Below are 57,671 nucleotides of genomic sequence, written 5' to 3' on the forward strand. Positions count from 1 at the left end.
TGAGATCCAGTGCCCAACAGCGCACGAGCGCCCGAAATCGGGCCTCGCTGATTTTCGAACGGCTGTAGTACCTGTTTTTCTTTTGCATTTCAGGAAGATAGCTGCGTTATGGGACAGCTTTGCTTCCTAAGACCCTTGAAAAAGGGGGCTGGCGCCTGCGCGGGGTTCGTATCCCGGCAATTGGCTGCGCCGGGGGATTTGTCGGAGGCACCGCGATCTGACCCTAATCCCCCCTCCCCCCCTTTTTCAAAGGGGGGAACAGCCCACCGCTTTGGCAACAGCGCCCTCAGTGATACCCCACATCCGCAGCGATCTTCCCGCTGAACACCCGATACGACCAATACGTGTAGCCCAGGATCGCCGGCAGCAGCACCACCAGGCCGACCAGCACGAAGCCCTGCGACGACGGCGGCGAGGCCGCGTCCCAGATCGTCAGCCCCGGCACGATGTTCGGCCAGATCCCGGCCACCAGCCCGATGAAGCCGAGCACGAAGAACCCCAGCGCGTACAGGAACGGATGCCCGTCGCGGCCTTCGCGCATGACCGAGCGCCACAGCGCCCAGGCGTTGGCGATCACCAACAGCGGCACCGGGAACAGCCAGTAGAAATTCCCGCCCTCGAACCAGCGCGCCATGATCCGCGAATCCAGAAACGGCAACCACGCGCTGACCAGCCCGATAAACACCGCCACCACCAACACCAGCGGCCGCGCCAAGGTGCGCGCGACCAACTGCATGCGCCCGTCGGTCTTCAGGATCAGCCAGGTCGAACCCAGCAGCGCATAGCCGAACACCACCGCCGCGCCGGTCAACATCGAAAACGGACTGAACCAGTCGAAGATGCCGCCGACGTATTTGCCTTCCTGCATCGGCATGCCTTCCATGATCGCGCCCAGGATCACGCCCTGCGCGAACGCGCAGAACAGCGAGCCCAGCGCGAACGCCGCGCCCCAGGCTTTCTTCGCCCGCCGCGCCTTGAAGCGGAACTCAAAGGCGACGCCGCGGAACACCAGCGCGATCAACATCAGCAACACCGGCAGATACAGCGCCGACAACACCAGCGCATAGGCCTTCGGGAACGCGGCGAGCAAGCCCGCGCCGCCGAGCACCAGCCAGGTTTCGTTGCCGTCCCAGATGGGCGCGGCGGTATTCATCATGTGATCGAGCTGGTCTTCGTCCTCGGCGAACGGCGCCAGAATGCCCAGGCCGAGCACGAAGCCGTCGAGCAGCACGTACATCAGCACGCCGAAGCCGATCACGCCGAACCAGATCACGGGCAGCCAGTATTCCATCGTCCTACTCCGTTTCGATTCGAAGCGCTCAGACGCCGGCTTCGCTGGATTCGTCCGGCACCGACAACGGTCGCGCCGGGGTCTTGTCGCCCATCGCGCCGCGCGGCGGCGGCTCGTGCGGATGCGGGCCCTTGCGGATCAGCCTGACCAGATAGCGGAAACCGGCGCCGAACACGGTCAGATACACCACCGCGAATACGATCAGCGACGTCATCACGCTGGCTGCCTCGATCGGGCTGACCGCATCGGCGGTGCGCAGCAAACCGTAGATCACATACGGCTGGCGGCCGATCTCGACCACGTACCAACCGGCCAGGATCGCGGCGAACCCGCTCATGGTCAGCACCCGCCAGCCCCACAGCGCCGCGCGCGATTGGTACAGGCGCCCGCGCCACAACTGCCACAGCGAAAACACCACCAGGGCCAGCATCGCCATCCCTAAGCCGACCATCACCCGGAAGGCGTAGAACACCGGCTTCACCGGCGGCCGCTCGCTGGCCGGAACCGACTTGAGCGGCTGGATGTCGCCGTCCAGCGTATGGGTGAGGATCAGGCTGCCGAGCTTGGGCACGGCGATTTCCATATCGTTGCTTTCGGTCTTTTCGTTCGGCACCGCGAACAAAATCAGCGGCACGCCTTCGCCGGGCGGATTGGATTGCCAATGCGCTTCCATCGCCGCGACCTTGATCGGCTGATGCTCGCGCACGTTCAAGCCGTGCAGATCGCCGACGAACACCTGCGTGGGCACGGTGATCGCGGCGAAGATCACCGCCGCCTTGAGCATGCGCTTGCCCGCTTCGACATGGATGCCGCGCAGCACGTACGAGGCGCCGACGCCGCCGATCACGAAACAGGTGGTGATGAACGCCGCCAGCACCATGTGCGCGAGGCGGTACGGGAACGAGGGATTGAAGACGATGGCCCACCAACTGTCGGGCTCGAACACACCGTTGACGATCTTGTAACCGGCCGGCGTCTGCATCCAGCTGTTGGCCGAGATGATCCAGAACGTGGAGATCAGCGTCCCCAACGCGACCATGCAGGTCGCCAGGAAATGCATGCGCTCATCGACCCGGTTCCAGCCGAACAGCATCACTCCGAGGAAGGTCGCTTCCAGGAAGAACGCGGTCAGCACCTCATAGGACAGCAGCGGCCCGAGGATATTGCCGGCCTGTTCGCTCAGCACCGCCCAGTTGGTGCCGAACTGGAAACTCATGACGATGCCCGACACCACGCCCATGCCGAAGGACACGGCGAAGACCTTGGTCCAGAAGAAGAACAGATCGCGCCATAAAGTGTCGCGGGTGCGCAGCCAGCGCCATTCGACGAAGGCCAGCCAACTGGCCAGGCCGATGGTGAAGGCGGGAAACAGGATATGAAACGAGATCACGAAACCGAACTGGATACGCGACAGCAGCAGGGCGTCCACGTGCATTGCCTCCATGGCGCATCACGACGCGCCAGCGGGTTCATTTTGCGCCGCACCATGCACCGATGCCGGCGGTTGCGTGGAATCACATAAACCGCAAAGGCGGTGAGCGTGGCGTAGTGGCGGGGCGAAACGGCTTACGTTGTGTGCGCACTATCGCGTTGCGAACATGTCGGATCAAGCGCTTGCACCGCCATCGGCGGCATTCGATGTTTCATGCCCGCATCGCGTTTCGCGGCTCGATGCTCGGCTGCATATGCGACAAAACGCGGCAACGCCGTTCGCTCGAATCTTCGCTCGTTGCGAGTGTTTTCGTTGCTCACGCCCACTCACCTGAGACGTTTTGTCCAGTGGATATTTGCGCTCGTGCAACATCGACGTACCTCGCGCCCTTCCCTTCTCCCGCTTGCGGGAGAAGGTGCCCGGAGAGCGGATGAGGGCCGTGGCCGCGGAGGGAAACATGCTCGCCACCCAACCCCGGACAAAACCGCCGATCCGGCAAACCCCAAGCCAATCCCCCGCCAATCCCGCGATTTAGCCCTCATCCCATGACCAACGGCCGGCCCGTCGCCCCGCTCCGGACTGCTACGCTGCGCCCACTTTTGTCCCTAGAGCCCGTTCGATGCGCCTCTCCTACGCCACGCTCGCCGCCCTGCCCCTCGCGCTGCTCGCCAGCGCCGCCTTCGCCCAGGCCGCGCAGCCCCTGACCTTGGCCGACACGATGGCCGACCCGGACTGGATCGGGCCGCCGGTCGAACGCGCCTGGTGGGCCTGGGACGGCCAGCGCGTGCAGTACCAACTCAAGCGCGAAGGCGCGACCATCCGCGACACCTGGCAGGCCGGCGTCGGCGGCGGCGCGCCGCAGCGCCTGGACGGCGCAGCGCGCGGCGACATCGACGCCGTCAACCCGGCCTACGACGCCCAGCGCACGCGCATGGCCTTCATCCGCAACGGCGACGTGTTCGTGCGCGATCTGCGCAGCGGCGCGCTGACCCAGGTCACCCGCAGCAACGACACCGAGGCGCGGCCGCAATTCGGCCGCGACGGCAATCTGGTGTTCCGCGTCGATAACCAGTGGTACCAGTGGCGCGCCGGCCAAGGCGTGAGCCAGGCCGCGCAGGTGCGCGCCGAGAACGATCCGGCCAAGCCGCCGAAGGCCGACGTGCTGCGCGACTATCAGCTCGCCACCATCGACACCCTGCGCAACGACCGCGCCGCGCGCGAAGCCGCGCGCGAGCAGGACGAAGCATGGCGCAAGAGCGACGCCAGCCGCGCGCCCAAGCCGGTGTACCTGGGCGACGAGATGGAGATCATCGACAGCGCGTTGTCGCCCGACGCGCGTTACCTGCTGGTCGTGACGCAGGCCAAGAAAGGCGACGCCGGCACCGTCGGCAAGATGCCCAAGTACGTGACCGAATCGGGTTACGAGGAATTCGAAGAAACCCGTACCCTGGTCGGCCGCAACGAACCGCTGCCGCAGAAGCTGTGGCTGGTCGATGTCGCCAACGCCAAGGCCAGCGAACTCAAGTTCGACAAGTTGCCGGGCATCGCCGACGACCCGCTCGCCGCGCTGCGCAAGGCGGCCAAGCGCGACGCGCTCAAGGGCGACCGCCCGGTGCGCATCGGCACCGACGGCGACGGCAGCGGCGTGGCCATCCACTGGAGCGAGGACAGCCGCCATGCCGGTGTGCTGGTGCGCGCGATCGACAACAAGGACCGCTGGCTGACCTCGGTGGATCTGGCCAAGGCGACGCTGGAAACCCGCCACCGCCTCACCGACAAGGCCTGGGTCGGCTGGGATTTCAACGATTTCGGCTGGTTCGCCGACGGCGGCCTGTGGCTGCTGTCGGAACAAAGCGGCTACTCGCACCTGTACGTGAGCGACAACGGCGGCGCGCCGCGCGCGATCACTTCGGGCAAATGGGAAGTCTCCGCGCCCGAACTCGGCGCCGACGGCAAGACCTTGTTCTTCCTGTGCAACCGCAAGTGGCCGGGCGACTACGAAGTCTGCGCGGCCGATCGCGGCGGCGGCGCGGTGCGCGAAGTCACCGCGCTCGACGGCGTGGAAAGCTTCTCGGTCTCGCCCGACGGCGGCAAGCTGCTGGTGCGTTATTCGCAAAGCTATCTGCCGCCGCAACTGGCGGTGGTCGATAGCAGCGGCGAGAACACCGTCAAGCTCACCGACACCCGCAAGAGCGCGTTCAAGAGCCGCGAGTGGATCCAGCCCGAATACGTGCAGGTCCCGTCCAAGCACGGCGCCGGCACGGTCTGGGGCAAGTTCTACGGGCCGAAGAACTACGAGGCGGGCAAGAAGTATCCGATCGTGATGTTCGTGCACGGCGCCGGTTATCTGCAGAACGTCAGCAACCGCTACTCCAACTACTTCCGCGAGCAGATGTTCCACAACCTGCTGGTGCAGGAAGGTTACGTGGTGCTCGATCTGGACTACCGCGCCTCCGAGGGCTACGGCCGCGACTGGCGCACCGCGATCTACCGGCAAATGGGCCACCCGGAACTCGAGGATTACCTGGACGGCCTGGACTGGCTGGTCGCCAACAAGCAGGGCGACCGCGACCGCGCCGGCATCTACGGCGGCTCCTACGGCGGCTTCATGACCTTCATGGCGCTGTTCCGCGAACCGGGCAAGTTCAAGGCCGGCGCCGCGTTGCGCCCGGTCTCGGACTGGTCGCAGTACAACCACGAATACACCGCCAACATCCTCAACACCCCGGACCTGGACCCGGAGGCGTACAAGAAGTCCTCGCCGATCGAATACGCCTCGGGCCTCAAGGACAACCTGCTGATCGCCCACGGCATGATCGACGACAACGTGTTCTTCAAGGACTCGGTGATGATGACCCAGCGCCTGATCGAACTGCGCAAGGACAAGTGGGAGATCGCGCCGTATCCGCTGGAACGGCATGGCTTCACCCATCCGGACGCGTGGTACGACGAGTACCGGCGGATCTATGAACTGTTCAATCGCACGCTGAAGTAACCCCGCGCGTTTCGCGCCGCGACTCCGACGCCCGCCCGCGACCGATGGCCGCAGGCGGGCGTTGTCGTTTGGGGCGCGGCGTCGCGCGGCCGCATCGCGTTGGAGAGCCCCGAAACGCGCAGCGGACTTGTTCCCAAGGCTTCGCCGGACTTGGCTGCTCGCGTCCGCTCCTGCCACCGCCTCGCGGCATCGTTAGAATGGCCGCATGAGCGACTTCGACCGCGTACGCGACTATCTCTCCGGCCTGCAGGACCGCCTGTGCGCCGCCATCGAACAGGCCGACGGCCAGGCGCGCTTCGCCGAGGACATCTGGCAGCGGCCAGAAGGCGGCGGCGGACGCACGCGCATCCTGCGCGGCGGCAAGGTGTTCGAGCAGGCTGGCGTCGGGTTTTCCGATGTTTCCGGCAGCCAGTTGCCGCCCTCGGCCAGCGCGGCGCGGCCGGAACTGGCCGGCGCGTCGTGGCGCGCGGTCGGGGTGTCGCTGGTGTTCCATCCCAACAACCCTTACCTGCCGACCACCCACGCCAACGTGCGCCACTTCCGCGCGATGCGCGACGGCGAAACGGTCGCGTGGTGGTTCGGCGGCGGCTTCGACCTGACGCCGTTCTATCCCTTCATCGAGGACGTGCGCCACTGGCATGGCACCGCGCGCGCGCTGTGCGAGCCGTTCGGCGGCGAGGAACGCTATCAGGCGCACAAGCGCTGGTGCGACGACTACTTCTTCCTCAAGCATCGCAACGAGACCCGCGGCGTCGGCGGTCTGTTCTTCGACGATCTGCACGGCGACTTCGAGCGCGATTTCGCTTATCAGCGCGCGGTCGGCGACGGTTTCCTCGACGCGTATCTGCCGCTGGTCGAGCGCCGCCGCGACATGCCGTTCGGCGAGCGCGAACGGCAATTCCAACTGTATCGGCGCGGGCGCTATGTCGAATTCAATCTGGTGTTCGACCGCGGCACCTTGTTCGGTCTGCAGTCGGGCGGGCGCACCGAGTCGATCCTGATGAGCCTGCCGCCGCTGGTGCGCTGGGAGTATGGGTTCTCGCCGGAGGCCGGCAGCGACGAGGCGAAACTGGCCGAGTATCTGCGGCCGCGCGATTGGCTGGGCGAGGACTGATTTGCGGGGTGGTTGCGTCGTCTGCGGTAGTTCGTTGTCGGGGCTGAAGCTCCCTCCCACAAAAGACCTCGCGACCTCATCGACAGGCGGGCCATGCGCGAAAGCTTCGAAGTTTTTTGTGGGAGGGGCTTCAGCCCCGACGCTCTCGTTCGAGCCCCCGCGCAGCCCTACCCGCCCTGATCCGCCTTGTGCACGATCGTGATGTGCCCGTTGGTCTCCAGCATCGCCAGGGCCACGTGATCGATCTCGCTGCAGTCGTTCTCGCGCATCGCCTTCTCGAAATCGGCGCGGCTCACCAGCTCGCGCCGCAGCACGTTGCGGAACACGTGGCCGTCGCGCGCCAGCACCACCGGCTCGCCTTCCAGCACGCGCTCGGCACGGGCGCTGCGCGCGGCCAGATAGCCCACCGACCAGTTCAAGACGATCAGCGTCGCCGCCAGGATCAATCCGCCGGTCACCGAGTTGTCGGTGCCGAGCAGCGCGTTCTGCACCGCGTTGCCCAGCAGCACGATCAGCAGCATGTCGAAGGAAGTGAACTGCCCCATCGAGCGCTTGCCCGAGACGCGGATCATCAGCAGCAGGACGAAGTAGACGATGCAGGCCCGCACCAGATACTCCCACCACGGCATCGACAGATTGAAGGCATCGGACATCGGGCAAGCTCCTGGGGCGACGGACGGGCGACGGTGGCGCGGCGGATTGTGGCGCCGCCGCGCGTGCACCGCATGTTACGGGGGCGACAGCGCAGCCGAGGCGGCGTTAGCGGCGCAGGGGCAAGGCCGGCCTGCGGCGGGATCGGAGCGACGCATCGTGGCGGGCTGTCGTCGCAGCGCGTCGGCGCTGCCGGGGCAGCGCCTGTGGATGCGGTGGGCCGGATCGGAGCCGCCCCGGATCGAGCGCGGCGTGTCAGCCGGGCCGCGGCAATGGCGGGCCTGCTTCGTCCGGCAGAACGATATCCGCGCCGCCGCCGGCTTGAGTCGAACGCAGCGCGCTGCGGAAGCCGCCGCTGCCTGGGTTCCGCCGCGGCCAAGGTAATCGCAAGAACCCCGGCCCGGACGGCGCGGAGACATCGCCGATCTCGCTCCCTGTCGCTACCGTCACCAACGCCTTATTGATTCTAATTATTTCCAAATCCAGGCAAATAACGAACCCGCGCGATTTCATATCCGCAGGTTTTGTTTTACCCGCGCCGACGACGAATCGGACTTTACCCTGCGAGTGATTTCGAGCGCGCCGATATACCCGCGCCACCTGCAGTGAAAGAACACCCCGCGCATCGCCGCAGCGACCAACAAAAAAGCCGCCCTGCATCGCAAGGCGGCTTTTGGCGCTGCAAATAAAAAGCCCCGCAGGCAGGGGGGGCCGGCGGGGCTGGTGGAGCGTGACCTGGGGAGGGGTCGTTCGCTCCGGGGGATCACTCCAGGGGAGGGAGAGATCGGCGACAGACGTTGCATCTGTCGCGACCTATATGACCACCTGGCACATGGATAGTTCGTGAAGATCAGAGTTAATAAATTGTTGGATTCAGGACCGATTCATTAAACCAAGTCCAGCAAAATCAATGGCTTCCAGATAATCAATGCGCTTCGTCCCAATTAATACCGACGCCGGTATCAACGACAAGCGGCACACGTAGCGTGGCCGCCGCGGACATGCGTTGCGAGGCCTGCGTCACCAATTCTTCGACGAACCCATCTTCCACTTCAAACACCAGTTCGTCGTGCACCTGAAGAATCATCTTGGCACGATCGTGGTGAGCGACCAACCAAGCATCGATATCGATCATCGCGCGCTTGATGATGTCGGCCGCGGTGCCCTGCATCGGCGCGTTGATCGCGGCGCGTTCGGCGCCCGCGCGCAGGCCCTGATTGGAGGCCTTGATGTTCTCAAGGTACAAGCGCCGGCCGAACACGGTTTCGACATAGCCCTTCTCGCGCGCGTCCTGCCGCGTGCGCTCCATGAAATCGCGCACGCCCGGATAACGACTGAAATACAGGGCGATGTAGTCCTGCGCCTCGCCGCGGCCGATGCCGAGCTGACGCGCCAGACCGAACGCGCTCATGCCGTACATCAAGCCGAAGTTGATCGCCTTGGCCGCGCGGCGTTCGTTGCCGCTGACCTCGTCCAGCGATTGTTTGCCGAACACTTCCGCCGCGGTCGCGCGATGCACGTCGGCGCCGGATTCGAACGCGCGCACCAGGCCCGGGTCTTCCGACAAGTGCGCCATGATCCGCAACTCGATCTGCGAATAATCGCAGGCCACCAGACGCCGGCCCGCGGGCGCGATGAAGGCGCGGCGGATGCGGCGGCCGTCTTCGGTGCGGATCGGGATGTTCTGCAGATTCGGATCGCTGGAAGCCAGGCGCCCGGTCGCCGCGCCGGCCTGGTGATAGCTGGTGTGCACGCGGCCGGTATGCGGATTGACCATCTCCGACAGCTTGTCGGTGTAAGTGCTGCGCAGCTTGGCCAGGCCGCGGTATTCCAGGATCACCCGCGGCAGTTCGTGCTGGTCGGCGATCGCTTCCAGCGCTTCTTCGTTGGTGCTGGGCTGGCCGGTCGGCGTCTTCACCAGCACCGGCAATTTCAGCTCGTCGAACAACAGCGCCTGCAACTGCTTGGGCGAATCCAGATTGAAGGTGCGCCCGGCCAGTTCGGTCGCCTTGATCTGCGCTTCGAGCATGCGCTTGCCCAGATCCTGCGACTGCCGGCGCAGTTCGTCACCGTCGATCATCACGCCGTTGGCTTCGATGTGCTCCAGCACCGGCACCAGCGGCATTTCGATGTCGCGGTACACGCGTTCGAGTTCCGGCTCGGCGGCCAGACGCGCGCCGAGCACGCGGTGCAGGCGCAAGGTCACGTCGGCGTCTTCGGCGGCGTAACGCGTGGCGTCGTCGATGGCGACCTGCGAGAACAGGATCTGCTTGGCGCCCTTGCCGGCCACGTCGCTGTACTTGATCGTGTCGTAGCCCAGGTAGCGCTTGGCCAGCGAGTCCATGTCGTGACGGCTGCCGGTGGCGTTGTAGACGAAGCTTTCCAGCATGGTGTCGTCGGCGTAACCGGCGACCTCCACGCCGTGGCGGCGCAGGATGTGCAGGTCATACTTGCCGTGCTGGCCGAGCTTGCGCCGCGCCGGATCGACGAACACCGGACGCAGCGCCGCCAGCACTAGCTCGCGATCCAACTGCGCCGGCGCGCCGGGATAATCGTGGCCGAGCGGGATATACACCGCGCGTCCGACTTCGGTGGCGAAGCTCAGGCCGACCAGGTTGGCCATCATCGGGTCGAGCGAATCGGTTTCGCTGTCGAAGGCGAATTCATCGCTGGCCTGCAAGGCCGCGACCAGCGCATCGAGTTGCGCCTGCGTGGTGATCGCCTCGTACTCGCCCTTGACCGCCAGCGCGGCGTCCGGCGTTTCCGCCGCGGCGCTGGAACGGGCGTGGCCGGCGGCGGTCGCGCGCAGGCCGGCGCGATCGGCGGCGATCTCGTTGGCGGTGGCGTTGCCGCTGGCTTCCAGTTCGCGCAGCGCTTGCTTGAAGCCGTAGCGCGCATACAGCGTGCGCAGCGATTCGACATCGCGCTCGCGCAGCGCCAGCTCCTGCGGGCCGCGGTCCAGCTCGACATCGGTCTTGATCGTCGCCAGCTGGCGGTTCAACGGCAACCGGCCCAGCGCGGCGCGCAGGTTGTCGCCGATCTTGCCCTTGATTTCGCCGGCGTGGCCGATCACTCCGTCCAGGGTGCCGTACTCGCCCAGCCATTTGGCCGCGGTCTTGGGCCCGCATTTCTCCACGCCGGGGATGTTGTCCACGCTGTCGCCCATCAGCGACAGCAGGTCGATCACCTGATTGGGATTGACCCCGAACTTGGCGAAGACCGCTTCGTCGGAATCCATGCGGCTACCGCTCATGGTGTTGACCAAGGCCACGCCCGGGCGCACCAGCTGAGCGAAGTCCTTGTCGCCGGTGGAGATGGTGACGTCGATCGCCTCGTCGCCGGCGAAGGCGTTGGCGCACAGGGCCAGGGTGCCGATCACGTCGTCGGCTTCGACGCCGTCGATGCGCAGGATCGGGATGCCCAGCGCTTCCACGATCTCGCACATCGGCAGCACCTGCGCGCGCAGATCCTCGGGCATCGGCGGGCGATTGGCCTTGTACTGCGGGTCGAGATCGTCGCGGAAGGTCTTGCCCGGCGCGTCGACGACGAAGGCCACGTAGTCGGGGCGTTCGTTCAAGGTCGAGCGCAGCATGTTGACCACGCCGAACAGCGCGCCGGTGGGCTCGCCGGCGTCGTTGCTCAGCGGCGGCAACGCGTGGAAGGCGCGGTAGAGGTAGCTGGAACCATCGATGAGGACGAGTCTTTTCATGGGCCCGATTCTACGCCGACCGGTCGCCGGGGCTGCGAATCGCCGGTGGCCGGCGCGGGGGCGGGTGGGTTCGAGTCGGGGCTGAAGCCCCTCCCACAAAAGACCTCGCGGCCTCATCGACAGGCGGGGCGTCGGCGAAAGCTCCGAAGTCTTTTGTGGGAGGGGCTTCAGCCCCGACACGCAGCCGCAACAACGATGCAAGCCGCGAAGCCGAGCCCGTACCCACCGATGCGCACGCTTAACGCGCCCCCGGCGTATGCTGTCGGCCTGAAAAACGGAGAACCGCCATGCGCGCCCCCCACGCGTCGCCGACCCCCTTCGCCGCCCGGTTCGGCACTGTGTTCGCGGCCCTGTCGCTCGCCCTCGCGCTGAGCGGCTGCGCCACCACGGCCGCCGCGGACGATCCCACCGCCGCGCTCAGCAACGCCGAAATCCGTACCCGCACGGTCGAGAACGGCGACACGATCGAGGAATACCGCGTCGCCGGGCAACTGCGCGCGGTCAAGGTCACGCCGGCACGCGGCCCGGTCTATTACCTGGTCGATGAAAACGGCGACGGCCGGCTCGACACCAGCAAGGGCGAAGGCACCGTCTCGCCGGTGTATTTCAAGCTGTTCAGCTGGTAAGCCGGCCCGTCCCGCGAGTGGCCGGCAATCTCGCCGGCCCGATCGACGCCCGCCTGTTTCCTCCATCGTCCCGATCCCATGTCCGCCGATTACCTTCCCGAAATCCGAACCATTCTCGGCGATGCCGAACTGCGCGCCGCGTGGCCGCTGGTGTCGCAGCTGCGGCCCGAATTCGACGAAGCACGCTTCCTCGCGCAGATGCACCGCCAGATCGCCGAAGGCTGCCGCGCCACCGTCGCCTTCGATGCGCAAGGCGTGCCGCGCGCGTTCGCCTGCTGGCGGGTGATGGAGATGCTCGCGGTCGGCCTGCACGTGTACGTGGACGATCTGATCACGGATCAATCCGTGCGCAGCCAGGGCTACGGCAAGGCGATGCTGGACTGGCTCAAGGCCGAGGCCAAGCGGCTGGGCTGCGTGCGCCTGCAACTGGATTCGGGCACCCATCGCCCGCATGCGCATGCTTTCTACATGCGCGAGCGGCTGCGCATCGAAGCCTTCCACTTCGGCGTCGAACTGACCTGACCCGGCGCGGGCACGTCCGCCGCATAAAACCCACGCCGCGAATACGCATCGGCGACCACACGGCCGCGGCGGCGGCCGCGACTGCCCCATCAGGCACGCGCGCGCGGCCGCGCGGGCTGCTAGGGTGCCCTCGGGTCCACAGGGGTGGCGACACAAGGATGAAGTCGATGACTCGCTCTCAGCGTTCGCGCGGTTTCGCCGCCGGCTGTCTCGCCGTCGCGTTGGCCGCGCTGCTCGGCGCCTGCGGCGAACCGGCCGCGAACGTGGCCGAGCCCAAGCCTTACGATCGTCTCGGCGTGCACATGCAGATTCCGGGCAACTGGAAGCTCAGCGACGACGAACGCATCGCCAGCGTGCACTACCTGACCGTGGAAAGTCCCGGCTCGGCGGTGTTCATCGCGATGGTGCAGACCGACCGCAGCCGCGAGCTGCAGGAATTCGCGCGCAGCTTTTCCGCCGAGGCCGACAAGCAGACGCCGGCCGTGCTCGGCCACGACAGCCGCTTCGACCTGTCCGCCTTCGCCGAAGGCACGATCCGCGAGCACTACGTCGTCAGCCTGGGCGGAGTGAAGGTTCCGCACCTGCGCGAATACCGCAAGATCACCGGCGCGCATCGCACTGCGTTCCTGATCACCCAGAGCGCCGATGAAGACCTGGCGCAGACTCGGCCGGGGCTGGATCTGCTGGTGAAGTCGTTCAAGCTCACCGATCGTTGAAACACGCGGTGCGGGCATGCGCACCGACGTGAACCCGCGGCGCCGCGCTCAACCGCCCTGGCAACGGCTGCGCAGATTCAGGGCGCGGGCGATATCGCGCCAGTCGAACGCGCCGACCGCCTGATCGTCGTGCACGGCGTAGAACACGCCGTCGGGAAAACGCACCGAGCCGCTTTGCTGCAGCCACACGCCGTCGGTGTTGCCGACCGCCCCGCCGGCGAACGCGCCCAGATGGCGCAGGCTGGCGCGATCGAACACATGGAACACGCTGCGGTCCTTGTACTGATCGGTGGCGATCCAGTAGCCGCTGCCGTCGTCGCACTGCCACAGGGCGATGCCTTCGGCCTGCGCCTTGAACAGGCCCAGGCCGATGGTCTGGCCGCGGTAACGGCCGTCGAGTGTGTAGTCGCGGATCGCGGTGCCGGTGCTGAGGTCTTCCTCGGCGATCAGCAGGCGGTCGTGGGCGGGATCGCCCCAGATCGATTCGGGCACGCGGATCGCGCCGGCCGCGCTGGTATCGCCGAACGCGCCGAGGTGGCGCGCGACCGGCTCGCCGCCACGCAGGTCGATGCGGTAACGCTGCATGCGCCGGCCCAGTTGCTCCAGCGGCGGCGGAATCTCGTCGCCCTTGGCGTCCTTACCGGCCATGTAAGCGTCGGTGACGATCACTTCCAGCTCGTCCGCGCTGATGCCGCGCACCCACAAACCGTAAGGCTGCTGCAGTTGTTCCTGGCCGAAGCTGGCCAGCGCGCGCAGTCGCGGCGTGCGCGTATCGGCGATGCCCGGCGCATTGAGCGGCGCCGACGGCAACGACAGCGACAGCACTTGCACGCGGTGGTTGTCGCGTTCGACCACGAAGGCCAGATCGCCGAACACGGCGATGCCGTTGGGGCGGCGGAACTCGCCCAGTTCGCCGCCTTCGCGGCCGTAGCGCGCGACGCTGGCGCCCTGGTCGCCGTCGTAGATCACCAGCCCGTTGCCCTGCTTGGCCGTGGCCAACAACCACAAGCGCCCATTCGGCGCGCGCCAGACCGCGGGCGAATCGATGTTGTCCTGCGGTGTGGCCGCGGTCACGAAAGCCTCATCGACCCGCCGATAATCCACGCCGGCGCGCGCCAGCAACGGATCGGCATCGGCCGCGTCGCGCTCGTCGGGCTCGCGTTGCGCGCTGTGCGCGGGCGCTTGCGCGTCGCGCTGCGAATCGGAAGTCGCGCAGCCCGACAGGACGAAAGCGAGGGACAGCAGCAGGGTCGGACGCATCGGCATGCTTGAATTCAAAAGGTAGTACCCCGAACGCTGTTATAGAACCGTCACGTGCCGCCTTCATGACAAGACCGCCGCGCCGAAGCGAGAAATCACGCACACAGTCATCGTCCTGCCATCGCCCGGACTTACAACGTTCGCCACTTGTTCACCGGCGAACCCCATGCGCAGCCCGCGACGTTCGAAGTTCCGTCATCACGCGCTCAGCGCCGCTTTGTTGAGCGTGCTCGCGGTCCCGGCGGCGAGCGCGCAAGTGGCCGCGACCGATTCGGCGACCGAACTCGACCGCGTCACCGTTACCGGCCAGATCGCCTACCGCGACCGCAGCGAAGCCACCGCGCCGACCTTGAGTTACGGCCTGGATTACTTCCAGCGCTTCGAGCCGCTGACCGTGGGCGACATGCTCAAGCGCGTGCCCAGCGTCGGCTTCGTCTCCGACGTGCTCGAATACGACGGCGCGCGCCTGCGCGGCCTGGACCCGGGCTACACCCAGATCCTGATCAACGGCCGCAAAGTGCCCGGCGCCGGCGGCGATCGCTCGTTCTACGTCGATCGCATCCCGGCCGAACTGGTCGAACGCATCGAGATCATCCGCAGCCCCAGCGCGAACCGCTCGGGCGACGCGGTGGCCGGCGCGCTCAACATCGTGCTGCGCGACGCGTACGAATTCGACGGCGGCTATCTGCGCGCCGGCGCGCTGCATTTCGACGACGGCAAGATCAAGCCGGTATTCGGCGCGGTCAGCAGCGGCGAAGTCGGCGGCGGGCGCCTGCTCGGCGGCGTCAACGTGCAGGGCCGGCACAATCCCAAGCGCAAGCGCAGCGACCGCTTCGATTCTCCCGACGGCGACTTCGTCGATCGCGAAGACCAAAGCGACGTGCGCGACGGCACCGACTACTCCGGCAACCTGTCCTACACCCGCGACATCGGCACCGGCCGGCTGAGCCTGGACGGTTTCTACGTCCACACCGATCGCACCGAGACCGAAAATTCACGCGAGTACAACGATCCGGCCAGCCGCGACCGCGCGCGCCTGTTGTCGGTCAACGATCAGAAAGTCGATATCAAGCAGGACAACGCCAGCCTCAACGCGCGCTATGTGTTCGACATGGCCGGCGGCCGCAGCGAGATCGACCTGGGCTACGCCCGCTTCGAAGACCGCCGTCACGACACCGAGCAGGAAGTCGGCTTCGACGACGAAGACAGCCCGCCGTCGTTCGACGGCTTCGAAGGCACGCGCGTCCTCGGCGACACCCGCGACAGCGAATTCAGCCTCAAGCTCGCCCACAGCCGCGCGCTGGGCGCGGCCAAGATGGAGTTCGGCATCGACGGCCTGGACAAGCGCCGCACCAGCGCGCTGCGCACCAGCGAAGTCGAAGCCGAGGACGAAGGCGAGCCGTTGCCGCCCTACGCCGATTTCGCCCGCCAGGCCAGCCGCATCGAAGAGCGCCGGCTCGATCCGTACCTGATGTTTTCCGGCAAGCAAGGCCGCGTCGATTGGGAGACCGGCCTGCGTTACGAAACCACCCGTTCGAAGATCCGCAGCGTCGCCGAGGAAGGCGAGGACGCGGTGCGCAACGACAAGAATTACGGCCTGCTGCTGCCGTCGGCGCACCTGCGCTTCAACCTGACCGAGCACGACCGCCTCAGCGCCTCGATCGCGCGCACCGTGCGCCGTCCCGATTTCAATCAGCTGTTGCCGATGACGCTGGAAGAGGAGTACGGCGACAACGATTTCCTCGGCAATCCGGAATTACGTCCGGAAACCGCCTGGGGCCTGGATCTGGGCTACGAGCATCGCCTCGGCCAGCGCGGCGTGGTCGGCTTGAATCTGTTCTATCGCAAGGTGCGCGACCTGATCGAGATCGTCGGCACCGGCCGGCCCAGCGCGACCGCGCTGGACGATCATGACGATGTGATCGAGGAGTTCCTCGACGACCATCCCGGCGCCGGCCCGGGCACCCCCGGTTATCCGCTGCTGGACCCGGACAGCTTTGTATTCACCGCCACCAACGTCGGCGACGGCCGCGTCTACGGCGCCGAATTCGATCTGTCCACGCCGCTGACCGCGCTGGGCCTGGCCGACACCGGCGTGTTCCTCAACTACTCGTGGCTGGACAGCGAGGTGGACGACGACTTCGGTCAGCGCCGTTTCAACAACCAGCCGCGCTCGGTGCTCAACGTCGGCTTCATCCAGGACCTGCCGACGCTGGGCATGTCGTTCGGCGCGAGCTACCGGCGCCAGGGCGATGCTTACTCGCGCGTGCTGGGCGAGGAGGTGTCGACGCATTACGGCGCGGATCTGGAAGCCTTCGTCGAAAAGCGCTTCGGCTCGCGGGTGGCGGTGCGGTTGACCGGGTCGAATCTGCTCAACGCATCTAAGGATGAGAACTTCAACAAGTTCGATACGCTGGGCGAGCAGTTGGATCGCGAGTTCGATGAGTACGAGCGCGAGCGGGAGAAGGCGGGGCCGGTGTATCAGTTGGTGGTGCGGTATGCGTTTTGAGCAAAAGGCCCTGCACTGACCTGGGTCTTTGCTCGTCATTCCCGCGAAGGCGGGAATCCAGAGACTTCAGCGCCATCCCTCAGACCGTCATTCCCGCGAACGCGGGCTCCGCTTTACTTCGGCGGTAGCCGAACATCCAGCGACTTCAAACGTTCTCGCACGAAAGGCCCTAGATTCCCGCGTTCGCGGGAATGACGGCTGGAAGGTCCGAGGCGTAGGCGAAGCCACAACTTCAGCCGTACCGCTGGGGGGAGCTTCGCGTCTTCATTGCCGCGCTGAACGACTAACTAGAGCGACTGCAAATTCGCATAAGCCAACACCAGCCACTTACTGCCAGCATCATCGAAATTCACCTGCACGCGCGCATGCGCACCGCTGCCTTCGTAATCGGTGACGGTACCGCTGCCGAAGGTGGGGTGGCGCACCTGCGAGCCCAGCTTGACCGGCGGCGCCTCGATCGAGGCGTGGCCCATATCGCGGCGCGGCGCGCTGTTGAACATGGGGCGCGACACCTGCACCTTCGGCCGCACTTCGTTGAGCAGCGAGGTCGGGATTTCGCGCAGGAACCGCGACGGCGTGCCGAACATGTCCATGCCGTGGATACGCCGGGTCTCGGCATAGCTCAGCACCAACTTCTCGCGTGCACGGGTGATGCCCACGTAGGCCAGGCGCCGTTCCTCTTCCAGCCGCCCGGACTCTTCCGTCGAACGCGCGCTCGGGAACAAGCCCTCTTCCAGCCCGCCCAGGAACACCAGCGGGAATTCCAGGCCCTTGGCGCTGTGCAGGGTCATCAGCTGCACGCCGTCTTCGCCGGCCTGGGCCTGGCCTTCGCCGGCTTCCAGCGCGGCGTAGCTCAGGAACGCGATCAGCTCCGGCATCGCCGCGGCATCGTCTTCGTCGCTGCGGGTGAAGCGCGAGGCCACCGAGACCAGTTCGTCGAGGTTCTCCGTGCGCGAGTCGAGCTGGCCGCGCGATTCGTTGGCGTAATGCTCGCGCAAGCCCGAGCGCTGCAGGACGTGATCGATCTTCTCCTGCAGCGGCATCTCCGCCACGTCGCTTTCCAGCGTATCTACCAAGGCCGCGAAACCGGCCAGGGCGTTGCGCGCGCGCGCGGCCAGCACCGATTCCTGCGCTACCCGGCGCGCGCCTTCCCACAGCGGCACCGCGTCGGCGCGGGCGCGCTTGCGCACTTCGTCCAGGGTGCGCTCGCCGATGCCGCGCGTGGGCGTGTTGACCGCGCGTTCGAACGCGGCATCGTCGGCGCGGTTGGCGATCAGGCGCAGATAGGCCAGGGTGTCCTTGATTTCGGCGCGCTCGAAAAAGCGCTGGCCGCCGTAGACGCGGTACGGCACCTGCTCGGACAGCAGCGCTTCTTCGTAGGCGCGCGATTGGGCGTTGCTGCGGTAGAGAATCGCGACATCGCCGTGACTGCCGCCGTCGCGCACCCACTGGCGCAGGCGCTCGACCACGAAGCGCGCCTCGTCCATTTCGTTGTAGGCCGCGTACAGATCGATCGGCTCGCCGTGGCCGGTGTCGGTCCACAGCTTCTTGCCCAGGCGGTCGGGGTTGTGCGCGATGACCGCGTTGGCCGCGTCGAGGATGTTCGCGCTGGAGCGGTAGTTCTGCTCCAGGCGGATGGTCTGCGCGCCGGGGAAATCGCGCAGGAAGCGCTGCACGTTCTCGACCTTGGCGCCGCGCCAGCCGTAGATGGCCTGATCGTCGTCGCCGACCACGAACACATGGCCGGTGTCGCCGGCCAGCACGCGCACGAAGGCGTACTGGATGGCGTTGGTGTCCTGGAATTCGTCCACCAGGATTTCGCGAAAGCGCGTGCGGTAATGGGTCAGCAGGGCGGCGTTGTCGCGCAGCAGCTCGTGCGCGCGCAGCAGCAGTTCGGCGAAATCGACCAAGCCGGCGCGTTCGCAGCGCTCCTGATAGGCCTCGTAGCAGCGCAGCATCACATCGGCCCAGTCGTCGCCGGCCGGCTGGATGTTGCGCGGGCGCCGGCCTTCGTCCTTCTGCGCGTTGATCCACCAGGTGATCTGGCGCGGCGGAAAACGGGTTTCGTCGAGTTCCAGCGCCTGCACCACGCGTTTGACCAGTCGCAGCTGGTCGTCGCTGTCGAGCACCTGGAAGCCTTCCGGCAGCTTGGCCTCCTGCCAGTGCAGGCGCAGCAGGCGATGGGCGAGGCCGTGGAAGGTGCCGATCCACATGCCACGCGCGCCGCGCGCCAGCTGCGCGTCCACGCGCGTGCGCATTTCGCCGGCGGCCTTGTTGGTGAAGGTCACCGCGAGAATGCCGTGGGTCGGCACGCCGTAGACTTCGTTGAGCCAGGCGATGCGATGGGTCAGCACGCGGGTTTTGCCGCTGCCGGCGCCAGCGAGGACCAGATAGTGGCCGGCGGGGGCCGAAACGGCCTCGCGCTGGGCCGGATTGAGTGCGTCGAGCAGGTGCGATACGTCCATCGGGTTATTGTACCGGCCCGGATGCGGGAACCTTCCCGCCGTGACGGGTTCCAATCACGACCATGACCGTTCGCGCCCTGTCGTTGCCGACTTTGCTGGTTTGCGCCGCGCTCGCGGCCAGCGCCGGCCCTGCGCGCGCGCAGCCGCCGTCGGCCGCGGACGACAACGCCGGGGTCGCCGCGACCAGCGATGAACGCGTCATCCGCGCCGGCGACACCCGCCTGCACGTGATCGTCGAAAACGCCCCGAGCCGGCTGCGCGCCGACGAACTGCAGCGCTGGCTGGCCGAATGCGCCAACGCCGCGCTGACCGCGTTCGGCCGCTTCCCCTTGCACGATGCGCAGGTGCGTATCCGTCTGGTGCCGCGCCGCGGCCGCGATTCCAGCCCGGTGCCGTGGGGCCAGACCGTGCGCGAAGACGCCGTGTCGGTGCTGCTGTACGTGCGCGAAGACGCCGGCATGGCCGAGCTGCGCGGCGACTGGACCGCGGTGCACGAGCTGTCGCACCTGTTCCACCCGTATCTGGGCGACGACGGCCGCTGGCTCGCCGAAGGCCTGGCCAGTTATTACCAGAACGTGCTGCGCGCCCGCGCCGGCCTGCTCGACGCGGACGAAGCCTGGCGCCGGCTCGACGGCGGATTCCAGCGCGGCCGCCGGGTCGGGCCCGGCGCGCGCATGGACGAGGTCGGCTGGAGCCGCGGCAGCACCATGCGCATCTACTGGGCCGGCGCGGCGTTCTGGCTGGACGCGGACGTGCAGCTGCGGCGCGAACACGGCACCGACCTGGATCGCGTGCTGGGGCGTTATTCGCAATGCTGCCTGGACAGCGACTCGCGCCTGGAACCGCAGGAATTCATCGCCGCGCTCGATCGCGCCGGTGGCCGCGGCGTGTTCGCGCGCTTGTACCGGCGTTATGCGGCGATGACCGAATTTCCGTCGCAGGACGCGCCGTATCGCGCCCTGGGCATCAGCGAAAGCGACAAGGACACGCTGCGTTTTTCCGACGATGCCGAAGCGGTGCGCCTGCGCCGGGCGATCATGGGCGCGCGATCAACGGATACTGCGCCAGCGAAAAGCGACTAAGCGCTTCGCCACTGCTTATGCGGGAGGGGCTTGAGCCCCGCCCACAAAAGAATCCGAAGCGTCCCGCTGTCAGTGCGCCTTGGCCGGCGCCTTGTGCGCGCCGCTCATCAGCTTGTCGGTCATCGCGATGCCCAGCGCCGAGACGATGAACAGGAAGTGGATGATGGACTGCCACATCACGCCTTCGGAGGTCACCTCGCTGCAGCGCGCCAGCTTGGCCGTTTCGGCGACGCTGTTGGCGGCCGTCGCCACGCCGCTGGCGGTCATCGAGGCGATGGCGCGCGCGGCTTCATAAGCCTCCGGCGTGCCACACAGCGGCAGGCCCAGGTTGCCGGCGCCGATGAAGGTCTTGAGCAGATGGATCGAAGAGATGCCGATGATCGCCATCGCCAGCTTGACCTTGAGCACGCTGGCGTTGACGTGGCTCAGCCACTCGGGCTGGTCCGGGTGGCCTTCCAGGCGCATGCGCGAGACGAAGGTCTCGTAGCCGCCGACGATGACCATCACCAACAGGTTGGAGATCATCACCACGTCGATCAGGCCCAGCACGATCAGCATGATGCCCTGCTCGGTCAGGGTCGCCGCGTCGTGCACCAGGTGGATCAGTTCCTTGACGAACTGGAACACGTACACGCCCTGGGCGACGATCAGGCCCAGGTACAGCGGCAGCTGCAGCCAGCGCGAACTGAAGATCAGGGCCGGCAGGGGATTGAGTCGGGTGATCTTGGGATCGGTCATGCGGAACTCGGAACTCGTTGAATGGGAAGGCGATTCCCGCAAGGCGGGGGTCCAAGAGTAGCCGGGCCGGGACGACATCGCCATGTCGGGGCGCGGCGCGGATTCAGTTAATGCGCGCGCGGTCGCCGCTTTCGCCGCCGATTCGCCCCGTCGCGAGCCCGCTTCGCCAACGCGCACAGCGCCCTGCGGCACACGCCATTCCATCGGTACGACCCAGGCGCGCGCGGGGCCGTGCTTACACTGCCGGCTTTCCCCTGCCGAGTCCTCAGCCCATGATCGACCTGCACTATTGGCCCACGCCGAACGGCCACAAGATCACTTTGTTCCTGGAAGAAGCCGCCCAGGCCGGTGCCGCGCTGGCGTATTCGATCAAGCCGGTGGATATCGGCGCGGGCGATCAGTTCAAGCCCGATTTCCTCGCGATCTCGCCCAACAACCGCATGCCGGCGATCGTCGACCATGCGCCGGCGGACGGCGGCGCGCCCGTCAGCGTGTTCGAGTCCGGCGCGATCTTGCAGTATCTGGCGGAAAAGACCGGCCTGTTCGCTCCCGCCGACCTGCGCGGCCGGGTCGCGGTCAACGAGTGGCTGTTCTGGCAGGTCGGCGGCTACGGCCCGATGCTGGGCCAGAACCATCACTTCAACCGCTACGCCCCGGAGAAGGTGCCCTACGCGATCGACCGCTATCAGCGCGAGACCGAACGCCTGTACGGCGTGCTCGACCGACGCCTGGCCGGGCGCGACTTCATCGCGGCCGATACACTCACCATCGCCGATTTCGCCTGCTACCCCTGGACCCGCGAACACGAATGGCACCACGTCGATCTGGCCGCCTATCCCAACGTGCAGCGCTGGCACGATGCGCTGAGCGCGCGCCCGGCCTTCCAGCGCAGCTACGAAATGGGCAAGGTATACCGCGCCGACAAGACCATGACCGACGAGATGCGCCGCAATCTGTTCGGTACGCCGGCGCCTCGACCCTGATCCAGCAACCGCCGCCGGACCGCGTTCCGGCGGCAGCAACGGACCCATCGCCCGCATGAATCATTCCCGCCGTCTCGCCGTTTGCCTGCTCGCCATGACGCTGACCGCCACTTCCGCCCTCGCCGCTCCCCCCTCCGCCACGGCGGCCGCGCCGGCCGCCGGCAAGCTGACCCTGGACGCTCTGACCGGCGACGCGCCGCTGTCGGGGCCGAGTTTGGTCAAGCCCAAGATCGCGCCGGACGGCAGCCGGGTCGGCTTCCTGCGCGGCAAGCAGCGCGACCGCAATCGCCTGGACCTGTGGGCCTACGACATCGCCAGCGGCAAGACCACACTGCTGGTCGATTCCGACGACGTGCTGCCGGGCGCGGAAGTGCTCAGCGACGCGGAGAAGGCGCGGCGCGAGCGCCAGCGCATCGCCGCGCTGTCGGGCATCGTCGATTACCAGTGGTCGCCCGACGGCAAACGCCTGCTGTTCCCGCTGGGCGGCGAGTTGTACCTGTACGACCTGCAGAAAACCGGCAAGGCCGCGGTGCGCAAGCTCACTCACGGCGAGGGCTTCGCCACCGATCCCAAGCTCTCGCCCGAAGGCGGCTTCGTCAGCTTCGTGCGCGACCGCAATCTGTGGGTGATCGATCTGGCCGACGGCAAGGCCACGCAGTTAACCCGCGACGGCAGCGACACCATCGGCAACGGCGTGGCCGAATTCGTCGCCGACGAAGAAATGGATCGTCATACCGGTTATTGGTGGGCGCCCGACGATTCGGCGATCGCCTTCGCCCGCATCGACGAATCGCCGGTGCCGGTGCAAAAGCGCTACGAGGTCTATCCCGATCGCACCGATGTGGTTCAGCAGCGTTATCCGGCCGCCGGCGATGCGAACGTGCGCGTGCGCCTGCTGATCGCCAGCGTGCGCGATCGCGAAATCGGCGTGTGGCCGCTCAACGCCGACGGCAGCAAGGGCGCGCACGGCAAGCGCACCTTGCCGGCCGGCCAGACCACCGAAATCGATCTGGGCAAGGAACAGGACATCTACCTGGCGCGGGTGGATTGGCGCGATGCCGATCACCTGACCTTCCAGCGCCAGTCGCGCGATCAGCACAAGCTGGAACTGATCGAAACCGATCTGCAGTCGGGCCGGCAACGCACCTTGGCCAATGAGACCTCCAAAACCTGGGTGCCGCTGCACAACGACCTGCACTTCCTCAAGGACGGCCGCATCCTGTGGAGCAGCGAGCGCAGCGGTTTCGAGCATCTGTACCTGCTGTCGGCCGACGGCCGCAAAGCCACGCCGCTGACCTCGGGCGAATGGCCGGTGGACAGCGTGCTCGCGGTCGATGAAGACGCCGGCCAGGTGTATTTCGCCGCCGGCAAGGACACCCCGACCGATGCGCAGGTGTACCGCGTGCCGCTCGCCGGCGGCGCGATCGAGCGCCTGTCCAAGACCGACGGCATGCACGCGGCCAGCTTCGCCAAGAACGCCAGCATCTACGTCGATGCCTGGTCGAATCCGCAGACGCCGCCGCAGCTGGAGTTGTTCCGCAACGACGGCAGCCGCATCGCCGCGCTGGTCGAAAACGATCTGGCCGATCCCAAGCATCCCTACGCGCCGTACCTGCAGGCGCAGCGCCCGATCGAGTTCGGCACGATCAAGGCCGCCGACGGCAAGACCCCCCTGCACTACAGCCTGATCAAGCCCAGCGACTTCGACCCGAACAAGCGTTACCCGGTGGTGGTGAACGTCTACGGCGGCCCGGCCTCGCAGACGGTGAAGCGGGCGTGGGCGCCGGACTTCAATCAATACCTGGCCCAGCGCGGCTACGTGGTGTTCTCCATCGACAACCGCGGCACGCCGCGGCGCGGCGCGGCCTTCGGCGGCGCGCTGTATCGCAAGCAGGGCACGGTGGAAGTCGTCGACCAGCTTAAGGGCGTGGAATGGCTGAAGTCGCAGCCGTGGGTCGATGGCGGCAAGATCGGAGTCTACGGTTGGTCCAACGGCGGCTACATGACCCTGATGTTGCTGGCCAAGGCCAGCGACCAATACGCCTGCGGCGTCGCCGGCGCGCCGGTCACCGACTGGGGCCTGTACGACAGCCATTACACCGAGCGCTACATGGGCCTGCCGAAAACCAATCCGGACGGTTATCGCGAAGGCCGCGTGCTCGAACACCTGGACGGTCTGAAATCCAAGCTGCTGCTGATCCACGGCATGGCCGACGACAACGTGCTGTTCACCAATTCCACCGCGCTGATGAGCGCGCTGCAGCAGCGCGGCCAACCGTTCGAATTGATGACCTACCCCGGCGCCAAGCACGGCCTGCGCGGCCGCGACAATCTGCATCGTCTGCGCCTGACCGAGGATTTCTTCGAGCGCTGCCTGAAGCACTGACGCGCGCGGACCGTCCCATCCCGGCGAAAGGAAGCCACTGCGATGAACAGCGAATACAGCAAGCCCTGGGTGCAGCGCCACTGGATCTTGCTGCTGGTGTTGGCCGCCGGCTTTATGCTGGTGCTGTTGATCGGCCTGTTCTTGATAACCATGTATTCGGTGATGACGGCGATGAAAGGCTCGCCGGTCTACATCGAAGCGATGAACAAGGCCCGCGCCAGCACCGAGCTGGCCGCGGCGCTGGGCCGGCCGATCGAAGATGAGCCGTGGCTGGTCGGCGCCAGCCAGCGGCAGGAAGGCGAGGGCCATGCCTTTTTCATCATTCCCGTGCACGGCCCGAAGGGCACGGCCGAGGTGCATGCCGACGCCGACCTGCACGACGGCGTGTGGACCTTCAGAACCCTGCGCGCCAAGCCCGAGCACAGCAGCGACTTCATCGATCTGCGCGAAGCCGACTCGGCCACGCGCTGAGCCGCCGCGGGCGGCGCCTGCCCGCCCGCGCATGACCTTCGGGGCTTGGCCGGCGCGCGCGCCGGGCCGATGCTGGCCGCTTCAGTCCATCGGGTCATCGCACATGAAGCCGCTCGTTCTCGCCGTCGCCCTGGCGCTGTCAGCGCCCGCCCTGCTCGCCTACGCGCCCGCCGCAGCCGCGCAAGCCGCTCCCGCCGCCAAGCCTACCGCCGCCAAAGCGGTGCCGGCCTGGGTCGCCAAGAGCGACGAATACACCCGCATCCTGATCAAGGCCCAGGCCGACTTCGCGCCGGAAGGCTTCTCCTTCTTCGGCATTCCCGGCTACGACGACAAGGTCACCGACCTCAAGCCCGAAGTCGGTCAGCGCTTCCGCGCGGCGATGGCGAAGGCCAAGACCGAACTGCAGGACAAGCTGGCGAGCGAGCGCGACGCCGACGTGCGCCAGGATCTGCAGATCCTGATCGGCTCGATCGACAACACCGTCGAGGGCAGCGAGCTCAACGAGAAACTGATGCTGCCGTGGTTCGACGCGCCGCAGACCGTGTTCTCCGGCCTCAACGGCCTGCTCTCGGACCAGACCCCGCCCGAACGCCGCGCGCAGGCGCTGGCGCGGCTGCAGGCCTATGTCGGCCAGGCCCCGGGCAGCACGCCGCTGACCCAGCTCGCGCGCGAGCGCTACGAAGAACGCCTGAGCGATCGCGCCCTGCTGCAGCCGACCAAGCTGGAAGTGGAGCAGGCGCTGGCGAACGTGGACACCTACGTCGAAGGCATCCGCAAGCTGTTCAAGAAGTACGACATCCAGGGCGCCGAGCCGGCGCTCAAGGCGATGCAGACCCAGCTGACGGATTACGGCAAGTGGACCCGCGCCAAGGTGCTGCCCAAGGCGCGCACCGATGCGCGCCTGCCGCCCGAGCTGTATGCGTATCAGCTCAAGCAGTTCGGCATCGACGTCGATCCGCAGTTGCTGATCCGCCGCGCCCAGGTCGAGTTCATGGAAACCCGCGCGGCGATGCGCCAGCTGGCGCCGCAGGTCGCGCAGGCCAAGGGCCTGAAGGTCGCCGATCCGCACGACTACATCGCGGTGATCCGCGCGCTCAAGCGCGACACCATCGCCAACGATCAACTCGAATCGCGCTATCGCAAGGTGATCGACGCGATCGACCCGATCATCCGCGCCGAGCGCATCGTCGACGTGCCGCAGCGTCCGCTGGTGATGCGCCTGGGCAGCGACGCCGAATCGGCGGCGCAACCGGCGCCGCACTTCCTGCCGGCGCCGCTGGTCGGCAACACCGGGCAGCAAGGCCAGTTCGTGCTGCCGGTGGCGGTGCCCAACGCCGGCGGCAAGGCCCTGCATTACGACGACTTCAACTACGAATCGGCGGCGTGGACGCTGTCGGCGCACGAGGGCCGTCCGGGCCACGAACTGCAGTTCACCGCGATGGTCGAGCGCGGCATTTCGCTGGCGCGCTCGATGTTCGCCTTCAACTCGGTCAACGTCGAAGGCTGGGCGCTGTACGCCGAAGCCGAGATGGTTCCCTACGAGCCGCTGGACGGCCAACTGATCGCGCTGCAGTTCCGCCTGCTGCGCGCGGCGCGGGCGATCCTCGACCCGATGCTCAACCTCGGCCTGACCGACCGCGCCAGCGCCGGCAAGGTGCTGACCGAGCAAGTCGGTTTCTCCGAAGCGATGACCAAGCAGGAACTGGACCGCTACATGTTCAACGCGCCGGGCCAGGCCGGCAGCTATTTCTACGGCTACAGCCGCATCCTGGAACTGCGCATGGACACCGAACTGGCGCTGGGCGATCGCTTCGACCGCCTGAGCTTCAACAACTTCCTGCTCGACCAGGGCCTGCTGCCGCCGGCGCTGCTGGGCAAGGCGGTGCGCGAGGACTACGTGCCCAAGCTCAAGGGCACGGAAAAGGGCAAAGGCAAGAGCAAGGCCAAGAGCAAAAACAAGGGCAAATAAGCGCGCGCCGCGTTATCCGGTTCGCGCAACGACAAGGCCGCGGCGATTGCCGCGGCCTTGTCGTTTGCGAGCGACAGCGGCGCCGGCTTCAGTCCGGCGGCAGCACCGTCACCCGCTCCGCCGCCGTCCGCGCCTGCGTGGCGCCGCCGTACATCAGCTCGACCTGCGCCGGCGCGGCCAGATAGTCGCCGGCGTTGCCGGCGCGAGCGAAGTAACGCACCTCGTGGCGGCCGGCCGGCAGTTCTTCGGCATAGAACCGCGGCTTGCGCGGGTCCAGCTTGCGCGTACGGAACCACCGACTGCCGGTGTCGGAGACCTTGCTCAGGTCCAGCCCGCCGACGCCGGACAGACTCAGGTCGGTCGGGAACAGGCCGCCGGGCGCGTTGTCGGTGATGGCGACGAAATGGCGTTCGGCGCCGTTGTTCACGATCAGGGTGATGCGCACCCAGTCGTTCTCGCGCAGCTTCGCTCCCGTCAGCGGCTTCCATTCGCCATCGCGCAACACCTCGAAGCGGCGCTCGACCGCGAGACCGGCGGCATTGGCCACGGCGTGGTTCGCGTCTTCGACATAGTCCAGCGTGGCCACGAAGCTCAGCGGCGTGTCGCCCTGGGTCTTCCTCGCCACCTGCAAAGCACGGCCCTGAGTCGCCGGGGCTTTCCACTCGCTGCGTGCCTCGCCCGGCGCCAATTCGAGCAGCGCGCGCTGCTCGCCGAACGCGACCGACGCCGACGCCGATCGACGCGCGTCGGCGCGTACGTCGTCGTTGAGCGCCCACACGCAGTAGGCGCCGGCCTGGGTGTCGACCGCGCCACTGCCGCCGGCGTACAGATCGCTGAGGCCGGCAATCAGGCTAAGGCGCAGTTCGTTGTCGCCCAGCTTGGGATAGTCGCGCAACAGACCGATCACCGCGCACTGCTCGCGCAGGTCCGAGCTCATCCAGCGATCCAGGCGGACGTCCGCGTCGAACGCACGCGCTGCGCCATTGCGCTTGGTCTGCGCGACCACGCGCGCCAGCGCCGCGGCGGCGGACGCGTGCCCGGCCCGCGCCAGTGCACGGGTCAGTTCAACCTGCGCCGGCAATTGCAAACGCGACCAGTGCGACCACAGGCGATCGAGCTTGTCCGACGACGGTTCGTCCTCGGCGCCGACCGCGATCGCGGCCTGATTGATCGCGACCTGATCGCCAGCGACCTGCGCCTGCGGATCGAGCGCGGCCGGTGCCTCTTGGCCGCCGACGAAATCCTCCGCCGCTTCGAGCACATGCCCCTGCACCGGATAACCAAGCTGCTTCAACAGCCGCAGCGCGCGCAGGCTGTACGCGGTCAGCGCCACTTCGGGCGTTTCCGTCAGGCCGTAGCGCTGGTAGGCCTCGTATTGCTCCGGCGCGCGGGTGAAGTAACGGAAATCGCCGGCTTCGTTCTGGAACACGGCCGCGTTCTCCACAGCCTCGCGCACCGCCGCGCGCGCATCGTCCTGCGGCCACGGCGAGCTGGGGCCGCGTTGCAGCGACAGCGCCGCGACCACGCCGCGGCTGAGAATCTGCTCCCAGCAGCGATGCGGATACGCGTGCAGATCCTCGGTCCAGCGATCGACCAAGGCTGCGCTGCCGCGCAACAGGCTCACCTGCAACTGCGGCTGCATCGCGCCGGCCGGAAGCTCGGGCAACGCCAGCGACAGCGGCTGCGCGCCCAGCCAACCGGCCTGGCTGAGACGCCCGGCGACCAAGGGCGTGGCGATTTCGATCGGCGCGGCGACCGCGTCGCGTTCGCCACCGGCCTCAACGCTGGCGGTGGCGAGCAAAACGCCGACCTGTCGTGGCGCGATCTCCACCGCGAAGCTGCCCTGCCCCTGCGGCGCCAGCTGCAGCGTGCCCTGCGACTGCGCCAGCGCATCGCCCTCGCCCGTCGCATCGGTCACGCGCAGTTGCGTAGCGACCTGCGCCGCGCTGTCGCCGCTGTGGCGCGCGTTCGCGGCCAGACGCGAACGATCGCCCGGATACAGCCGCACCGGCGTCTGCAGGCGCGCTTCCAGCGGCAGGCCGACGTCCAGCGTGGTTTCGGTCAAGGTGAAATCGTCGTCGGCGTCGTTGCTCCAGGCCACCGCGCGCCAGCGGGTCAGGTTGTCGGGCAGGATCAGTTCGATCTCGCGGCTTTCGCCCGGTGCCAAGCGCAGTTGCGGCAGCCAGTGCACGGTGTCGACGAAGCGAGTGCGCACGCGCGCGGCTGCGGTCACCGCCGCGGCGGCATCGGCCGGCTGCTCGCGCGGCCGCACTCCCTCGACCTTGCCGCTGCCGGCCCGGAGCGCTTCCTCGGGTCCAATGCGCGAACCGGTGACTTGGATTCTTTCCAGCACAGTCGAACCGTAGTCGCCATCGCGATCCGACGGCGCCATCGCCCCTGTGTCGCTGCCGACTTCGGCCGCCGGCGCTACATACGAATAAGAATAGCCGTCGCCCCGGCTTCGACCGGGCTTCGGCGATTCCACCGGTTTCGATGCTTGGCGATAGTCGCCGATCGCGACGACGCTGCAGGACGGGCATCGATCCAGATGATCGCTTTCGGGATCCGCCGGCGACGCCGCGGCGTCGGCGACATCGACCTCGCCGATATCGGCTGCGCGCGCGTTGGCCTCGGCGGAGGCTTTTTGCTTCGACGGATCTTCCGAATCCTCGTCAGCGGCGAAGTCGAACGGCGTGCCGCTCGGCATCGCCTTGTCCAGCTCGAACATCACCCCGGGCCATGGCGACTTGCGTGCTTTCGCGTCCGGGCGCGCCAGCGCCAGCTTCCAGGCACCGCCCTTGAATTCCGTGAACGAGAGGCTGCTCAACGACGCTTCGTGACTCTTCAGCCCGCCCAACCAACCGAAGCTGGCAGGATCGAATTCATTCCAATTCTCCCCAGCCAGGCTACGCAGCGCGTCGTCCATCACGCTGATGGCGACCTCGCGCGGCTGCGCGCTGTCGTTGCGCACCCGCAGCCGTACGCGTTCGCCCGGCCGCGCGGTGGCGCTGGCGAACGACAACGATAACGGCGTCGGCGTCGGCAGCGGCGGCGCGACCAGATTCAAGTTGGCGCTGCCGCGCCGCGGCGGCGTGCGCAATCCGTGTTCGTCGATCTTCGACGGCGCCGCCTCGCGCACGTGTGCGACCAGGCTGTAGCTGTGCGCGCGCGTGTCCGGCAAGGCAATGCGATAACGCTGGCCCTGGCTCTCGACGGTCTCGATCCGCTCGCCCATCAGATGGCGGCCGTCCTCGAATACGAACAACACCTGCGCCTTGGCATACGGCTGGCGCAGCAGCACCTCGACGCTGCGATCCTGCGCGCTGGCGGCGCGTATCAGTTCCAGGGCCGGCTTGCCGGCCTCGGCATCATCGTCGCCGTAGTCGCTGCCGACCCACACGTAGCGCGACAGCTCGGCCGGCGCGGCCTCGCCGCTGCGCGCGGTGATGCGGTAGCGTCCGGATTTCTCGCGCGGGAAGTCGCAGGCCGCCGGCTGCTGCGCGCGCAGGCTGCAGCGGTGCAACACCGGCGCTTTCGCGTCGTCCTCGCGTTGGTCGTAGCCGCGCAGCCAGCGCACTTCGATCTCGACCGGCGCATCCGCGACAGCGACGCCGTTGTCGTCGATCACCACCGCCTCCAGGCGGACCGGCGAACGCGCAGAGAACCAGGACGGATCGCTGCGCAGGCCGACAAAACGTCGATAGCGGCTGTAACGCGCCGACGCGGCATTGGAGGCGGTGCCTTCGCGATCGGCCAGCCGCACTTCGCCGACCACCTGGATGCGGCCGAACGCCGGCAGCGATGATTTTCCGTCGCTGTGCCGGTCGTCGAACCGCGTCTTCAGCTCGCCGTGCGCGCGGCCTTGCGCATCGGTGCGCAGCCTGATCTGCTTCGCGCCGCTCAGCGGATGCGATCCATGCCCACCCACGTCGATGAAGCTGTAATCGGCGAATCGCGGATACGCCTCTTGCAACCGCAGCGGCGACAGCATCGCGGTCACCCGCTCCACACCGATGTCCACCGCCGCGCCGCCGGAGTAGTAACCGGCCTGGAGATCGAAGGCGAAACGATCGCCGTCGTGCAAGACCCGATCCTCGGTCTTGGCCTGCGCCCACAGATCCTGGGCGCGGTAGCTGCCGACGAAGAAACACACGCCCACCCTGCTGGAATCCGCGCTGTCGCGGATGCAATAGCGGCCGTCGGTGAGTTGCGAAGGCAGACCGCGCTCGGCGCTCAGCGAACCGCCCGCATCGAAACGTTCCGACCAGGTCAGGATGGCTTCTTCCTCATCCTCGCGGCTCAGGCTTAGTTCTATTTTTTCGCTGGCGGCCGGACGCAGCAGCCGTTCGCCGGCGACCTGCCGCAACCACAGTTTGTAACGCACGGTTTCGCCGGCCCGGTACAGCGGTTTATCCGCCACGCCCCAGATCTGCGTCAGATCCTCGCGCCGCAGGGCCTGCCACGAGAACCATCGCTCGGCCGGCAGCACGGCGCGACGCACGGCCGCGCCCTGGCCCTGGCTGGCGCGCAGGATCAGGCGCAGATCGTCGCTTCGTCCGCTGGCGCGCAGGGCCGCCGGCACGTTCAGCCGCGCCAGACCGTTGCCATCGGTGCGGCCGCGCGCAATCCGCGCCGGCACACCGCCGTTGCTCTGCGCCAGCAATTCGACCTCGGCCCCGGCGATCGCGCCGCCGTCGTCCCAAGCCTGCGCCCACACCAGCACCTCGCCCGTGGTCGCCGTCGCGAACAGGTCGAAGGCCGGCGCACTGGCTTCGACGAGGGCATTGGGACGCGCATCGTTCGCGACGGCGTCGTTGGCGTACCACCCGACCCAACCGCCGCGCGCCAGCACCGCGTCGGCACTCGGCGACGGCAGCCGCTCGGGTTCGGCATGGCGCCGGACCGGGCCGGCTTGCAGGCCCTGCAGCCACTTGCCGTCGAGTCCACGCAGCGGCCACGAGCCCGCCTGCGCGTTAACCGCTTGCAACAAGGGCGGCAGCTTGCGTCCGTCGGCGATCAGCGCGCGTGCATGCGGCCCGCGCAGCATCGACCGATAGTCCAGCGTGTTCACGCTCAGGGTCAGCGGCTGGATCGCTTCGCCGCGCTGCGAGCGCAGCCCCTCCAGGCGCATATCGAATCGGCTGCGCGCGGCGTCGCGGCCGAAGGAGATCGCTTCGCCGGCTTCGCGCGTGATTCTGGATCCGTAGCCTTCATTCCACGAGCGCCGCGTGTACAGCGCCACGCCCTTCGGCCAGGACGCGATCCAGGCCTGGCGCGAGGCTTCACTGAGCGGCTGCGAGAACACCAGCTGCACCGCTTCGTCGGGCATGCATTGCAAGTCGATACGGCCATCCACCGGCGTGCGGCCGGGCGCGCTGTGCGGTTGCGCGCAGGCTGCGCCGATCACCCGGAACGGCTCGTTGACCAGCGCGCGCAGCAAGACCCCGTTCTGCACGCCGGGCAACGGACCCGCGCTGCTGCGCAGGCCGGGCACGATCGACAGCTCCAGGTGCGTTTGCGGCGCGATCTTCACCGGCAATTCCAATCGATAGCTGCCGCCGTCGTCATCGATCGGCTTGAGCCGCACCGGCGCGGGCCGGCCGCCGATGTCCAGGCGCAATACGCGGGCCAAGTCGTCCGCGCCTATTTTCTGCTGGGAGAACAGGCTGATCACCGGCCGGCCGTCTTCCCACGACATCACGCTGCTGACGCTGGGGCGATCGGTTCGCACCTCGAGCGTTCGCCCCGGCAAGGCGGCGCCTTGCTGGGTGAGCAGTCCGTCCGCGATCTGGATGCGGTACTCGGTGGCGTCCGCGGGCTCGATGGCGCCGAAGGTGCAGAACATCGAGGTATCGTCCTGCCAGTGGCATTGCATCGCCGCGGCATCGCCGATCGACGGGGTCAGCCGCACACTGCCGGGCTCGACGCGGTTGCCCCAGATCCGCATGGGCTCGGCGAAGGTGAGCGTGAGTTCGCTGTTGTCGAAGCGGGCGCTGACGCTCGGCGCGGTAACGGCGGTTGCCGGCGGCGGCGCGGCCGCGGTCGCGCAGCCCAGCCAGAACATCGTCGCGACGACGAAGGCGCGCAGCCAGCCCAGGCGCGCGCTGAAAGGCTTCATCCGCATGGTTCCATCCATCCCCGATCCGTTGCCGGGCATAGTGCGCCGGCCGATGCGGCGCTGCCAAGCGCCGCATCGGATCACCGCCGCAGGGACAGACTCAGTACACCAGCGACCACTGCATCGTCTTCAGCGCGAACACCAGCCACACCACCGCGATGCAGGCCACGGCGATCGCCACCGCGCAAGCGCGGCGCAACCGCCGCACCGGCATGCTCCAGGCGGCGCGCAGGTTGAGCGCGGCGATCACTGCGGTGGCGATGCTCAACAGGCCCAGCAGTTGCGCGATCCGGATCAGCGGGTCGAGGCTGCCGTCCAGCGAGCGCACCGATACTTCCGCGCGGCTCAGGATCCAGACCCACAACAACGCCAGCAGCACGTTGCCGCTCAGGCCGATGAAGGTGAGCAGGCGCAGATCGCGTTCGCGACTGTCCAGCAGCAACGGGCGCTGGGTGCGATGGCGAATCAGCGCGGCGACCGGCCACAACGCCAGCGCCAGCACATGCACCATCGCGGCCAGGTACAGCAGCGGCACGATCCAGCCCGGCGAGCGCCACGCCGGCACCGGCTGCAGCCACATCGCCGCGGGCACGTCGTCGCTGCTGACCGCGATCACTTCGTTGTCGATCACCTTGGCCGCGAGGCGGCTGTCGCCATCGACTTCGCGCCACAGGTACGGGCCGATCTCGCGCCAACGCTTGACCCGTCCGTCGGGCTTGCGCAGCGACGACACCGATACGGTCTCATCGCCGTTCAACTCGATGACCGAGGTTGCGAACAAGCGCCCGATGGCGAGGAAATTGCCCGAGGACTGACGGCTGCTTTCGTAGCGTCCTTCGATCTGGCGGCCGTGCAGATACGCGGTGACCTGGGTCGGCGGCGGCGGTTCGCGCGCGGGGTAGTAACGCCGCAGCAAGCCGTCGATCAGATCGCGATGCAGGGCGCGCCCGGCGCGCGCCGGCCCGGAGGCGGACACGAACACGCCCAGCTTGTGTTCGGGCAGCAGCACCAGATCGCTCTGGAAGGCTTCGGTCGCGCCGCCGTGGCCGAGGGTGATCGGGCCGTAGCTGTCGTGACGGAAGAAGCCCAAGCTCATCGCATCCAGTCCGGGGATCGGACGCACCAGCGTGTTCTGCATCGCCTGCGCGGTGTAGGTCTGCAGGATCGTGTCGTTGCGATAACGCCCTTGGTCGAGGTGGGCGATCATGAAACGCGCCATGTCCTCGCCGGTGGTCGACAGGCTGCCGGCCGGCGCGGCGTTGACCAGTTCGAACGGAATCGGCGGCGCGCCGGGCGCGACGTAGCTTTTCGCCATGTCCGCGGCCAGGCCCTTGGGCAAGGGTTGGCGGAAGCTGGAATGACGCATGCCCAGCGGCGCGAAGATGTGTTCTTCGACGTAATCGTCGAACGGTTCGCGGGCGACGCGCTGGACGATGTAGCCGGCCAGCGCCACGCCGTAGTTGGAGTACGCCGGCACTTGCCCGGGCGGAAAGATGCGCTGCGGCTGCACGGCTTTGACGTAGTCGCCCAACGCCATCAACTGCGAAGGTTGCGCGGCGAACAGGTGCTTGCTCGATTCCTCGAAACCGGCGCTGTGCGTCATCAGATGGCGCAGCGTGATCGCCTGGCCGTACTCGTCGCGGATGCGGAAATCCAGATAGGTGTTGATGTCGGCGTCGAGGTCGAGCTTGCCGCGTTCGACCAACTGCATCACCGCGGTCCAGGTGAACAGCTTGGAGATCGAGCCCGGCCGCACCAGGGTGCGCGCGGCGTTCATCGGCTTGCCCTGTTCGCGGTCGGCGTAGCCGTAGCCCTTCGCCAGCAGCACTTGTCCGTCCTTGACCAGCACCACCACCGCGCCGGTCAGGCCGCCGCGCGCCAGCGCCGTCGGCACCAGGCCGTCGATGTAGGCCTCCGCGTCCGGCGAACTGACCGGCGGAATCGGCGCGGGCCCGGTCGGGGCGACCAGGATTTCGCCCAGGCCGCTGTCGCTCGGTTCGGTCGGCAGCGGCGCGATGGGCGCCGACGCGATCGGCGGCGGGGCCGGCAGCGGTCGCAGTTCGATCGGCGCGGCCTCGGGTGCGGGCGCGGCCAGCGGATCTTTCGGCGCGGTTTCGCCGGCGCCGTCGGTGATCGGCGAGGCCCGTTTCACCACGCCGCCGGCCAGCGGCGCGATGTAGGGCGCGGCGCCGGGCGCGGCGGGACGGCTCGCCGGCGCCGGATGCGGCGCCGGCACAGCGGCCGGCGACAAGTTGACCGGCGGCGCGGTGCTGCTGAGCGGTCTCGCGTTCGGCGGCAACGGCGCGGCGGGGCGCGGGGTCGGAGCGCTGTGTGCGGCCGGCGGCGCCTGGATCGCGGCGGCGCTGGCGGCCGGCTTGGCTGCGGCCGGCTTCGATGCGGCGGGTTGCGGCGCCGGCGGCAAGGTGGCCGGGGACAAGTTGACCGGCGGCGCGGCGCTGCTGAGCGGTCTCGCATTCGGCGGCAACTGGGCGGCGGGGCGCGAAGTCGGGGTGCTGCGTGCGGCCGGCGGCGCCTGGGTCGCCGCGGCGCTGGCGGCCGGCTTGGGTGCGACCGGCTTCGATGCGGCGGGTTGCGGCGGCGGCACGGCGGCCGGCGACAAGTTGACCGGCGGCGCGGCGCTGCTGAGCGGTCTCGCGTTCGGCGGCAACGGGACGCCGGGGCGCGAGGCCGAAGTGCTGCGCACGGTCGGCGGTGCGTAGGTCGCGGCGCTGCCGGCGGGCTTGGCGGCGGCGGGTTGCGGCGCGGACGCGGCGGGCGGCGACAAGCGAACCGGCGGCGCGGTGGGAGGGAACGGCTTCGGCTCCGATGACGACGGCGCGAGCGTGGCGGTGGGACGCGGGGCCGGTGCGCTGCGAGCGGCCGGCGGCGCGGCGATCGGCCTGGCGGCGGCCGGCGGCGGCACYGGCTGCGGCGTAACCGTCGGCGTCGGCGTGGCGCCGCCCTGCGGACGGGTCACCAACGGCGTGGCGGCGGCGCGGGCGATCGCCTCGGTCGGCGATTCGCGCTCCTGCGGCGGCGGCGGGCGCACCGGCAGGGCGCCGGGCGCGGGCTTCGGCGCGGCGGCGGGAGTCGTCGTGGCCACGGGCTTCGGCGCTGCGACGGGGGCGGCCGGAGCGATCGGTTTCGACGCTGCGACGGGGACAGACGGAGCGATCGGTTTCGGTACGGCGCCGGCCGTGGCCGGAGCGGCGGGCTTGGGCGCGACAGGTTTCGGCTCGACCGATGTCGGCTCGACCGATGTCGGTTCGGTTGATTTCGGCGCAGCGGTTGGCGCGGCCGCAGCGGGCGGCGTAACCGCCGGAGCGGGCGCGGGCCGCAAGGGCACGGCTGTGGTGGTCGCTGGAAATGCGGGCGGCGTCGCCCGCACCGGCACGGCGGTAGTGGTGGCGGGAAATGCGGGCGGTGTCGCCCGCACCGGCACAGCGGTAGTGGTGGCGGGAAATACCGGCCGCGCCGGCACGGCGGTCGGGGTGGCGGGAAATACCGGCGGCGTCGGCCGCGGCGGGACCGGCGAGGTTCGCGACGGCGGCGGGGCCGGCGGGGGCAGGACGTTGTCCGGCGGCGACGGGGCCGGCGCGTCGGTCTGCGCAGGCGGCGCGGATTGCGGCGCGGGCGCCGGTTGCGCCTGCGCCGACAGTGTTGCGATGAACAGCAGGCCCGCCGTCACGCTCGCGCGCCAGGCGCGCATCGAAAGCTTGAACATCATGTTCCCCACCACCCCTGTCGGTCCGGCCGGCGTTGCATCGACGCCGGGATTCGATCGCCACGCGACGCGCCATTGGACGCATCGGCCCGGATCATCGGCCGGCAGTGTACGCGCTCGCCGATGGCCGCAGCCGCGGCGGCGCGACGGTTCGCGGCCGCCGGCGCACCGCGCATGCCTTGCGCGTGCATGCGGGCGCGGCGCGACGGCGGTCGGCGTGAGCACCGCACCGCGCCCGCAATTCGATCTGTCGCGATCCGGCTGCGCGAACGCTCGCGGCGATCATGTTCGCCCCGGCCACCGGGCCAATCCTTCAACACCCCGGCAAGCCCGCCCCACACCCGCCGCACGGCCATCCAGGCCCCTGTTTTCCAAATTGCTAATGCAATTTCTCAAATTGAATAATGCCGCGCCCCGTTCGCTTGGCAAGGCCAGGGCACCCGCCTAGAGTCGCCGTGAACCCCCTCGGCCGACTCCATGCCCGCCAAGCGCAGCAAGACCGTCACCGTCGCCACGCCCGCCGCCGCCGCTCACAACCCCGGCGTCGCGTTGCGCGCCCTGCGCCGCCAGCGCGGCTGGACCCTGGCCGAAATCGGCGCCCGCACCGGCCTGCCGATCTCGACCTTGTCCAAAATCGAAAACGGCAAGATGTCGCTGAGCTTCGACAAGCTCACCCGCATCGCGCAGGGACTGGAGGTGGATATCGGCGAACTGTTCTCGCCGCAGTCGGCGGCCGGCAACGACGGTTTCAGCGGTCGCCGCAGCATCAGCCGCGCCGGCGAGGGCTACGCCATCCGCACGGAGAATTACGACCACCTGTATCCGGCCTCGGAACTGCTCAACAAGCGCCTGGTGCCGATCATCGCCGATGTTCACGCGCGCACGCTGGAGGAATTCGGCGAACTCATCCGCCACACCGGCGAGGAATTCGCGCTGGTGCTGGAAGGCGCGATCGAACTGCACAGCGAGTTGTACGCGCCGGCGCGGCTGGAGGTCGGCGATTCGATCTACTTCGACAGCGCCATGGGCCACGCCTACATCGCCGCGGCGCCGGGCCGCTGCCGGGTGCTGGCGGTGTGTTCGGGCGGCGAATCGCATCTGCGCGAAGTGATGCAACGCCAGAACGGCGCCGAAGCCGCGCGCGCCTTGCGCGGCGCGCGCGCGAGCCGCCTGTCCGACGACTGAGCCGCGCGCCTGCCATAAAATCCGGCGCCATGGACCGGCGCGCGCAACCGACTTAAGCCTGCGCTCGCGGATAGCGGTCACAAGACTGGCAAACGCCGATCACGACGCGGAATTTTCCTGTTCGGAAATTATTTTCGGCCAGCGTGATCGGCGTGCATCGGCGAACCCGCCGGCGGTCACGCTCGCGGCGCGATTCAACTCAGACGCGACAGCATCCGCCGATTGCCGATCAGCCGCGCCCAGCGCGCGCCGATGTCGCTCATGCCCACATACGCCGCTTCGCCGGCGATGCGCCACAGCATGCGCGGGCCCATACTCAACCGCGCTTCGGCCGCGCACAGTTCCCAGTCGTAGCCCAGTTGCCGCGCGAACCAGGCGCAGCGCGCGAGGTGATAGCGGCTGCTGAGCAAGGTCACGCGCGAACGCATGCCTTCGCCGAGCAGCGCGCGCGCATTACGCAGGTTCTGCAAGGTGTCGCGCGATTCCGATTCCAGGCGCAACGGCGCGTCGCCGGCGATGCCGCGCGCGAGCAGGCCGCGGCGCGCGAGTTCGGCTTCGCTGAGCTCGTTGGCCGGACCGCCGCCGAGCAACACCACGCTGTGCGGCGGCCGATCGCTCCACAACGCCATCGCCCGGTCCAGCCGCGCTTCGAAGTCCGGGTCCATGCGCCCGCCCGGCGCGTGCTTGCCGAACAGCAGCACGCATTCGCCGCGTTCGGGCCGGCACGGCGCGTTGCGGGCGATGCGCAGCACGTGGATGAAGTAGCCCACGTACACCAGCCCCGCGCTGAGCACGCACGCAGCCGATGCGACCGCCGCGACATGCAGGATGTCGCGGTCGCCGAACAAAGCGATGCGGTGGGCGATGCGGCTGGTCACGGGAGACGGAACGGAATCGGTCGGCGGGCGGCGATGGCGGTCGCCGGAACGCAGTCAGACTGCGCGCCGGCGGGCAGGTTCCCCGGAGGCATCCGCGCGTGGCGGCGCGAACGCATCCGGATAAGTGCCGGTGTAATCAAGTCTGGACCGCGCCGCGCCGTCGCCGGCCGGGACGGTTCAGTCCTGGCTGGACAGTTGCAGGTTGGTGGACAGATCCGAAGTCAGGTACGCCATCCAGCCCAGATAGTTCTTGTGGATGTACGGTTTGCCGCCCTTGAGCTTGTAGTCCAGGTCGGTGCTGTCCACGTAGGCGAAACGCACCTGCTTGTCGGTGTAGGTGACGCGGATGCGGGCGACGTGTGTGCGCAGGTTCAAGGTCGAATCGATCTGGCCCGGCTGCTCGTTGGTCACCGCCCAACCGCGGCCCAGCAGCGCGCGCTTGATGTCCTTGACCACCTTGACCGAGTCCACGCCGGCCGGGATGGACACCGGATCGGGATCGACCAGCGGCGCCGAGCGCGCCTGAACCTGACCGGGAAGCGCCGCGAACGCGGCCACGCACAGCACCGCCAACACCAGTTGCATCAAACGCATGAATTTTCCCCTGAGTGATAGGGACCCTCCGTGGATCCCCGTTGGACAAGGCTGCGCCGGGTCTGGCGATGCCGCGCGTCCGCCGCGATCGACCGCGAAGGCTCGCGCGCCCGATGAACCGGCCCGCAGCGCCGACCATGATACGCGTCACACTGCGGCCGGTCTTGGGGCCCCGGATGGCTATACTTTCGGTTGATTCCGCACGCAGCGTCGTACCTGTCTAGTGACATCCACCGCCTCGCCGATGCCGCCGCTGACGATCCGCGCCTACACCGCGACCACCGCCCTGGGCCGCGGCCTGGAGGCCCAGGCCCGGGCTCTGCGCGAGCGCCGCAGCGGCCTGCGCCGCAACGATTTCGCCCCGCTGGCGCCGGGCGAGCCGCCGCTGGATTGCTGGATCGGCCGGGTCGAAGGCCTGGAAGACGCGCCGCTGCCGGCCGCGCTGTCGCAGTGGGAATGCCGCAACAACCGCCTGGCCTGGCTGAGCCTGCAGCACGACGGGATCGTCGAGGCGATCGCCGCCGCGGTCGCGCGCCACGGCGCCGAGCGCGTCGCGATCATCGTCGGCACCTCCACCTCCAGCATCGGCGCGACCGAAGCGGCCTACACCCATCTGCACGGCGAGCCGCCGCGGTTCGCCTCCGACCCCGGCCTGCCGGTTCTGCACACGCCGCATTCGCTGGGCGCGTTCGTCGCCGCGGCGACCGGATTGCGCGGCCCCTGCGTCACCGTCGCTACCGCCTGCTCGTCGAGCGCAAAAGTGTTCGCCCAGGCCGCGCGCCTGATCGCCGCCGGCGTCGCCGACGCGGCGCTGGTCGGCGGCGTGGACACTTTGTGCGGCAGCGTGCTGTTCGGTTTCAACTCGCTGCAACTGGTGTCGGCCGAGCCGTGCAAGCCCTTCGATGCGCAGCGCGTGGGCCTGTCGCTGGGCGAGGCCGGCGGCTTCGCGGTGCTCGAACGCCGCGACGACGAACACGCGGCGCAAGGACTGGAGCTGCGCGGCTACGGCGAATCCAGCGACGCCCACCACATGTCCTCGCCGCATCCGCAGGGCCTGGGCGCGCGCCTGGCGATGGTGGATGCGCTCGCGCGCGCCGGCATCGAGGCGGGCGAGGTCGGTTATCTCAATCTGCACGGCACCGCCACGCCGGCCAACGATCAGGTCGAAGCGCTGGCGATCGCCGGGCTGTTTCCGCCGCATCTGCACGCCAGTTCGACCAAGGGCTGGACCGGCCACACGCTCGGCGCGGCCGGCATCGTCGAGTCGGCCTATGCGCTGCTCGCGCTGGAACGCGGCGAATTGCCGGGCACGCTCAACAGCGTCGAACCCGATCCGGGCAACGGCCCGCAGATCCGTTTCGACAACGCGCAACACTCCATCCGGTATGCGATGAACAATTCCTTCGGCTTCGGCGGCAACAATTGCTCGCTGGTGTTCGCGCGCGCATGAGCGGTTCCAGCGCGCGTCCCGTCCCCGTGTTGAGCGCCGCCGTGGAAGGCATCGGCTATTGGAGCCGCGGCCTGCCCGATTGGACCGCCGCGCGCGCGTTCGCGCTGGGCGAAACCGAGGCCGACAGCGAAGCCGCGCCGGCGCGGCCGTCGCCGCAATTGCTGGCCGCCAACGAACGCAGGCGCGCGCCGGAAACCGTCGCGGTCGCGCTGGAAGTGGCGCTGGCCGCCTGCCACGCCGCCGGCCGCGATCCGGCCACGCTGTCGTCGGTGTTCGCCTCCAGCCACGGCGACATCCAGATCACCGATTACATGTGCGCCACCTTGGCCACCGAACCGCGCACGATCTCGCCGACCCGCTTCCACAACTCGGTGCACAACGCCGCCGCCGGCTACTGGACCATCGGCGCCGGCGCGATGCGCCCGGCCACCGCGATCAGCGCGCTGGAAGCCAGCTTCGCCCAGGGCCTGATCGAGGCGCTGACCCAGATCGCGACCGGCGAGGACGCGGTGCTGCTGGTCGGCTACGACGGCGGCGCCTACGGCCCGCTGGCGGAAGTGGCGCACAGCCGCGGCCTGCTCGGCGCGGCGCTGGTGCTGTCGCGCGCGCGCGCCGGCGCGCCGGTCCTGCGCGCCTGGCTGGACGAGCCGGCAGCCGCGGCGACGCCGGGCCGATTGGCCCAGCGCGAGGCCGCCAACGCCAGCGCGCCCATGCTGCCCTTGTTCGAAGCCCTGGCCTGGCGCCATGATCGCGTTGCGTTGCCGGCGGGCGCCGGCCGCAGCCTGCGGATAGAACTGAGCCATGACTGATCCTTCGTCGCCAGGACGCGACCGGGCCCCGCCCGCCCCCGTGCCGGCATCCTTGCCCGCCACCGGCGCCGCGCGCTTGCGCCTGGACCGACACAACGTCGTGGTGGTGATCCCCGCGCTCAACGAAGCGCTGCGCATCCGCGAAGTGGTCGAAGGCGCGCTGGCGCAATGCGCGCAGGTGATCGTGATCGACGACGGCTCCGACGACGGCACCGGCGAATGCATCGCCGATCTGCCGGCGATCGTGCTGCGCCACCCGCAACGCCAGGGCAAGGGCGCGAGCCTGCGCGACGGTTTCGCCGAAGCGCAGCGGCGCGGCGCGGCAGCGGTGATCACCATGGACGGCGACGGCCAGCATTCGGCCGACGACATCGCGCGCCTGATCGACAGCGCCAACCGTTATCCCGGCCACATCGTGATCGGCGCGCGGCTGCGCAAGCGCGCCTCGCAGCCGACCTATCGCCGCCTGGCGAACAATTTCGGCGATTGGGGCGTGGCCTGGGGCACCGGATACCAGGTCGCCGACAGCCAGAGCGGCCAGCGCCTGTACCCGGCCGAGGTGATCGCGCTGCGCGATGTGCCGGGTGAGGATTTCGTGTTCGAAGCGCAGATCCTGATGTCGGCGGCGCAGCAGCTGGGTACGCGCTGCGTGTCGGTGCCGATCGAATCGCGTTATCACAGCGAGGATTCGCAGCAGCAGTTCCGCGCCAGCCACTTCAAGCCGCTGCGCGATTTCACCCGCATCACCTCGCACATCGTCCTGCAGTGCCTGCGTCGCGGCGGCGTGCCCGAGGTCTATCGCAGCATCCGCGCCAACCCGCCGCTGATCGACGATCCGAGCGGGGAGTTCGTCGAGGGTGTGAAGGCGCATGCGAATTTGCGCTGAGCGCCGCCGCTTAGCGGCCCTTTGAAAATCACCAGGATCAGTTCCCCCCTTTGAAAAAGGGGGGCCAGGGGGGATTTGCTTTTGACTGCAAAAACTCAAAGCAAAAGCTCAAATCCCCCGCGTCTGCTGCGCAGACACCGCCCCCTTTTCTAAAGGGGGCAACAGCTCGATCATTCCCGCGGCGGCAAATTCGGATTCGGCGGACCCTGCGGGCCCGGATCGCTCATCGGCGGCGGATTGAGCACATAGATCGCCACGCCGCGCGCGAATTTCTGCCGCGGACTGATGCTGATGCCGACGCCGCCGCCGCTGAAATGACGCCCGCCGCCATAGCTGCCGCCACCCGCGCCGACACTGACGCCGGTGCCGCCGTAACCATCCTCGGTGCCCTGGAACAGCACGCCGTTGGCGCCGAGCTTGGCCGCTTCCTCGCGCAATTTGTTGAGCACCGAATTGGTCTTGTTCTGCTCGCCGTAAGTGAACGCGCCGCTGTTGCTCTGCAACTGGGCGATTTCCTCATAACGGCTCGGCGGCGGCGCGAAATACACCCGCACCTGCGATACCGGCACCGGCGGCCGCGGCTGGCCGGTGATTACGTGCGAACTGGCGCAGGCGGCCAGCATCGAGGTCATTGCGGCCAACAACACGAGTCTGCGCATGGAGGCGATCCCTGAAACGGACATGCCCTCATGCTACGCCGGCCCAGCCAAGCGCAGGGTGAAACGCCGGCGGCCACCGGCGGCGGCGGCATGAGCGGCGGCGGCCGGCGGATGAACGGGCCCGGCCAGCCCCTGCACCCGCGATCCGGCCCCGGATCGCCACGGCCCGAAAACGAAAAAACCCGGCCCGGCCGCGCAACGCGCGGGCCGGACCGGGCCGGATCGGCGACTTACGGTGCGACGACGCCGTCTTCGGCGTGCAGCACCAGCTCCGCGCGGTCCTTCGGCAGCATCTTGTTCCACTTCACCAGATAGTCGGCCTTCTTGTCGGCGACGCTGGCCTTGTTCTTCTCGTACCACGCCTGCGATTCGGGATTCATCGACACGTACTCGCCCGACGCCATCCACTTGGTGAAATCGGCGCTCTGCACGCTGTACTCGGCGTCGGCGCGGTTGTGGATCGGGAACAACGAGAAGCGCGCCTTCCACACGCCCATGCGCGGGCTGATCAGCACGTAATAGGTCTTGCCGGCGTCCAGCTTGGCGTCGAGGAAGTCCGCGTTCTCGGCGATCACCATGAAACGGTGTTCGCCCGGCTCGAACTGCACCGCCAGCTTGTCCTTGTTCTGGACGATGCCCAGGAAACGGGTCTCGCTGTCGGGCGCTTCATAGACCGAAGACGAGATACCGCCGCCGACGAAGGAGGAGCGCAGGAACACCACCAGCGCCTTGCCCGCTTCGGGCTTGGGATTCTGATCGGCGGCCGGCGCCATCTGCGCCGACTTGGCGAACGCGACCGGCGAGCACAGCAACAACAACAGCAGCGCGTAGCGCAGCAGCTTGGACATCATGGTTTTTCCCCTAAAAGCCGCCGATCCATTCGGCGCGCGGTGCATAGGGTATTCGTTCGTCGGCGCGCTGCACAGGCGGGGGCGGCGACCGGGGCCGGCGCTTCGACGCCGGCCGGCCATCCCGTCGCCGGTCCGGATCGATGGGGCCGTCCCGGCCGGACTTGTCAGCGCCGGGCGGCCGCGGCTCGGGAATCGGGAATCGGGAATCGATCGCTTGCGCAGCTCCCGCGCAAGCGAAACCTGCGACACCGATCCACAGCGAAAAGAGTACACAAACCGTGCATTGCCGAACCGATCGCACATCGCGGACACGCCTTCGGCACCGGACCACAACTCGTAGAAAGCAACGCCTAAGGCTCACGAAAAACCACTTATTTTCAGCATTTTTTCTCAGCTTCCATTTGCTGAAACGCAGTCACAAAAAACTTCTTCGCGAATGATTTAATCCGCTCGCGATCAGGAAGCTCTGCAGACACCCTTCTGTCGAAAACACGAATGGCCATGCGCCTTTCGCGCGGTGGCGCTCGTCTCGATCGCGGACGGCGGCCGCTTATTCGAAATCTCTCAATGGAGTGAATCATGCGTATCAGGAATGTTCTATCTCTCGCGTTGTTGCTCAGCGCACCGGCGATGGCCACCGTCTACAATCCGCCGCCGCAACACTTCGGCCTGTACGAGGCCTACAGCGGCAGCCTCACGGACTATCTCTACACGACCAGCGCATCGGAGGCCGCCGGCACTCCCGGCTATTCCAGCGCCGGCGTGCTCACCCATATCGAGCGTTTTCCGCAGACCGGTTCCACCACGGTGCGGCGTTACTGGAAGGGACCGCCGCAGAACGATCACATCTATCTGACCGACAACTATCCGGCCGAGATCTCCTACGTCCTGTCCAACGGCTATGTGTTCCAAGGCATCGAAGGCTATGTCTACACCCAGCCGATGCCGGGGTCGCAGCCGGTCTATCGGATGAATTACAACTACGGCAACGGCGATCTGGTCCATCGCTTCGTGAGAACCGACGCCGAGCGTCTGTCGCTGATCCAGCAGGGCTGGGGTTACGACCATGAGTTGGGCTACGTGCCGGGCTCGGCCGGTCGCTTCCTGCCCGGCGGCGCCATTCTGGCCGGCTATCCGAACCTGCCCGGCGGCGCGGTCGTGACCCGCCGCTGCAATGCCGCCAGCACGCCGATCTTCTGCGGCAACGCCAACGCGCCCAACAAAGAAGCGAACTGGCGCGACAATTTCTACGGCTATCGCAGCACCAATGTCTTCAAGCCGGCCGGCACCAACGTGCAGAAGCTGCAGTTGGATCTTTACTCGATGGATTTCTTCGGCGGCGCCAACGAGCATGTCGTGATCGGCCTGCACGGCGGCATGAGCTTGAACGAAAGCAACATCGAAAGATCCTGGTTCGAAGGCCTGAGCGTCATCGTCGGTGCCACCCAGTGCGGCGACGGCCGTCCCCAGATCGAAGTGTTCTGGCGCACGCCGGGCGGCGTCAGCGAGTACAACGGACACAACGTGCAGACCTGCCCCGCCGGCACCGCGCCGATGCAGAACAACCAGCCGTATCGCGTGGTGATTTTGGTTTCCGACGGCGGCGAGATCCGTTACACCATCTCGCCGATCAACGCCAACGGCAGCCTCGGTGCGGCCGTGGCCACGCAGACCTATCAGGCGGCCTCGCATTTCCCCAACGGCGTGCCCACGACGACCTCGTACTTCATCGCGGCGTCCACCTCGGCCAACCGCGATTACACCCTGTACATGAGCAATCTGAGCTCCAGCTGGCAGAACGGTTTCTGATCGGCTGACGACGCGCTTATCGCCCGTCCACAATCGCGGACGGGCGATAAGGCCACGGCGCGTCGGCGCTGCTCAACCCATGCCGCCGTTGATCCCGATCACCTGCCCGTTGATGTAGGCCGCATCCTCGGAGCACAGAAACCCCACCAACGCCGCCACTTCCGCGGCGCGACCGGCGCGGCCGGCCGGCACCATTTGCTTGATCGCTTCGGGCGGAAACGCTTCGGCGGCCATGCCGCCTTCGATCACACCCGGCGCCACCACGTTGACGGTGATGCCGCGGCTGGCCATCTCGCGCGCCAGCGACTTTGAGGCGCCGTGCAGCGCGGCCTTGGCGGCGGCGTAATTGGTCTGGCCGCGATTGCCGAGCACCGCCGCCACCGACGAGACGTTGACGATCCGGCCCCAGCGCGTGCGCGCCATCGGCAACAACAGCGGCTGGGTGACATGGAAGAAGCCGTGCAAAGACACGTCGATCACCCGCGTCCACTGCGCCCGGCTCATGCCGGCCATCGGCGCGTCGTCGTGGATGCCGGCGTTGTTGATCACGCCCTGGATCGGGCCGGCCTGCAGCAGCGCCTGCAATGCGGCATCGGCGGCATCGCCGTCGGCGACATCGAAGGCGACCGCCTCGGCCGCGCCGCCGGATTCGCGGATCTGCGCCGCCACCGCTTCGGCGCGATCGAGCCGGCCGTTGGCGTGCACGATCACCTGCCAGCCTTGCGCGGCCAGGCGCAGGCAGATCGCGCTGCCCAGATCGCCGCTGCCGCCGGTGACCAGCGCGCGGCGCGACGGGGTGGAGGGCTGGGACATGCGGGCGATTCCTCGGACAAAGCCCGATTGTAAGAGCCCATGGCGGATTCGCGACGGCATGGCGGTCGCGCCTGCGCGCGTCCCCGCTCCGCCGCCGCATCGCATCGCGCGCGGAGCGGGGACCCGCCCACCCCGTGAGGTCTGCGCCTCGTTCGGGGCCTGGGCCGCAGCGTCCGCCGGCGCGGCCGCGCCGTGCGGCCGCGCGGCGTTCAGTAGTGGGGAAAATCGTCCGGCATCGGCGGCCGGTCGCTGCGGCCGTGCAAGGCCGCGAGCTGGTGCAGCGATTCTTCGATCGCCCGGCCTTCGCCGTCGCAGGCCAGACGCTGCACGCCGCGCCACATCGCCCAGTCGCGCTGGCCGTCGTCCTCGTCGTCGTCTTCGCCGTCCACCACCACCACGCACCATTCCAGGGTGCGCTGGGCATACGCTTCGGCGCGCATGGCCGCCCAATGATCGAAATCGATCTCGACCCGGCCGCTGTCCACGCTCGTCTCCAGCCATTGCCCGAACAGCGGCGAGCGCGCGCCGAGCACCTGATGCATGTCCACCCAGGTGTCCTGCGGCATCTCCGCGTCGTAGGGCCGGTCGCAGCGTTCGAACCAGGCCAGCTGCGCGCCGCGCCGCTCGCCGACGACGATGCGCAGGCTGAAGCGATTGCCGATGCGGCCGTCCTCGCGGTGCGAGCCGTAATCCTGGAAGTGGAATTGCATGGGCATCGCTTCGCTCCCCGCAAGCCGCGAACTTCGGCTGGTCCCACACTTTAACGCTGCAAGCGCACCGATGTGAAAAGATGCCGGCATCCCAAAGGGCGCCCCGTGCCGGGCAGAGTCGGTCATGGTCTACGACAGCGACGCACATGCGCTCTACCGGCTCGCTCGCGAGCGCGGAGACAATATGACCGAAGGCATCCGCGTCATACGCCAACACTTCGGGCTGGGCCTGGCTCAGGCAAAAGAGATCGCCTTACAGGCCGATGGAATCGCCGGCTCGTTGGACGCGCATCAAGCGGCGCTCGCGCCTGCACTGCTCGCCGCCATGAACGAAATGGAAGCCGAGCTCGGCAGTCAAGCCGCCCCATCCGGAACGGACTAGTCCGGCCGCGCCATCACCGCCGCCCGCCCCTGCGCAATCAACTCGCCGGAATGGCGGATTTCGAATTCGTACTGCCAGCTTTCGCCCGTGTCGATGAGCTTGCGCGCGACGCTTTCCAGCGGCCCGGGCAAATCGTCGATGCGCGCGAGGTGCAGTTGCACACCGCGCAGCGCCACCAGCACGCCGGGCTTGGCCACCGCGCCGTGCTTGGACGCGAGCAAGCCGCCATGCACCGCCATGGTCTGCGCGCCGTACTCGCACAGATGCACTGCGTGCAACTGGCCGCCGCTGCGCAGCGGATGCGCCGGATCGCGATGGCCGCGGCTGCGCACGACGATGCGCTCCTCATCCCACTCCACGACCTCTTCCCACAGGCACATCAGGCCCTGGTGCGGAATCAGCGCGGCGATCGTTTCACGCGTGCGCATCGCCGGCCTCCGCCTCGATCATCGCCGTCGGCTCGCGCACGATCAGCAGCGCCAGCACGAAGTTGAAGAGCACACCGAGGGCGACGGTGGCGCCGATCGCACGCAATACCGGGATCGACGACAGCGCCAGCAGCGCGAACACCATCAGCGTGGTCAGGCTGCAGACGATCACTGCGTGCAAGGTGCGCAGTTGTTCGGCGCGGTCGTCGCCGGCGTGATCGAAGAACAAGGCGTAGTCCAGGCCCAGGCCGGCGGCCAGGATCAGCGACACCAGATGGAACAGATTCAGTTCCACGCCCAGGCCGCGCAGCACCGCCAGGATCAGCAGCGTGGTCAGCGCCATCGGCGCCAGCACGCGCAACACCCGGCGCGGCGAGCGCAGCGCGATCCACACCGCCGCGGCCAGCAACACGCCGGCCAGGGCCAGCGCCATCAGCACGCGGCCGCGGTATTCGGCCACCAGCGACTCGGAGGCCTGCTTGAGATCGAGCAACTGCGCGCCGTGTTTGCGCACCACCTCGGCGACCGCGCCCGGATCGTGCAGACCGGTCAGCGACACCAGTGCGGTGGTGTGATCGCCGCGCTGCAGCAGCAGGCCTTCGACGCTGACCGCCAGCGGCGTGCCGGCCAGATCGCGCACGCCCAGCGGCGGCGCATGGCGCGCGCGTTCGACGTCGGCGAGAAAATCCGCGAACGCATCGCCGCGGAATGGCGTCGCCGCGACCGCGCTGTCGAGCGCGGCGCGCAGCGTCGCCGGATCGGGCAGGCGCTGCTGGCGTTCGCGCTGGGTCTTGGCGCTGGGCAGGTAACGCGCGGCCAGGTCATAACCGGCGATCGCGCCGCGTTGCCGCAGCAGCGGCAACTCCGGCAGCAGCGCTTCGGAGGCCTGCAATGCCGCCTCGGTATCGCGGCCTTCGATGGCGATGACGTAACGCACGTCCGGCGCACCGAGTTCGCCACGCAAATGCATGTCGCGCGCCATCGCCGCTTCCGGCACCGGAGTGAGCTTGGCCAGATCGTTCTGCCAGAACGCGCCGGGCATGAACAAAATCACCGCCAGCGCCAGCGCCGCGATCAACGACACGCTGGCCACGCCCAATCGCGGCCAGCGCGCCAGCGCCGTCCACACGCGCGCCAGGCGCTGCGAGGTCGCGACATCGCGCGGCGCCGGATCGATCAAGGCCGGCAACAGGAACCGCGTGGTCAGCGCGGCGGTGGCGAGGCCGACGATGGTGAACACCGCCAGTTGCTGCAGGCCGTCGACGCCGGAGACGAAGAAGGTCAGATAGGCAATACAGGTCGAGGCCACGCCGGTGCCCAGCGTGGGCCACAGACTGCGCGCGCTGGCCCATGGCGATAGGCCCGGCCGCTGATGACTGAACAAATGGATCGGATAGTCCTGGACCACGCCGATCAAAGTGAAACCGAAGGCCACGGTGATGCCGTGCACGCCTTCGAACACGCCGGCCACCGCGCCCAATCCGGCCAGGCCCGCGGTCGCCAGCGGCAGGCCGCCGATCAGCGGCGCTTTCCAACTGCGATACGCGAGCCACAGCAAGGCGATGAACACCAGGCTGTCGATGCTGCCGATCAGGCTGGCCTCGCGTTGAGTACGGCCGCCGATTTCGACCGAAAACGCGCCCGGGCCGCTGACGGTCAGCTCGGCCTTGCTGGCGCCGCGCACTTGCGCGTAGGCCGCGCGGATCGCGTCGATCGCGCCCTGCTGGCCGGTGGGATCGAAACCGGCCGCGCGCGTTTCCACCGCGAGCAGGGCCTCTTTGCCGGCGCGATCGAACCACACGCCGTCGAGCGTCTGCGGCGCCTGCGCCGGTTGCCAGGACTCGGCCAGGCGCAGCATCTCCATGGTCGGATCGCTGGGCAGCAGCGGCTCGATCAACTCGCCGGCGGGCGAGCCCAGGTCTTGCACGCGGGTGTCGAGTTGATCGCGCAGGTAGGCGCTGTCGAGCGCTTGTTCGTCCAAGGTCGGCGAGAGCAGATAGCGATACGGCCGCAAACGCTCCGGCACCGCCTCCAGGCCGAGGCCGGCGCCGTTGGCGACCAGCTTGATGTGCGCCTGTTTGGCCAGACGTTCGCGCAGGCCCTGCGATTGCGCCGCCAGCACGGCCGGATCGTCGCCGCCGATCGCCAGCAACAGCAGGCGCGAACCCGGGCCTTCGCCGAGTTCGTCGATCAGCAGCTTCTGCGCCGGCGTCTGCGCGCTGGGCATGAAGCGGCGCAGATCGCCGCTGAGTTTCAGATTCGCGCCGATCGCCCAACCGGCGAGGGCGAGCACGGCCAGCCACAGCAGGGCCAAGCCGATCCGGCGCGCCGGCGTCATCAACGCGTGGCGCCGTGGCCGCGGCACAGCGCGGCGAGCTGGCTGGCCTCGCTCACGCCCGCCGCCGCGCGCGCGGCGCTGGCGAGCAAGGTGCGCTGTTGTTCGTTGCCGCGCGCCGGCCGGGTTTCGATGCAGCGCAGTTCGTCGTCGCGGCCCAGCAGCACGATCTCGCGAATGCGCGCGGCCACTTTCGCGTCCTTCGGCGTCATCGTGATCGTCCACTGCCGGCGCGTGCCTTCGGTGCCGAGGCGGTAGTGCTGTTCCAGCGCGGCGAGGTCGCCGCCGAGCAAGGCGCCGAAGCTGGCCTGCAACGCGACCAGTTCCGGCGCGCGCGACAGCGAGAACTTCTTCGCCGGCTTGCCGGCGCGGGCGATGCTGACCTCGCCCTGGCCGGGCTTGTCGCCGGTGCGGATGGTGGTGGTCTCCGCGTAGGGCTCGCGCACCTCGCGCACCAGCGTGGTCGCATCAGGGCGGCGGTATTCGCCGGCCACGCGCAGCGGCGCCTTCAGCAAGGCCGAGCCGCGCACTTCGACGAAGTCGGTGCGGGCCGGGATCGGCTGGGCCAGCCGCGGCAGGATCCAGGCCGCGTCGGCCGCCTGCGCCGCCGGAGCGATCGCCGCCGGCGCTTGCGCGGCGAGGATTTCAGTAACCGGAGCGGCGCGCGGCGACCCGGCGGCGAACATCAGCGCCAGCATCAGGCAAGGCTTGTTGAGCGTCATCGGCATGCCAGAAATCGTAGAAGTTGAACCAGTTGTAGGGCGCGCTGCGAGCGTGATGCTGCAGGCGCTCGGCATAGCGCTGGACCAGTGCGGACAACATCGCCGGGCGGTTATGCCGCTCGATCGCCACACCGTCGCTGAACGATTCGAACACCAGGTCGTAGCGCGGACCGCCACGATACAGGCCGAAGGCCAGCACCACCGGTAATTTCAACGCCGCCGCGATCAGCCACGGCGCGGTCGGGAACGGCGCGCTGGCGCCGAGGAAGGACGCCATCGTCGACGGCTCGCCGGGCGCGGCGCGATCGACCAGCAGCGCCACGATCGCGCCTTCGTCGGTGGCCTGCTTGATCGCGAACACGATCGACGGGCCGTCCTGGCCGGCATCGATGACGTTGCGGGCGATTTCCGGATCCAGCGCGTCGAGCAGTTGGGTCAGATGCGGGTTGTGCCCGCGGTCGAGCACCACCCGCACCTTCACGTCGGGCCGCTGCCGCGCCAGCACGCGCAAGGCTTCGAAGCTGCCCAGGTGCGAGCCGAACAGCAACATGCCCTGGCCGCGGCCGATCTGCCGGTCGATCGGCTCCAGCCCGCTGATCTTCACTTCGAACCGGTCCATGCCGCTGCGCAGCATGTAGACGCGGTCGAGAATGGTCGCGGCGAAGGTGTGGATATGCCGCGCGACATCGAACAGGCCCGGGACGCGATCGAGCACGCGCGCCAGGTAAGCGCGCGAAGCGCGGCGCTCGGGCCCGCGCACGATCACGAAGTAGGCGACGATCGGAAACAGCGTCAGCCGCGCGACCGCGCGGCCGCCCTTGCTGGCGATGAAGCGGATCAGGTGGAAGGCGAAACGGCTGCCGCCTTCCGGGCGTTGCTTCCAATGCGAAGTGGTCATGCGTGCGCGTCCGTGGCAGGCGAAGAAGCGGAAAACGATTCGGCGACGATTTCGCCGCTGGCCAAAACCTCGCCCGAATGCCGCACGCGAAACCGCCAGCGCGTCGCGCCGAGAGTTTCCAGTTCGACTTCGGCGACTTGTTCGGGCAACAGCGGTTGCAGAAACTTCACCTGCGGCAGGCGCAGCGCGCCCAGCGGGCCGTGCGCGGCTTGCACCGCTTCGATCACGCGCTCCAACAGCACCACGCCGGGCACCAGCGGACGGCCGGGGAAATGACCCGGCAGGCAGGGATGGTCGGCGGAAATAGCGAACTGCATGGTGCGGTAATTGTGCTGCGCGGCGGGTGAAATCGAAGGATAAAGCAGGCCGCTGCAAAACGTGACCAAAACTGCAGTTTTCACATCGATTGGGCCGTCCGGCGCCCCCGCGCGCCTGCCGCCGATCCGCCTGGGCGCGGCGGCGGCGCGATCGGGCTCACTGGTTCAGGAAAACAGCTCTTTCCAGAACCGCGGCCCCAGCTGGGCCATCTTGCGCAGGAAATCGAAGAAATTCTTCTCCGGCCGCTGCTTGAACAGATGCTGCCGCACCAGATACTCGACCGCGAACATGCCGCCGACGACGCCGTAGTTGATGATGTTCGCGAACCACGACCATTGCTCGCGGCTGATCGCGATGGCCGGCGTGTAGCCCAGCCGGAACAGCACGCCGTCGGGCACCGCGATGGTCGCCAGCGCGCCGTTGATCAGCGCCAGCGCGATCAGCACCGCGGCCCACAAGCCGGTGAGGCGGCGCGTGTAGCGGTACAGCTCCGGCGCCAGCCCGCGCGGCTGGCAGCCGTGCAGCGCGGCCACGATGCGGGTGATCAGCGCTTCGCGCGGGGCGCGCAGGCTGCGCCCGAACCACCACGCCAGCCAGCCGTTGAACAGCACCGGCGGCGTCAGCAGCAGCATCTGCGCGTACGGGGTGCGGGTGACCGCGGCGAGCGCGCCGAACAGCGCCAGGGTCGCCGCCCACGGCGCCGGACGCAGCGACAGCACGCCGTCGATGGTCACGAACAACACCAGATCGGCCAGCGCCAGCGCCGCCGGCACGCCGCCGCCGTCGTGGCTGGCCCAGTGCGCCAGCAACGGATAGCCGATCGCGAGCAGCAGGCGCGCCGGTCCGCTGGCGCGGGACGAAATATCGTTCACAAGAGGGACGGTCCGGCGTGGCGGTGGCGATGGCGCGGGCGGTGCGGCGGCGCCGGCCCGATCGGCGGGCGCCGCGCGCCGGCCGCGGACTCAGCCGGCGCGGTGCTGTTCGATGTGACTCGACAGCGCCCGCAGCGAGGCGAAGATGCGGCGGTTTTCGTCGCTGTCCGAACGCAGCTGGAAGCCGTAGCGCTTGGTGATCGCCAGCGCCAGTTCCAGCGCGTCGATCGAGTCCAGGCCTAGGCCGTCGTTGAACAGCGCCGCCTGCGGATCGATCTGCTCCGGCGCCACGTCTTCCAGGTTCAGGCTCTCGACCAGCAGCTGCGCCAGTTCGCGTTCGGCGGGGCTTTGTTCAGACATCGTGTGATCCGGTAACGGCGTAAGCGAGGGGCGCAACGATCCTTCATCGGCGCGCAGCGTGCAACCGGTCACAGCCCGGGCGACCCCGCGCGGAACCGCCCCGGACGGGCAATAGTCAAGAATTTCAATTGCTTGTGGATTTTTCGCGCAACCCGCACCGGCGCACGAAGCCGCGCGGCGGGCGCACTGCCCGGCGGGGCCGCAGGCTATCATTTGCGCATGAACTTACCCGCTTCCGCGCCCGGGACGGCCGCTTCGGCCGCCGACCCTTCGTCCGATTCCTCAGACACCGTCACGCATTTGGACGTAGACGTCCTGGTCGTCGGCGGCGGCCCGGCCGGCACCACCACGGCGACCTTGCTCGCGCGCAAGGGCTGGAAGGTGCTGCTGCTGGAGAAAGGCAGCCATCCGCGCTTCCACATCGGCGAATCGCTGCTGCCGATGAATCTGGCCATCCTTGAACGCCTGGGTGTGCTCGAACAGGTGCGCGCCATCGGCACGCACAAGCCCGGCGCCGAGTTCCCGATCGACGCCGAGCGCTACAACACCTTCCGATTCGAACGCGCGATCAATCCGCAATTCGGCTACGCCTTCCAGGTCAAGCGCGAAGAGTTCGACCAACTGCTGTTCCGCCACAGCCAGGCCAACGGCGTGGACGCGCGCGAACAGATCAAGGTCGAGAAGATCGAGCTCAACGAGCACGGCCGCCCGGTCGCGGCGATCGCGCGCGCCCACGACGGCGGCGAGCTGCGCGTGCGCATGCGCTACCTGGTGGACGGCAGCGGCCGCGACACCTTGCTCGGCAGCCAGCTCAAGCTCAAGCAGAAGAACACGCTGCACCAGTCGGCGGCGATCTTCAGCCATTTCACCGGCGTGCAGCGCCGCGACGGCGAGGACGCCGGCAACATCACCGTGCAGCGTTTCGCCCACGGCTGGATGTGGCTGATCCCGCTGCAGCGCGATGTGATGAGCGTGGGCGCGGTGTGTTTCCCGGAATACCTCAAACAGCGCCGCGGCGAGAGCGAAAGCTTCCTGATGAAGACGCTGGAGTCCGAGCCCTCGGTGTGGCGTCGCATGCAGGGCGCGCAGCGCTGCGGCGACGTGCACGTCACCGGCAACTATTCCTACACCTGCTCGCGCATGACCGGGCCGGGCTGGGTGATGGTCGGCGATGCGTATGCCTTCGTCGATCCTGTTTTTTCTTCCGGGGTCTACTTGGGCATGAACAGCGGCGAGCAGGCCGCTTCGGTCGTGGACGGCGCCTTGCGCGAACCGGCGCGCGAAGCCGAACTGCAGCGCGCGATGGTGGTCCGGCTTAAGCGTGGGCTCAAGCATTTCCAGTGGTTCATCTACCGCTTCACCACGCCGGTGATGCGCGAGTTGTTCAACGCGCCGCGCAATTACTGGCAGGTCGAACAGGCGGTGATCTCGATGCTGGCCGGCGACGTGTTCGACAACAAGGCGGTATTGCGCCGCCTGCGCTTCTTCCGTTTCATCTACGCGATGACCGCGCTGCGCATGGCGCCGCAGGCCTTGCGCGGCTGGCTGCGGCGCAAGCGCCAGGTCGGCGTGGATTTCCGCGGCGACACGCTGCAGCAGGGCAACCCGTGAGCGCCGCGCCCGCGATGATGGCCGGCCCGCACTTGCAGGTGGATTACCTCGACGCCACGCCCGAGCGACTGCTCGCGCAGGACGACACCCTGGCGGTGTTCGGCTTCGGCGAAAACGCGCCGCACCACGACGACCCGCGCTATCTGCGCGTGGCCCTGGAACCGTTCGGCGACCGCCGCCTGGAACGCTGGCGCGCCAGCGGCCCGGTATCGAGCGGCCGCGACGGCGATCTGGCCTGGTCCGAGGACGGCGCGCTGCAGTTCGGCGTGATCGAATTCGACGAACCCGATCCGTTGCCGGACGAACCCACCAACGGCGAGATCGCGCGCGCGGCCGAGTATCTGTACCGCAAGATGATCGCGTTCACCGCCCAGCGCGGTTATCCGCAGTTGCTGCGCATCTGGAATTACCTCGACGGCATCACCCTCGGCCACGGCGATGAAGAACGCTATCGCGTGTTCTGCGTCGGCCGCGCCGCCGGCCTGGGCGAATTTCCGATCGCGCGCCTGCCGGCCGCGACCGCGATCGGCCGCGTCGACGGCGCCCGGCGCCTGCAGGTGTATTGGCTGGCCTCGCGCACGCCGGGCACGCCGCTGGAGAATCCGCGCCAGGTCAGCGCCTACCGCTATCCGCGCCAATACGGCCCGCAGTCGCCGAGCTTCGCCCGCGCCATGCTGCCGCCGCAGCCGGCGGCGATGCCGCTGCTGCTGTCGGGCACCGCGGCGGTGGTCGGGCACGAATCCAGGCACGCCGAATCGGTGTCGGCGCAGTTGGAAGAAACCCTGGCCAACTTCGACAGCCTGATCGGCGTGGCGCGTCAGCACCGGCCGGGATTGCCGGCCGCGTTCGGCCCGGGCTCGTGCCTGAAGGTCTACGTGCGCGACGTGGAAGACATCGCCACCGTCGCCGCCGAACTCGACCGCCGCTACGGCGATCGCGTGCCGCGCATCCTGCTGCACGCGGCGATCTGCCGGTATGAGCTGCGGGTCGAGATCGACGGGGTGCATGGGTAGGGCGGGAATCGGGAAGCGCTTGAATCCCGATACAAAAAAAGGGAGGCCGAGGCCTCCCTTTTTTTATTCCGGGTTTCTGGCGCTGGGTCAGGATCGCGAGGATGCCCTCAAAACCAATCCCGAATCCCAAATCCCGAATCCCGGCTGCCTACAAATCCACGCCGAAGCCGATGCCGCCGGAGGTTTCCGAACCGGAGAACGCCGCGCCCAGACTGATCGACACGTTTTCGTTGATGCGCCGGCCGTAACCGATCGCCACGCCGCTTTCGCCGTCCTGGAACCCGGCCCCGACCGACAAGCGGCCGCGACCGGGCTTGGCGTAGGCGCTGTTGGCCGACATCTGCGACATCGCCGCCGACATCGCGCCGTTGCGGCGGATACGGCGATCCAGATCCTCGAAGCGGTCGTTGACCTCGGCGCGGAAGTTGCCGAAGTCCAGGTTCAGGCCGTTGATGCGCTGATCGGTGTAGGTATTGGCCGATTGCAGCGTGCGCGCATCGCCGGCATCGGCGCGGGCGTTGGATTGCTGGATCTGATTGTTGGTGTAGCCGTTGGCGGTCTGCACCGAGGCCGTGTCGCCGGCCTGCATCTGGCGCAGATTGACCGCGTCGGTGGCCGCGGTGCCGTCGGCGACGTTGGACACGCGCGTGCCGTCGGCGCCTTCCAGCGTCAGCTGACTGCGCGAAGCATCGTCGTAGTTGGCCGACAACGGCGAACCGCCCGGCCCCTGCGGGCCCTGCGGCCCTTGCGGACCCTGCGGACCACCCGGTCCCTGCGGGCCTTGCGGACCCTGGGGCCCTTGCGGACCGGCCGGAATCGCCGCGATGCGACCGTACAGATCGGTCAGCCGGCCATCGACCGCGCCGAACGCCGAACCCACATCGTTGAACGCGCTGCCCTGGATCGTGTACGTCGGCGCGACGAACACACCGCCGCTGAAGCTGGCGCCGCCGCCGAACACGCCCATCACCGTATTGAGCTGCGACAGATTCACCGCGTCGGTGTCCTGCGTGGCCGCGGCGACGTTGACCAGCTGCCGTTCGGCACCGGCGGCGCCGAACGAGACCGTGTTGGCGCGATCGGCGATCGAGTTGTTGCCCAGCGCGACCGAATCGGCGGCGGTGGTTTGTGCGTTGTTGCCGACGACCAAACTGTTGGCGCCGTTGGCAATATTGCCGTTGCCGATGGCGGTCGCGTTGACTGCATCGACGGTGTTTCCACCACCGAAGGCGTTGGCGTCGTCGGCGGTTACGGTGTTGGCGTGGCCGAACGCATTCGACCTCGCGCCGCTGGCCATATTGAAATTGCCGAAGGCGCTGGCATCTTC

General features: G+C 68.1%; 45 protein-coding genes and 1 pseudogene (1 of these 46 running past the window's edge). 21 read left to right on the forward strand and 25 right to left on the reverse strand.

What is annotated here, in order from left to right; translation table 11 throughout:
- The 3 genes and pseudogenes from AB4Y92_RS17880 to AB4Y92_RS17890 form a co-directional block, all read right to left on the reverse strand.
- Nucleotides 1-88: pseudogene (locus AB4Y92_RS17880) on the reverse strand (IS1595 family transposase); the annotation flags it as partial.
- A 198-nt stretch (nucleotides 89-286) separates the two neighbouring features.
- Nucleotides 287-1,291: a cytochrome d ubiquinol oxidase subunit II gene (gene cydB / locus AB4Y92_RS17885; protein ID WP_441820886.1), complete on the reverse strand. Its 1,005-nt coding sequence runs from the start codon at nucleotides 1,289-1,291 to the stop codon at nucleotides 287-289.
- Nucleotides 1,292-1,319: 28 nt separating this feature from the next.
- Nucleotides 1,320-2,720 carry a cytochrome ubiquinol oxidase subunit I gene (locus AB4Y92_RS17890; RefSeq protein WP_441820887.1) on the reverse strand — a complete coding sequence of 467 codons (1,401 nt, stop codon included), beginning with the start codon at nucleotides 2,718-2,720 and terminating at the stop codon, nucleotides 1,320-1,322.
- 622 nt (nucleotides 2,721-3,342) lie between these two features.
- Here AB4Y92_RS17890 and AB4Y92_RS17895 point away from each other — a divergent pair.
- Both AB4Y92_RS17895 and hemF read left to right on the forward strand, forming a co-directional pair.
- The gene (locus AB4Y92_RS17895; protein ID WP_441820888.1) at nucleotides 3,343-5,718 is read left to right on the forward strand and encodes a prolyl oligopeptidase family serine peptidase; all 2,376 of its coding nucleotides are present in this window, start codon (nucleotides 3,343-3,345) and stop codon (nucleotides 5,716-5,718) included.
- A gap of 205 nt (nucleotides 5,719-5,923) precedes the next feature.
- Nucleotides 5,924-6,832: an oxygen-dependent coproporphyrinogen oxidase gene (gene hemF, locus AB4Y92_RS17900; protein WP_057944881.1), complete on the forward strand. Its 909-nt coding sequence runs from the start codon at nucleotides 5,924-5,926 to the stop codon at nucleotides 6,830-6,832.
- A 167-nt stretch (nucleotides 6,833-6,999) separates the two neighbouring features.
- On the opposite strand, the gene AB4Y92_RS17905 is transcribed toward hemF, so the two are convergent.
- The 3 genes from AB4Y92_RS17905 to polA all read right to left on the reverse strand — a co-directional run bounded on the left by AB4Y92_RS17905 (nucleotide 7,000) and on the right by polA (nucleotide 11,192).
- Nucleotides 7,000-7,485, reverse strand: a complete 486-nt coding sequence (locus tag AB4Y92_RS17905) for a DUF421 domain-containing protein (protein WP_441820889.1) — start codon at nucleotides 7,483-7,485, stop codon at nucleotides 7,000-7,002.
- Nucleotides 7,486-7,738: 253 nt separating this feature from the next.
- Complete coding sequence (locus AB4Y92_RS17910) at nucleotides 7,739-8,143, reverse strand: hypothetical protein (RefSeq protein WP_441820890.1); 405 nt, start codon at nucleotides 8,141-8,143, stop codon at nucleotides 7,739-7,741.
- Nucleotides 8,144-8,408: 265 nt separating this feature from the next.
- Nucleotides 8,409-11,192, reverse strand: coding sequence for a DNA polymerase I (gene polA / locus AB4Y92_RS17915; protein WP_441820891.1), 2,784 nt, complete (start codon nucleotides 11,190-11,192; stop codon nucleotides 8,409-8,411).
- A gap of 287 nt (nucleotides 11,193-11,479) precedes the next feature.
- Between polA and AB4Y92_RS17920 the strand changes: the two genes are divergently transcribed.
- The 3 genes from AB4Y92_RS17920 to AB4Y92_RS17930 all read left to right on the forward strand — a co-directional run bounded on the left by AB4Y92_RS17920 (nucleotide 11,480) and on the right by AB4Y92_RS17930 (nucleotide 13,056).
- On the forward strand, nucleotides 11,480-11,818 hold the full coding sequence (locus AB4Y92_RS17920) for a DUF2782 domain-containing protein (RefSeq protein ID WP_441820892.1): 339 nt from the start codon (nucleotides 11,480-11,482) through the stop codon (nucleotides 11,816-11,818).
- A 78-nt stretch (nucleotides 11,819-11,896) separates the two neighbouring features.
- Nucleotides 11,897-12,340 (forward strand): GNAT family N-acetyltransferase, encoded by a 444-nt coding sequence (locus AB4Y92_RS17925; RefSeq protein WP_441820893.1) that lies wholly within the window; start codon nucleotides 11,897-11,899, stop codon nucleotides 12,338-12,340.
- A 167-nt stretch (nucleotides 12,341-12,507) separates the two neighbouring features.
- Nucleotides 12,508-13,056 (forward strand): hypothetical protein, encoded by a 549-nt coding sequence (locus AB4Y92_RS17930; RefSeq protein WP_441820894.1) that lies wholly within the window; start codon nucleotides 12,508-12,510, stop codon nucleotides 13,054-13,056.
- A gap of 48 nt (nucleotides 13,057-13,104) precedes the next feature.
- On the opposite strand, the gene AB4Y92_RS17935 is transcribed toward AB4Y92_RS17930, so the two are convergent.
- Complete coding sequence (locus AB4Y92_RS17935) at nucleotides 13,105-14,322, reverse strand: phytase (RefSeq protein WP_441820895.1); 1,218 nt, start codon at nucleotides 14,320-14,322, stop codon at nucleotides 13,105-13,107.
- Between the two features lie 160 nt (nucleotides 14,323-14,482).
- Here AB4Y92_RS17935 and AB4Y92_RS17940 point away from each other — a divergent pair, with 160 nt between their 5' ends.
- Nucleotides 14,483-16,825 (forward strand): TonB-dependent receptor plug domain-containing protein, encoded by a 2,343-nt coding sequence (locus AB4Y92_RS17940; RefSeq protein WP_441820896.1) that lies wholly within the window; start codon nucleotides 14,483-14,485, stop codon nucleotides 16,823-16,825.
- A gap of 287 nt (nucleotides 16,826-17,112) precedes the next feature.
- On the opposite strand, the gene uvrD is transcribed toward AB4Y92_RS17940, so the two are convergent.
- The gene (gene uvrD / locus AB4Y92_RS17945) at nucleotides 17,113-19,290 is read right to left on the reverse strand and encodes a DNA helicase II (protein ID WP_441820897.1); all 2,178 of its coding nucleotides are present in this window, start codon (nucleotides 19,288-19,290) and stop codon (nucleotides 17,113-17,115) included.
- 62 nt (nucleotides 19,291-19,352) lie between these two features.
- Between uvrD and AB4Y92_RS17950 the strand changes: the two genes are divergently transcribed.
- Nucleotides 19,353-20,372 (forward strand): M61 family metallopeptidase, encoded by a 1,020-nt coding sequence (locus AB4Y92_RS17950; RefSeq protein WP_441820898.1) that lies wholly within the window; start codon nucleotides 19,353-19,355, stop codon nucleotides 20,370-20,372.
- Between the two features lie 69 nt (nucleotides 20,373-20,441).
- On the opposite strand, the gene AB4Y92_RS17955 is transcribed toward AB4Y92_RS17950, so the two are convergent.
- Nucleotides 20,442-21,110: a TIGR00645 family protein gene (locus AB4Y92_RS17955; protein ID WP_441820899.1), complete on the reverse strand. Its 669-nt coding sequence runs from the start codon at nucleotides 21,108-21,110 to the stop codon at nucleotides 20,442-20,444.
- Nucleotides 21,111-21,382: 272 nt separating this feature from the next.
- Between AB4Y92_RS17955 and AB4Y92_RS17960 the strand changes: the two genes are divergently transcribed.
- The 4 genes from AB4Y92_RS17960 (at nucleotide 21,383) to AB4Y92_RS17975 (ending at nucleotide 26,919) form a co-directional block, all read left to right on the forward strand.
- Nucleotides 21,383-22,093, forward strand: a complete 711-nt coding sequence (locus tag AB4Y92_RS17960; protein ID WP_441820900.1) for a glutathione binding-like protein — start codon at nucleotides 21,383-21,385, stop codon at nucleotides 22,091-22,093.
- Between the two features lie 94 nt (nucleotides 22,094-22,187).
- A complete protein-coding gene (locus AB4Y92_RS17965) occupies nucleotides 22,188-24,479 on the forward strand; it encodes a S9 family peptidase (RefSeq protein WP_441820968.1) in 2,292 nt (763 codons plus the stop codon).
- Nucleotides 24,480-24,521: 42 nt separating this feature from the next.
- The gene (locus AB4Y92_RS17970) at nucleotides 24,522-24,950 is read left to right on the forward strand and encodes a cytochrome c oxidase assembly factor Coa1 family protein (RefSeq protein ID WP_441820901.1); all 429 of its coding nucleotides are present in this window, start codon (nucleotides 24,522-24,524) and stop codon (nucleotides 24,948-24,950) included.
- A 103-nt stretch (nucleotides 24,951-25,053) separates the two neighbouring features.
- Entirely contained in the window at nucleotides 25,054-26,919 is a 1,866-nt protein-coding gene (locus AB4Y92_RS17975; RefSeq protein WP_441820902.1) for a DUF885 domain-containing protein, read from the forward strand.
- Nucleotides 26,920-27,007: 88 nt separating this feature from the next.
- Here the strand turns inward: AB4Y92_RS17975 and AB4Y92_RS17980 are convergent, their stop codons facing one another.
- Both AB4Y92_RS17980 and AB4Y92_RS17985 read right to left on the reverse strand, forming a co-directional pair.
- A complete protein-coding gene (locus AB4Y92_RS17980) occupies nucleotides 27,008-33,037 on the reverse strand; it encodes an alpha-2-macroglobulin family protein (protein WP_441820903.1) in 6,030 nt (2,009 codons plus the stop codon).
- A gap of 100 nt (nucleotides 33,038-33,137) precedes the next feature.
- Nucleotides 33,138-35,288, reverse strand: coding sequence for a serine hydrolase domain-containing protein (locus tag AB4Y92_RS17985; protein ID WP_441820904.1), 2,151 nt, complete (start codon nucleotides 35,286-35,288; stop codon nucleotides 33,138-33,140).
- Nucleotide 35,289: 1 nt separating this feature from the next.
- On the opposite strand from AB4Y92_RS17985, the gene AB4Y92_RS17990 reads away from it, so the two are divergent.
- From AB4Y92_RS17990 to AB4Y92_RS18000, 3 genes are read left to right on the forward strand one after another with little or no spacing between them, the layout of a single operon-like run.
- A complete protein-coding gene (locus AB4Y92_RS17990) occupies nucleotides 35,290-35,757 on the forward strand; it encodes a hypothetical protein (RefSeq protein ID WP_441820905.1) in 468 nt (155 codons plus the stop codon).
- Nucleotides 35,758-35,778: 21 nt separating this feature from the next.
- The gene (locus AB4Y92_RS17995) at nucleotides 35,779-37,209 is read left to right on the forward strand and encodes a hypothetical protein (protein WP_441820906.1); all 1,431 of its coding nucleotides are present in this window, start codon (nucleotides 35,779-35,781) and stop codon (nucleotides 37,207-37,209) included.
- 29 nt (nucleotides 37,210-37,238) lie between these two features.
- A complete protein-coding gene (locus AB4Y92_RS18000) occupies nucleotides 37,239-37,946 on the forward strand; it encodes a helix-turn-helix domain-containing protein (RefSeq protein WP_441820907.1) in 708 nt (235 codons plus the stop codon).
- Nucleotides 37,947-38,140: 194 nt separating this feature from the next.
- Here the strand turns inward: AB4Y92_RS18000 and AB4Y92_RS18005 are convergent, their stop codons facing one another.
- A complete protein-coding gene (locus tag AB4Y92_RS18005; RefSeq protein ID WP_441820908.1) occupies nucleotides 38,141-38,824 on the reverse strand; it encodes a YdcF family protein in 684 nt (227 codons plus the stop codon).
- A 177-nt stretch (nucleotides 38,825-39,001) separates the two neighbouring features.
- A complete protein-coding gene (locus AB4Y92_RS18010; protein WP_441820909.1) occupies nucleotides 39,002-39,418 on the reverse strand; it encodes a hypothetical protein in 417 nt (138 codons plus the stop codon).
- A gap of 244 nt (nucleotides 39,419-39,662) precedes the next feature.
- On the opposite strand from AB4Y92_RS18010, the gene AB4Y92_RS18015 reads away from it, so the two are divergent.
- From AB4Y92_RS18015 to AB4Y92_RS18025, 3 genes are read left to right on the forward strand one after another with little or no spacing between them, the layout of a single operon-like run.
- Nucleotides 39,663-40,868, forward strand: coding sequence for a beta-ketoacyl-[acyl-carrier-protein] synthase family protein (locus tag AB4Y92_RS18015; protein ID WP_441820969.1), 1,206 nt, complete (start codon nucleotides 39,663-39,665; stop codon nucleotides 40,866-40,868).
- Between the two features lie 26 nt (nucleotides 40,869-40,894).
- Nucleotides 40,895-41,677 (forward strand): beta-ketoacyl synthase chain length factor, encoded by a 783-nt coding sequence (locus tag AB4Y92_RS18020; RefSeq protein WP_441820970.1) that lies wholly within the window; start codon nucleotides 40,895-40,897, stop codon nucleotides 41,675-41,677.
- Nucleotides 41,678-41,717: 40 nt separating this feature from the next.
- A complete protein-coding gene (locus AB4Y92_RS18025; RefSeq protein WP_441820910.1) occupies nucleotides 41,718-42,563 on the forward strand; it encodes a glycosyltransferase family 2 protein in 846 nt (281 codons plus the stop codon).
- A 170-nt stretch (nucleotides 42,564-42,733) separates the two neighbouring features.
- Here AB4Y92_RS18025 and AB4Y92_RS18030 read toward each other — a convergent pair whose 3' ends face one another.
- Nucleotides 42,734-43,222, reverse strand: a complete 489-nt coding sequence (locus tag AB4Y92_RS18030) for a hypothetical protein (protein ID WP_441820911.1) — start codon at nucleotides 43,220-43,222, stop codon at nucleotides 42,734-42,736.
- A gap of 230 nt (nucleotides 43,223-43,452) precedes the next feature.
- Nucleotides 43,453-44,073 (reverse strand): hypothetical protein, encoded by a 621-nt coding sequence (locus AB4Y92_RS18035; RefSeq protein WP_441820912.1) that lies wholly within the window; start codon nucleotides 44,071-44,073, stop codon nucleotides 43,453-43,455.
- A 579-nt stretch (nucleotides 44,074-44,652) separates the two neighbouring features.
- On the opposite strand from AB4Y92_RS18035, the gene AB4Y92_RS18040 reads away from it, so the two are divergent.
- Nucleotides 44,653-45,882, forward strand: coding sequence for a hypothetical protein (locus AB4Y92_RS18040; protein ID WP_441820913.1), 1,230 nt, complete (start codon nucleotides 44,653-44,655; stop codon nucleotides 45,880-45,882).
- Nucleotides 45,883-45,954: 72 nt separating this feature from the next.
- Here AB4Y92_RS18040 and fabG read toward each other — a convergent pair whose 3' ends face one another.
- Nucleotides 45,955-46,695 carry a 3-oxoacyl-ACP reductase FabG gene (gene fabG, locus AB4Y92_RS18045; protein WP_441820914.1) on the reverse strand — a complete coding sequence of 247 codons (741 nt, stop codon included), beginning with the start codon at nucleotides 46,693-46,695 and terminating at the stop codon, nucleotides 45,955-45,957.
- A 209-nt stretch (nucleotides 46,696-46,904) separates the two neighbouring features.
- Nucleotides 46,905-47,411, reverse strand: a complete 507-nt coding sequence (locus AB4Y92_RS18050; RefSeq protein WP_441820915.1) for a hypothetical protein — start codon at nucleotides 47,409-47,411, stop codon at nucleotides 46,905-46,907.
- Nucleotides 47,412-47,529: 118 nt separating this feature from the next.
- On the opposite strand from AB4Y92_RS18050, the gene AB4Y92_RS18055 reads away from it, so the two are divergent.
- Nucleotides 47,530-47,787: a hypothetical protein gene (locus tag AB4Y92_RS18055; RefSeq protein WP_441820916.1), complete on the forward strand. Its 258-nt coding sequence runs from the start codon at nucleotides 47,530-47,532 to the stop codon at nucleotides 47,785-47,787.
- On the opposite strand, the gene AB4Y92_RS18060 is transcribed toward AB4Y92_RS18055, so the two are convergent.
- The 7 genes from AB4Y92_RS18060 to AB4Y92_RS18090 all read right to left on the reverse strand — a co-directional run bounded on the left by AB4Y92_RS18060 (nucleotide 47,784) and on the right by AB4Y92_RS18090 (nucleotide 53,720).
- Nucleotides 47,784-48,215 (reverse strand): phosphotransferase, encoded by a 432-nt coding sequence (locus tag AB4Y92_RS18060; RefSeq protein ID WP_441820917.1) that lies wholly within the window; start codon nucleotides 48,213-48,215, stop codon nucleotides 47,784-47,786. The genes AB4Y92_RS18055 and AB4Y92_RS18060 overlap by 4 nt on opposite strands.
- Complete coding sequence (locus AB4Y92_RS18065; RefSeq protein ID WP_441820918.1) at nucleotides 48,202-50,553, reverse strand: MMPL family transporter; 2,352 nt, start codon at nucleotides 50,551-50,553, stop codon at nucleotides 48,202-48,204. The genes AB4Y92_RS18060 and AB4Y92_RS18065 overlap by 14 nt, the downstream gene beginning before the upstream one ends.
- The gene (locus AB4Y92_RS18070; RefSeq protein WP_441820919.1) at nucleotides 50,553-51,278 is read right to left on the reverse strand and encodes a LolA-related protein; all 726 of its coding nucleotides are present in this window, start codon (nucleotides 51,276-51,278) and stop codon (nucleotides 50,553-50,555) included. Before AB4Y92_RS18070 ends, AB4Y92_RS18065 begins: the two co-directional genes overlap by 1 nt.
- Entirely contained in the window at nucleotides 51,196-52,170 is a 975-nt protein-coding gene (locus AB4Y92_RS18075) for an LpxL/LpxP family acyltransferase (RefSeq protein WP_441820920.1), read from the reverse strand. Before AB4Y92_RS18075 ends, AB4Y92_RS18070 begins: the two co-directional genes overlap by 83 nt.
- Nucleotides 52,167-52,487 (reverse strand): hypothetical protein, encoded by a 321-nt coding sequence (locus AB4Y92_RS18080; protein WP_441820921.1) that lies wholly within the window; start codon nucleotides 52,485-52,487, stop codon nucleotides 52,167-52,169. The genes AB4Y92_RS18075 and AB4Y92_RS18080 overlap by 4 nt, the downstream gene beginning before the upstream one ends.
- A gap of 165 nt (nucleotides 52,488-52,652) precedes the next feature.
- Entirely contained in the window at nucleotides 52,653-53,360 is a 708-nt protein-coding gene (locus tag AB4Y92_RS18085) for a ketosynthase (RefSeq protein WP_441820922.1), read from the reverse strand.
- Between the two features lie 90 nt (nucleotides 53,361-53,450).
- Nucleotides 53,451-53,720 (reverse strand): phosphopantetheine-binding protein, encoded by a 270-nt coding sequence (locus AB4Y92_RS18090; RefSeq protein WP_057944911.1) that lies wholly within the window; start codon nucleotides 53,718-53,720, stop codon nucleotides 53,451-53,453.
- A 300-nt stretch (nucleotides 53,721-54,020) separates the two neighbouring features.
- Here AB4Y92_RS18090 and AB4Y92_RS18095 point away from each other — a divergent pair, with 300 nt between their 5' ends.
- A complete protein-coding gene (locus tag AB4Y92_RS18095; RefSeq protein WP_441820923.1) occupies nucleotides 54,021-55,331 on the forward strand; it encodes an NAD(P)/FAD-dependent oxidoreductase in 1,311 nt (436 codons plus the stop codon).
- 14 nt (nucleotides 55,332-55,345) lie between these two features.
- Nucleotides 55,346-56,344: a chorismate transformation enzyme, FkbO/Hyg5 family gene (locus AB4Y92_RS18100; RefSeq protein WP_441820971.1), complete on the forward strand. Its 999-nt coding sequence runs from the start codon at nucleotides 55,346-55,348 to the stop codon at nucleotides 56,342-56,344.
- A 148-nt stretch (nucleotides 56,345-56,492) separates the two neighbouring features.
- On the opposite strand, the gene AB4Y92_RS18105 is transcribed toward AB4Y92_RS18100, so the two are convergent.
- Nucleotides 56,493-57,671: the final stretch of a hypothetical protein gene (locus AB4Y92_RS18105; protein ID WP_441820924.1), read on the reverse strand. 3,585 nt of this gene lie beyond the right edge of the window; 1,179 of the gene's 4,764 nt are visible here — the last part of the coding sequence; its start codon lies off the right edge, out of view — the gene reads right to left on this strand; it ends in the stop codon at nucleotides 56,493-56,495.

The sequence above is a fragment of the Lysobacter sp. TAB13 genome (assembly GCF_052113885.1).
Lineage (GTDB): Bacteria > Pseudomonadota > Gammaproteobacteria > Xanthomonadales > Xanthomonadaceae > Lysobacter > Lysobacter gummosus.

Bases quoted from the DNA above. Each gene is read 5' to 3' on its own strand.
- cydB (WP_441820886.1), bottom strand. From the start codon at position 1,291: ATGGAATACTGGCTGCCCGTGATCTGGTTCGGCGTGATCGGCTTCGGC.
- AB4Y92_RS17895 (WP_441820888.1), top strand. From the start codon at position 3,343: ATGCGCCTCTCCTACGCCACGCTCGCCGCCCTGCCCCTCGCGCTGCTC.
- hemF (WP_057944881.1), top strand. From the start codon at position 5,924: ATGAGCGACTTCGACCGCGTACGCGACTATCTCTCCGGCCTGCAGGAC.
- AB4Y92_RS17905 (WP_441820889.1), bottom strand. From the start codon at position 7,485: ATGTCCGATGCCTTCAATCTGTCGATGCCGTGGTGGGAGTATCTGGTG.
- AB4Y92_RS17910 (WP_441820890.1), bottom strand. From the start codon at position 8,143: ATGCAGGGCGGCTTTTTTGTTGGTCGCTGCGGCGATGCGCGGGGTGTT.
- polA (WP_441820891.1), bottom strand. From the start codon at position 11,192: ATGAAAAGACTCGTCCTCATCGATGGTTCCAGCTACCTCTACCGCGCC.
- AB4Y92_RS17920 (WP_441820892.1), top strand. From the start codon at position 11,480: ATGCGCGCCCCCCACGCGTCGCCGACCCCCTTCGCCGCCCGGTTCGGC.
- AB4Y92_RS17925 (WP_441820893.1), top strand. From the start codon at position 11,897: ATGTCCGCCGATTACCTTCCCGAAATCCGAACCATTCTCGGCGATGCC.
- AB4Y92_RS17930 (WP_441820894.1), top strand. From the start codon at position 12,508: ATGACTCGCTCTCAGCGTTCGCGCGGTTTCGCCGCCGGCTGTCTCGCC.
- AB4Y92_RS17935 (WP_441820895.1), bottom strand. From the start codon at position 14,322: ATGCCGATGCGTCCGACCCTGCTGCTGTCCCTCGCTTTCGTCCTGTCG.
- AB4Y92_RS17940 (WP_441820896.1), top strand. From the start codon at position 14,483: ATGCGCAGCCCGCGACGTTCGAAGTTCCGTCATCACGCGCTCAGCGCC.
- uvrD (WP_441820897.1), bottom strand. From the start codon at position 19,290: ATGGACGTATCGCACCTGCTCGACGCACTCAATCCGGCCCAGCGCGAG.
- AB4Y92_RS17950 (WP_441820898.1), top strand. From the start codon at position 19,353: ATGACCGTTCGCGCCCTGTCGTTGCCGACTTTGCTGGTTTGCGCCGCG.
- AB4Y92_RS17955 (WP_441820899.1), bottom strand. From the start codon at position 21,110: ATGACCGATCCCAAGATCACCCGACTCAATCCCCTGCCGGCCCTGATC.
- AB4Y92_RS17960 (WP_441820900.1), top strand. From the start codon at position 21,383: ATGATCGACCTGCACTATTGGCCCACGCCGAACGGCCACAAGATCACT.
- AB4Y92_RS17965 (WP_441820968.1), top strand. From the start codon at position 22,188: ATGACGCTGACCGCCACTTCCGCCCTCGCCGCTCCCCCCTCCGCCACG.
- AB4Y92_RS17970 (WP_441820901.1), top strand. From the start codon at position 24,522: ATGAACAGCGAATACAGCAAGCCCTGGGTGCAGCGCCACTGGATCTTG.
- AB4Y92_RS17975 (WP_441820902.1), top strand. From the start codon at position 25,054: ATGAAGCCGCTCGTTCTCGCCGTCGCCCTGGCGCTGTCAGCGCCCGCC.
- AB4Y92_RS17980 (WP_441820903.1), bottom strand. From the start codon at position 33,037: ATGAAGCCTTTCAGCGCGCGCCTGGGCTGGCTGCGCGCCTTCGTCGTC.
- AB4Y92_RS18000 (WP_441820907.1), top strand. From the start codon at position 37,239: ATGCCCGCCAAGCGCAGCAAGACCGTCACCGTCGCCACGCCCGCCGCC.
- AB4Y92_RS18010 (WP_441820909.1), bottom strand. From the start codon at position 39,418: ATGCGTTTGATGCAACTGGTGTTGGCGGTGCTGTGCGTGGCCGCGTTC.
- AB4Y92_RS18015 (WP_441820969.1), top strand. From the start codon at position 39,663: ATGCCGCCGCTGACGATCCGCGCCTACACCGCGACCACCGCCCTGGGC.
- AB4Y92_RS18030 (WP_441820911.1), bottom strand. From the start codon at position 43,222: ATGCGCAGACTCGTGTTGTTGGCCGCAATGACCTCGATGCTGGCCGCC.
- AB4Y92_RS18035 (WP_441820912.1), bottom strand. From the start codon at position 44,073: ATGATGTCCAAGCTGCTGCGCTACGCGCTGCTGTTGTTGTTGCTGTGC.
- AB4Y92_RS18040 (WP_441820913.1), top strand. From the start codon at position 44,653: ATGCGTATCAGGAATGTTCTATCTCTCGCGTTGTTGCTCAGCGCACCG.
- fabG (WP_441820914.1), bottom strand. From the start codon at position 46,695: ATGTCCCAGCCCTCCACCCCGTCGCGCCGCGCGCTGGTCACCGGCGGC.
- AB4Y92_RS18050 (WP_441820915.1), bottom strand. From the start codon at position 47,411: ATGCCCATGCAATTCCACTTCCAGGATTACGGCTCGCACCGCGAGGAC.
- AB4Y92_RS18055 (WP_441820916.1), top strand. From the start codon at position 47,530: ATGGTCTACGACAGCGACGCACATGCGCTCTACCGGCTCGCTCGCGAG.
- AB4Y92_RS18060 (WP_441820917.1), bottom strand. From the start codon at position 48,215: ATGCGCACGCGTGAAACGATCGCCGCGCTGATTCCGCACCAGGGCCTG.
- AB4Y92_RS18065 (WP_441820918.1), bottom strand. From the start codon at position 50,553: ATGACGCCGGCGCGCCGGATCGGCTTGGCCCTGCTGTGGCTGGCCGTG.
- AB4Y92_RS18070 (WP_441820919.1), bottom strand. From the start codon at position 51,278: ATGCCGATGACGCTCAACAAGCCTTGCCTGATGCTGGCGCTGATGTTC.
- AB4Y92_RS18075 (WP_441820920.1), bottom strand. From the start codon at position 52,170: ATGACCACTTCGCATTGGAAGCAACGCCCGGAAGGCGGCAGCCGTTTC.
- AB4Y92_RS18080 (WP_441820921.1), bottom strand. From the start codon at position 52,487: ATGCAGTTCGCTATTTCCGCCGACCATCCCTGCCTGCCGGGTCATTTC.
- AB4Y92_RS18090 (WP_057944911.1), bottom strand. From the start codon at position 53,720: ATGTCTGAACAAAGCCCCGCCGAACGCGAACTGGCGCAGCTGCTGGTC.
- AB4Y92_RS18100 (WP_441820971.1), top strand. From the start codon at position 55,346: ATGATGGCCGGCCCGCACTTGCAGGTGGATTACCTCGACGCCACGCCC.